Below are 55,759 nucleotides of genomic sequence, written 5' to 3' on the forward strand. Positions count from 1 at the left end.
AGCCTGCGCATTTCGATTCTTGCAACCGTGCTGGTGGTGACCGCCCAGGGCTCGGTGAACCTGGCCGCCCATCAGCTTGCCATGACCATCTTCACGTTACTGGCCTTCGCCCTGGATGCACTGGCCATTGCCGCCCAGGCCCTGATCGGCAAGGAGCTGGGAGCAGCCAATCCCGCCAAGGCGCGCGCTCTGACCAGGACCATGATTCGCTGGGGCACCGGATTCGGTGCGGTCACCGGAGCGCTGCTGGCCGTGGCAGCCCCGTGGACGGGTGCCCTGTTCACCTCCGACGCCGGGGTCCAGTCCGCGCTGACGCTCGCTCTGTGGGTGCTCGCCGCGGGGCAGCCGCTTGCCGGCTACGTTTTCGTCCTGGACGGCGTCCTCATCGGGGCGGGCGACGCGAAGTACCTGGCGATTGCCGGCGTCGTTAATCTTGCGGTGTACCTGCCGCTGCTGGCGGCAATCCGGCTCTGGGGTGACGACGGCGCCACGGGGCTTGCGTGGCTCTGGGCCGCCTTCGCGCTCGGTTACATGGTGGCCCGCGCCGTGACGCTGGGCCTCCGTGCGAAGACCGACAAGTGGATGGTGCTCGGCTCCTCCTAGGCCCGGTTCGCGTCGAATCCGCTGCGCACTAAACTGGACGCGTGACCCTTCCCGCATCTCCTGCCGATCCTGCCGCACCCACTGCTCCCGCCGCGGACCTGTGGAAGCCGGTGCTCACCAGGGCCGTGGTGGCCCTCGCCTTCGGGGCAGTCACCGTATTCTGGGCGTCGCCGTCGGCCTCCGAAATGGGCTGGGCGGGCGGCCTCTACCTGCTTGCCACCGGCGTGACGGTGATCCGCGGAATTGATAAATTCGGCCTTGCGGCCCACCAACCGGCCGGCAAGGTCCTGGCCGCCGGCGGTGCCGCCATGACCGGGGCCGGCGTGGCCGTCGCGCTCCTGGGCAGCGAGCTTGTGTTCGGCGTCGTGGCCGCCTTGGGCCTGGGGCTGCTGGCGGCGGCGGAGCTTTACCTCGGAATCCTGCACCGCGGCCGGAGCGTCCTGTCCCGTGACTGGCTAGCATCCGGCGTCATCGGCCTAGGCACGGCTGTTGCCCTGCCGTTCTTCATCGGCCTCGGCGCACACGCCCTGCTGGGCGTGGCCGGCGGAGGAGCGATCATCTCCGGTGTCCTCTGGATTCTGGCGGCGCTGACCCTCCGGCACGATGCGCGGTCCGTTTCCAACGAGGCCGTAAACTAGTAGGGAAGGGTTCTACTTCCTGTAGAACATGCGCTGAATTAAGCGGCGTGGCGCAGGCCGTGCCGCACGGGAGGAACCACCTTGGCACACCAGAAACCAGGAGAACCGCGCAATATGCGGACCTCGGTCAAGGGACCCCTGATGTTCTCGGCGTTCTGGGGAGTCCTGGCGTTCTTCGCCGTGCTGATCTTCGCCTCCGGCGGCAGTGCCCGGTCGCCCCGCTTTGACCTCGCCTTCACCGGAGCCGGGATTGCCTTCATCGTGACGCTGGTTATTGCCGCGATGCTGTCGATGAGCCACAAGGACAACGCCGAGCACTTGGGCAAGGGGTCCGGTGTCAATCTGACTTCCAGGAAGCCTTCCGGACACGGAGGCTACTCCGCGCGTCCCGACTCCCCGGATTCCGGTACCCCGGATTCCCGGCCCGGCGGAGACCCCCGCTAACGTCCGGGCCCGCCGGCGCCCCCGCTGACTTTGGCGGCCCCGGCCGATAGCCCGGGAGTTCCCCGGGCCCGCTATGAAGCGGCCTTCCGGGCGCGGTAGGCAGCCACGTGAGCCCGGTTGGCGCAGTTCCCGGTATCGCAATACCGCTTGGACCTGTTCCGGCTGAGATCCAGCACCACGGCGTCGCAATCCTCGGCCGCACACACCAGCATCCGGTCCATCTCCTTGCTGCGGATCACGTCCGCCAGTGCCATGGCAGCCTCCGTGCTCATCCTGTCCGCCAGCGGCGCCTCCCGGGTTGTGGCGTGCAGATGCCAGTCCCATTCATCGTGCTTCATCAGCTGCGGAAGTGCATTGGCGTCCCGGAGTAGGCGGTTGACCGTTTCCACCGCGGAGTCCTCGTCCATGGTCCAGAGCTCTGCGAGCTGGCTCCGCAGCCGGTAGACGCTGGCGAGTTCAGCGGCGTCCCGGGTCCTCGCGCCGGAGAAGCCCTCAGCCGCCAGGAAGCGGTCCAGGTCCCCGATTGTGGCGAGGTGTTCTTCGCCGTTGGCCGCGCTGTTGATGAGCGCAGCCACGGTGCGGAGGGCCACTTCCGTGTCAGGGGCGAATACCATCTTGACTCCTTACAGGGGCCGGGCGTAGTGTCATGACCATTACCCCACATTACTCCTGACAGGAGGCAGCCGTGCCTGCCGTAAGCAAAAGCGCCACCCTGCGCCCGGGCGCCGCCTTGGGGCCCGCTGCCGGATTTCTGGCGTCAGGGCTCGGCGTCGCGCTGTTCTCTTCGGCAGTCTTCGGACTCTCCGGATCGTTTGCCAAAGCCCTGCTGGAAACCGGCTGGACGCCCGGCGCTGCAGTCACAGCACGTTTGACCGGTGCAGCCATCATCCTTGCCATCCCGGCCATCCCTGCCCTCCGTGGGCGCTGGAACCAGCTGAAGGACAACTGGCTGACCATCGTGCTGTTCGGGCTCATCGGCGTGGCGGCCTGCCAGCTTTTCTACTTCAACGCCGTCGAACGGCTTTCCGTCGGCGTGGCCCTGCTCCTGGAGTACCTGGCGCCCGTGATCATTGTCCTCTGGCTGTGGGCGGTGAGCCGCCGGCGTCCCCGCCCGCTCACCATTGCGGGGACGCTGCTTTCGCTGGGCGGGCTCATCCTGGTGCTGGACCTGACCGGTGCGGTCAAGATCGACTTCGCCGGTGTCCTGTGGGGGATCGCCGCAGCCGTCTGCCTGGCGATCTACTTCTTCATCACGGCCAAGGAGAACGACACGCTGCCGCCGATCGTCCTGGCGTCCGGCGGGCTGATGGTGGGTGCCTCGGTGATGTGGCTGGCCGCCGCCACCGGACTTCTGCCAATGGCATTCAGCACGGCGGATACCAAGCTGGGGCCGTGGGTGGCGCCGTGGTGGGTTTCACTGGGCGGTCTGATCGTCATGGCCACGGTCCTTGCCTACGTGTCGGGCATCGTGGCAGCGCGGGCCCTCGGTTCAAAAGTGGCATCGTTCGTGTCGCTCACCGAGGTGCTCTTCGCCGTCATCTGGGCGTGGCTGCTTCTTGGTGAACTTCCCGGTCCCGTCCAGCTGCTTGGCGGGTTGCTGATCGTGGGCGGAGTGGTTCTGGTGCGGGTGGATGAACTCCGGGGCCCGCGGGCGCTGCCCGCCCCGCTGGACCACGCGAACGACGTCGAACCCGTCCCCTGAGCAGTCCCGTCCCCTAAGCAGTAACTCCGGCGGAAATGAACTGCCGTGGAAATGCCGGATGCCCCGGACGCGTTGCTGCGTCCGGGGCATCCGGTTATCAGTCCCTGGCGGTAAGGCGTTCCTAGCGGGAAGCCTCTTCCTGCTGGGCTGCGTTCTTGCTGGCCTGCTTGCCGGCTTCCTCCAGCGCCCGGGCCACACGGGCCAGGTCCGAAACGTGACGGCTGGACCATTCGCTGCGGAACTTGTCAGCGTCCGGACCCTTCCAGTCGGTGCTCTCCAGAGCCTTGCTCAGCTGCGACTTCTGCTTATCGATCTCGGACGAACCAGCCTGAAGCTTGGTTCCCAGCGCCTTGAGCTGAACAATGTCTGCACCCCAAATAGCCATTACTTTTCTCCTTCAGTCAACGGACCCGATCCGATCGGCATCCCCAGCGGCCCCCGGCTCATCCGGAAGATCCATTACCTAGAAACTATCCCGCGGCCCAATCCACTGTCGATGGGCACCGCTCCCCATGCAGCCCTCTCCCTCGGGCACGACTGCCGGTCCGGCTCCCTGAGAGGGTTCGGGCCTCGATCCCTGGCGGTCCAGAGCCTAGCATGGGAATATGTGCCGCAATATCCGGACCCTGCATAATTTCGAGCCCCATGCCACGTCGGCCGAGGTGGAAGCCGCTGCGCTGCAGTACGTGCGCAAGATCAGCGGCAGCACCAAGCCGTCCAAGGCAAATGAGGAAGCGTTCAACCGCGCTGTGCACGAGATCGCCCACGCCACCCAGCACCTTCTCGATTCGCTGGTGACCCACACCCCGGCCAAGGACCGGGACGAGGAGGCCGCCAAGGCGCGTGCCAGGGCGGCCGTCCGCTACGGCGCCGCTTAGGCTTCCTGCCGCTACCTGGCTGTTGCTACCCCGGCCTGGGACGGCCTGCCGAAGCCTCGAAGCCGCAACGAATTGGCCACCACCAGCACCGAGCTGGCGGCCATGGCAGCTCCGGCGATCATGGGATTCAGCAGCCCCAGCGCCGCCACCGGGATGCCGACGGCGTTGTAGAAGAACGCCCAGAACAGGTTGGTCTTGATGGTGGCCAGCGTCTGGCGGGAGAGCTCGATGGCCTGCGCCACCTGCCCCAGGTCGTTGCCCATCACCGTCAGGTCCGCCGCTTCGATGGCCACATCCGTGCCGGAGCCCATGGCGATGCCCAGATCGGCCTGGGCCAGGGCCGCTGCGTCATTCACGCCGTCGCCGGCCATCGCAACCGTGGCCCCGCCGGCCTGCAGCTTCCGTACGGCCTCGACCTTGCCGTCAGGCAGCACTCCGGCGAAGACATCCGCCGGCGCAATGCCGACGGCGGCGGCCACCTGTGCGGCCACTTCGCGGTTGTCTCCGGTCAGCAGGACCGGTCGGAGGCCCAGTTGCTTGAGCCGCGAAACAGCCGCAGCCGAGCCGGGCTTGATGGTGTCGCGCAGCGAGACAATCCCGGCAGGCTCGCCGTCCACGGCAACCCAGATGGCAGTCGCACCGGACTCTTCCGCCGTCCGGAGCGCAGCCTGCTGTTCGGTGGTGATCGGTACACCGTTTTCCCGCAGCCAGCCGGTCCGTCCCGCAAGGACCAGTCGGCCGGCTACACGTCCGGAGACTCCGCCGCCCGGGGCGGAACGGAAGTGCTCGACGGCGGGCAGCCGCCCGCCGTCGTTGTTCCGGCGCTCTGCAGAGAGTGCGGCGGCGGCGATGGCATGCGCGATGGGGTGCTCGGAAGCGGCTTCCACCGAACCGGCCAGGCGTAACACCTCCGCGCTGCTGGACGTGCCGAAGGCGAGGGCGGAGTCAACGGCGAGGCGCCCGGTGGTGACAGTGCCGGTCTTGTCCAGGAGGATCGTGTCCACGGTCCGCGTATCTTCGAGCACCTGCGGGCCCTTGATCAGGATCCCCAGCTGGGCGCCGCGGCCCGTTCCGGTGAGGAGGCCAACCGGAGTGGCGAGGCCCAGTGCGCAGGGGCAGGCGATGACCAGCACCGCCACGGCTGCGGTGAAGGCCGCCCGGAGTTCGCGGTCGGTGACCTCCGGCCCGGCAATCACAAGCCAGGCTGCAAAAGTGAAGACCGCAATGGCCAGGACAATCGGAACGAACACGGCGCTGATGCGGTCCGCCAGGCGGGCGATGGGCGCCTTTCCGGTCTGCGCCTGGGAGACCAGCCGTGCCATCTGGGCCAGCGTGGTTTCGGACCCGACGCGGGTGGCGCGGACCAGCAGCCGGCCTGAAGTGTTGATGGTGGCACCCGTGACGGGGCTGTCCGGACCCACCTCGACGGGCACCGACTCACCCGTTACCAGGGAAGCGTCCACGGCCGAGGCGCCGTCAACCACCACGCCGTCCGTGGCGATCTTCTCACCGGGCCGGACCACTATGACGTCGCCCACCGCCAGCTGATCGGCCGGGATCCGTACTTCCTCGCCATCTGCCAGCACCGTGGCATCCTTGGCGCCGAGGTTGAGGAGTGCCTTGAGTGCGTCGCCGGCTTTCTGTTTGGCGTTGGCCTCCAGGTAGCGTCCCAGCAGCAGGAAGGTGGTGACCACCGCGGCCACCTCGAAGTACAGGCCGCCGGTGCTCATTTCCATGCCGGGGTGTTCGGTCATGCGGGGATCGGCCAGCAACTGCCACGCCGAGAAAAGGTAGGCCGCAATGACGCCGAGGGAGACCAGGGTGTCCATGGTGGAGGCGAAGTGCCGGGCGTTGACGGCCGCCGCACGGTGGAACGGCCAGGCCGCCCACGTGACCACCGGCAACGCAAGAATGCCCGCCACCCAGCCCCAGTCGGGGAACTGGAAGGCCGGAAACATCGAAATCGCGAACACGGGGACGGTGAGGATGGCTGCGACGATGAGGCGCGGGCGCAGCGTGGAGGCGGCGCCGTGGGCCATGTGGTCAGCAGGTGCGGCGCTACCGGCGGCATGCTCTGCATGCTCGGCTGGCCTTTCGGTTACCGGGCCGGGGTACTTCGGGGGCCGGATTTTTGCCTTGTAGCCTGCTGCTTCTACGGTGGCGGTGATCTGCTCGTCGGTGATGCCGGCCGGTACCGTGACGTGGGCCGACTCCAGGGGCAGGTTTACCGAGGCCTCCACGCCGTCGAGTTTTCCGAGCTTTCGCTCCACCCGGGCGACGCAGGAAGCACAGGTCATTCCTTCGATGTCCAGTTCAACCACCCGGTTTCCCGGCTGATGCAGCAGTTGCTCGTTACTCACGGGGTTTCCTCGGTCGTCCTGTGTCCTGGCGGGGTGGGGGCGGGTCAGGCTTCGTTGGCCACCACGAGGTAGCCGGCCTCAGCCACGGCTTCCCCGATTTCGGAGCGGGAGAGCGTCTTTTCGGAAGTGATGGTGACGGTGGAGATGCCGCCGGCGTTCAGGTCGACGTCGACCGCTTCCACGCCTTCCAGGGCTTCAAGTTCTTCGCTGACGGAGGACACGCAGTGTCCGCAGGTCATGCCGGACACGTTTACGGTGGTGGATACGGGGCTCATGGTTTGCTCCTTGTTTGTGGCGGTCCCGGACTGACCCGGTTGGATCATTCCGATGGTGTGATGAGTGGTGTTGCCGCTACCGCAGCAGGCGCCCGATGGCATCGGTTGCCTCCTTGACCTTGAAGTCGATGGCGTCCGCGCGGAGCGTCGGGTCAGGCTCGGAGGCGGCACCGACGACGCAATGGCCGATGTGCTCTTCCACGAGGCCGAGGCTCACGGCGTGTAGGGCTTTATTGACGGCGGCAACCTGGGTAAGGATGTCGATGCAGTATTTGTCTTCATCCACCATCCGGGCGATGCCGCGGACCTGGCCTTCGATGCGCTTCAGCCGGCGCAGGTACGCCTCTTTGTTCGAGCTGTAGCCGTGGTGGGGAGCAGCGTCGGCGTCCTCGGCGGGGATGCCGGAGTCTTCACGTGGGTCCATGTCTTCAACTTATACCCCTGAGGGGTATAAGGCAAGTACCCCCAGGGGGTATGCCCTCGCGCTATCTTGGCGCAGCGCCGGTCGACTGAAGGCCCGGCTACCCTTCGGCGCCGGGGTCCGCGGGCTGAGTTCCACGCCCGATGCTGCCGATGCCGAGCACCGAGGTGGCTGCGACGGCAGCGGCGAGGACTCCCAGTCCCAGCGGCAGGGCGGAAGCGGTTGCCACTGCCCCGACCAGGAGGGGACCGCCGGCGTCGCCCAATTCCCGGCCCAGCTCCGCCGATCCCATCGTCCGGCCCATCCGCTCGGGGGGCGTGGTGCCGGCCAGATGGGCGAAACCCAGCGGCGTGGCGGTGCCGATGCCCACGCCGATGGCCGCTGCAGCGCCGAAGATGGTCACCGCGCCCGGAAACAATGCGACGACGGCAATTCCGGCCGCGGTCAGCAGCAATCCGGCGGTCATCCCCGGACCGTCGTGGAGCCGGCCCTGGTCGCGCAGCCGGCCAATCCACGGCTGGGTGGCCGCGGACGTCAGTGCCAGTAGGCTTACGGCAGCAACGGCCGCTACGGGATCCAGGCCATACCGAGTGGCGAGTGCGGGGAGGAAGCCGATTGCTGTTCCGAGGGCTCCCGTGGCCGCGGCCAGAACGAGGGTCGGGACCAGGAAGCTGCGATGCGTGACCTGCCGGGCAAGGTCCAGCAGTGTATATCGCGGCCGGGGCAAAGGCTCCAGCCGGGGGAGTGCAATCATTGCCCACATGGCAATGGCCGCGGCGAGGACGCCTAGCGTTGCGAAGAGGAGGGTGAAGCCGCCCAGGAAGATCAGGCCGGCACCGATCAGGGGACCGGCAACATAGCCCAGGCTCTTCCACGAACCGTAGCGGCCAAAATAGGTGCCCGCCTTGCGGCCGGCGAGCCGCGCCACCATCGCCGACGAGGCCGGGGAAAACGCCGAGGCTGCCGCACCTTGGCCGATCCGGGCGAGGCCAAGCATCAGGGGATCTGCGCCCCACAGCCCGATCAGCGACATCAGGGCGAAGACGAAGAGTCCTGCCACCAGCACCGGTTTGGTGCCGATCCGGTCGCTCAGGGCACCGAAGACCGGTTTCAGCACCACCTCAGCGAGGTCATAAACGGCCAGGAGGATGCCCAGGTTGAGCAGGCTGAGGCCGATATCGCCGCTGTGCGCGCCCAATCCCGCTGCGATGCTGTGGGCGCCGAAGGCCGTGACAAAGCCGGCTGCGTAGAGGGGCGCGGTGACGGCTGCACTTGTGGCAGCGGTGCGGCTTGTAGCTGTGGTCACGTGATCGCTCCTGGTGGCGCCCGACGGCGCGAGGCGGATCCAGCCGGACGTTAAAAAGCTCCGGAGTGCGTTATTGGGGGATACGCACTCCGGAGCAGCTTATGGGGCAGGTCCAACATCTCCCTGCAGACTCTAGCTTACTTGGCGGTAGCGCTGAGCGCCACCACCTTGAATAACTACTTTCGCTTTATTTTCACAGGGCCTTTGGTCCTGCCTTTAAGAGAGTTTTTTGGACGTTCCCAGGAGTCATGCTTACTCGGGCCCGTCCCGGTGGGCGGGCATTCGAGCGGGAACCACGAGGACCGGCCGGTCCTGGTGGTGGCTCAACCAGGCGGCCACGGAACCGTTGAGGGCTGCCGAGATGCGGTGCCCTAGCCCGCGCTCGGGAGTTCCGACGATGATCATGGCAGCGTTCGCCTCCGCCGCGACCCTGGCCAGAGCCCTGGCCGGATCTCCGCCGAGGATCCGGAGCGTCCACTCAATCGCCTTGCCGGCACAGGCGGCGCCCACGGTGCCACGGAGTTCTTCGGTCACGGCCCGGACCTCGGAGTCGTCCTTGTCCGGGTGAAGGGACAGACGGTGCGCTGACCGGGCGGGGTCCCACTCGACAAGGTAGCTTGCCTCGTCCACGTAGGTGCACAACAACGGAGCGCCCATCTTGGCGGCGAGGCCGGTGGCCGACCGCAGCACCTCTGCGTGCTGGCCCGGCAACACACCGACTACTAACGGAGGGGGCCCGCTGAAGGGTTCGGGAAACATACTCCATTGTGGCCCCGCCCGCACCGCTTGAACAGCTAGCCCCTGCGGGCCTTGCAGGCCTTACGCAGGGGGGTCTTTGGCCGGCGCTAGTCGGCGTCGTCGGGCGTTTGCGCCGCGGGCTTGGGCCGGCGCCAGGTCAAGGTGACTGTGAAGTTTGAGCTCGTGCTGGCGGCCGCGATGAAAGCACCGGCCTCCGCATGGAGGTCCAGCCCGAACTTGACCGAAACCTCATCCGGTTTGTCGGGAAGGGCCAAAAGCTCGTCCACGACGCCCTGGACTGCCGGCCGGATGTTGCTGAGGGCGCGCTCAAAGGTCTGCTGCGCCCGGGCGAACATGCCGGCCTGGCCGCCGCCGCGCGTCACCAGGCCGCCGGCGTTGTCCGCCACCTCAAGGAGCACGGTCCCGCCGTCGTCCGTTGGAAATTCCACCAGCCTTGTCATTGCTATCCTTTCCCGTTGCGCCTGCCTTTGCCCATCCGTGTAAGGGCCAGTCCGAGGAATGCCAGGCCGCTGGCAGCAACGGTTGCGTTTTGGACCACGAACACCAATGCGCGGGCGGAGAGATCCTCGCCGGGGAGCCAGATCAGCGGCAGCGTGACGAGGCAGGCGAGCAGCAACCACCCGGCCAGTGCGGGGTTCTCCGGCGACCGGATGGCCAGGGCGCCTGCCCAGGCGCCGAAAAGCGCCTGAACCAGGGTGACCGCCGTGGCGGCCCACAGCAGATCCGGCTCCAGGCCCACCACTCCCAGCAGCGAGCCCGCGCCGATCGCTACGGCCAGCGCCACGCGCCCCGTTTCCGTCCGGTCGGGCAGCCCGGCCAGCAGCAGAAGAAGGTAGCCCGCCGGCGCCAGCAAGGCGTAGACGAGGCGCACGCTGGCCTCTCCGCCCGTGTACCACCAGCCCTGTTGGTCGAACCAGTTGAGGTAGGCGAAGAACGCCGCGAGCAGGCCGCCCGCCGCAGCCAGGACAATCCCGCCGGCCGCAAGGAAACGAGGATCCGGACCGCCAGCTCCGCCGCCGGTTGAAACGACAGCCGGTCCGTCGGCTGCGGCGTCACCGGCAGGAGGCTTCCGCTTCACTGCCGCCGGCGAATCAGCGAGCTTCGGCGCCGGCGCCGGCTGCTCGGCCCGACGTTGCGCTGCCCGTGTGGCCTCACGCTGCGCGCGCAGTTCGTTCCGGGCCTTCGTCGCCACCCCGCCCGGGTCCGCGGCCCCGGGGTCGAGCCCGTAAAGCTCTGTTGCAACGTCGACGGCGGCCTGCCAGTTTCCGCTGCCCGCGTGGTACTCCAGCTCACCCTGCAGGTCGGCAATGCGCTGGCGCTTGGCGCAATCGAGCGCCCGGGCTGCTGCGTCCGGAAAGTCGGGATCGTCCTTCGCTGCGGCGTAGCCGTCTGCTGCTGCCGTCCAGTCCCCTGCTTCCTCAGCTTCCCTGGCCCGGCGGTACGCCCGGGAACGCTCTTCGTGCCGGGCGGCCGATGCGCGCAGCACGGCAGCGTCACGGTACTGGCCGTCCAAGGTCAGCAGGTCGTCGAACAGCTCGATGGCTGCCGCATAGTTCTTGGTCCGCAGCTCAGCAGATGCCTGCACGTACAGGGCGCGGAGCTGGGCCTGACGGTTCTTGCTCCGGGACTGCTCCGCTGACACATCTGTTGCAGAAGGGGTTCTTGCGGCCGGATGGGCCGGTGCCTTCAGGTTGAACAACTGAGTGTCGCCGCCCCGCACATAAAGTGCCGGGGTGACCCACTCAAGGGTTCCATCGGGGCTTCCCATCACGGAGATCCGCCCCACCCGGGCCGCCTCGTCAACGCCGCGGCCGTTCGCGATGGCGGCATAAAAGCCCTGCGCGAAGGCGATCGCGGCGCCGTCGCTGATGGCGAACTGCATGGCCGCCACGGCGCTGATGCCGCTGCGGACCAGGGTGGACGCCGTGCCGGAGAACAGGTCCTCCCGACCGGTTTCTCCGGACGAGCAGGAATTCAGGACCACCAGGCGGGGCCTCGGCACGGCGACACTTAGCAGGGCCATCAGGCGGACGGCACGCACCATGGATGCGCGCCCGTCAGCCCCCGTCAGGGCGATCCGGCCTTCATCGTTCCGGGCGTCATAGTCACCGTGGCCAATGAAGTGCACCACGTGCCACGGGCCCTCCAGCAGCATCGACTGGATCTCCTCCCACGTTCCCCCGGGCGCCCACACGAGCTCAATGCGGCCCTCGGAAACGGGGCCGGCCAAAGCCGCGGCAAGATGGTTGCGTTCAGCTTCCACGTTCAGCGGCGAAAGGTCGCGCGGTGAGGCGATCAGGCCCAGGATCCGGAGCGGCGGGACGATTTCCAGCGGGTTGAGGTGGTAATCCGGGGCAGGAATGTGGCGAAGCAGCGGCTCGGTCTGGCACAGGTAGCTTTCGGTTTCCGGATCGAACAGCATTTCCCACGGCATGGCAGCCAGTTCCGGAGCGGCGAGGCGCAGCACCACGCGCAGCTGCTGTCCGCTGTGCTGGGCGGCACCCAGGCTGGCCCGGTACGTACCGTAGACTTCGCGGGTGAACAGGGCCTGGAACAGTTCCTGGCCCACGCCGCGGACCGGAAGCTCGGCAATCGGCGTGGTGCGTCGTGCGGATACGGCAGAGGCCAGGACGGTGGCTTCCAGTTCCCCCCGGCGTTCCAGGATGCGGTCCACGTCAAGCCGGAAAATCCCCGAAGCGTTGCCTCCGGCCGGTGCCTGGACCACCCGCACGGTGTACTCACCCCGTGCGGAACCTGACGCGAGTTCCAGCTCGATGTCACCATCCATGGCAACCTTCTCAGGCGTATGCGGAGTGCCTCCACAGCGGGCGTCCGCCGCCGGTGGTTCCGGTGTGCCGGGCAGCCCTACAAGACAAGATTGGCCCACCGGCACAGCCGGCACAAGTGCAGGCCTCTGTGCAGCACCGGACGGGCAACACCTCGTTTACGGCCCTTGTACACCCCACCCCAGCGGAATAACGTTGAGGCATAGGAGAGGTGGTCGGCAGTGGAAATCTACATGTGGTGGCTTGATCTGGATCTGGACAGCAAGGAATGGCTGCGCGAGAACCTGCGGGCGGAGGAACTGCCGCTGCCTGTGCTGCAGGGCATTGCCGAGGCCGGCGGCCCGCACCCCGATAGCGCTACAGGAGTCCTCACCAACGCGGAGTGGGACTTTATTGAGACGCAGTCCGAATTCGTCGATTGAACTGAACGGGTAAATGCCGCACCAAAACCATTGCGGCCCCCGGAGCTGAGTGGTTGCATGGGGTGCATGGCCACCCAAGAGAGTTATGTCCTAGCGATCGGAACCAAAAAAGGGCTATGGCTGGCGACCAGCCAGGACCGGCAGGAATGGTCCATGTCCGGCCCGCATTTCCTGATGAGTGAAGTTCCCAGCATCGCCATCGACACCCGCGACGGGCGCACCCGCATCATGGTGGGCGTCCGCTCCGAGCACTGGGGTCCCACCGTCGCCCACTCGGATGACCTCGGAGCGACCTGGACGGAACCGGAGCAGGGCGCCATCAAGTTCCCGGAGGGCACTGACGCCGCGGTTGAGCGCATCTGGCAGATCTACCCTGACGCCGAGTCCCGCCCCGGTGTGGTGTGGGCCGGCGCCGAGCCCATCTCCGTGTGGAAATCGACCGACGGCGGCGAACACTTCGAGCTCAACCGCGGACTCTGGAACCATCCGCACCGCAGCGAGTGGGGCGCCGGCTACGGCGGAGCGGCAGCCCACTCGATCGTCGTCAACTCCTCCGGCGACAACGTGCACGTCGCCATGAGCACCGGCGGCGTGTACCGGTCGCTCGACGGCGGCACCTCCTGGGAGCCCCGGAACAAGGGGATCTCGGCCTACTTCATGCCCGACCCCAACCCCGAGTTCGGCCAGTGCGTGCACAAGATCGCGGCGGATGCCGCCGTCGAAGGCCGGCTCTACGCACAGAACCACCACGGCGTGTACCGCACCGATGACGACGGGGAGAACTGGGAATCCATTGCTGACGGCCTCCCGGCTGATTTTGGTTTTGTCATGCTGACGCATCCCCGGCGGGCGGGAACTGCGTGGGTTGTGCCGCTGAAGGCCGACGGCGAACGCATCCCGCCGGACGGCAAGCTCGCCGCGCACCGGACGGACGACGCCGGAAAAACGTGGAAGCGCCTCGATTCCGGGCTGCCGCAGGGCGAGTACAACGCGGTGCTCCGTGACGCTGCCTCGGTTGATTCCGCTGAACCGGCCGGGGTGTACTTCGGAACGCGCGGCGGCTCGGTCTACGCCAGCCCGGACGAGGGCGAGCACTTCACTGAAGTGGCGTCACACCTGCCGGACGTGCTGTGCGTCCGCGCCGCCGTGGTGTCCCCGGCCCTGGTGCCCGCTGCTTCGGTGCCCGCCTAAGGGGCACGCTGTGGCTGACATCAGCGTGGTGCTGCCCAGTGTCCTCCAGCCGCTCGCCGGCGGGCAGTCCATCCTGACTGCGCCCACCGACGGGGCGGTGACTGTGGGGCTGTTGCTGGACTCGCTGACCGCGGACTACCCGGTCCTTGCGAGGCGGTTGAGGGATGAGACCGGTGCCCTCCGCCGCTACGTGAATATTTACGTGAACGGTGACGAGGTCCGGCGCTTGAACGGGCTGGAAACCGAAGTGGCTGCCGGTCAGGAAGTGGTGATCATCCAATCCGTGGCCGGCGGCTGAAGGGCTCAGGCTACTCGCCAAACGCTGCATTCGTCCGCATTGATGGCCTTGCGCATGCCGGTCAGGCGGTCCATGATCCACACCACTCCGATGCCCGGCGCGGTCTCCTGCACGCGGCCCCGGCGGATCACCACATCGTCATAGCTGGGGCCCACGGACAGGCGGGCTTCGATCTCGTCGCCGCGGTGCAACTGGTCCAGAGCGCGAACACGGGTTACAGGGGTTTTTGCTTCCTTCAACATGGCGTGGCCTCCTGAGCTGGAGCTTGTGCTTTTGCCTGCAATTGCCGGCATATCCAGTGTCCTGCGCCATTATTGCCGCCGCGTTTCACGCCGGTAATGGACTCGTTAGGTTTCCGCGCCCCTGCTGTCGGGGGCAGGCCGGCACCCGGCCCAAGGCACGTCGGCAGGCCGTTCAGGCCGCCCTTCAGAGGATCCGCCCCTCAGAGAATCCTCCGGTCGGCGGGGTGCTGAATCCGGAACCAGCGGTAGCCGTAGCGCTCCAGTTCCAGTTCGAAGCCGCCGTCCTCCGCCAAGGCAACGTTCTCGCCGTCGAGCAGATCCAGGAGGATGGCACCGTCGTAGCTCCGGTCCGGTTCTTCAGGCGAGGAAACCCTGGCAGTGACAGAGGCCGGCTGGCTGGCCATGTTGTGGGCCAGGACCAAGGTTGAACCGGCCCGGGTGCAGCTGTGCAGGAGAACTCCGGGCTCGGGCTGACTGATGACTTCGAAGTCGCCCCAGCCCAGCTCCGGGCTCTCGCGGTACCGCTGGATGAGGGTGGCGATGAAATTCCACAAGGAGTCCGGGTCGCGCTTGGCCTGGGCGGCGTTGATGTTCTTCGGCCCGAAGTACCCGTCGACTACCTGCGCCACCAGCTCGTCGGCCGGGGCGGTGGAAAACCCGCCGTTGCCGGTGTCATTCCACTGCATGGGCGAGCGGACGGCGGAGCGGCCTGTGGCCCGCAGGTCCTCGCCCATGCCGATTTCCTCGCCGTAGAAAAGGACGGGCGTCCCGGGCAGGGAAAACATCAGCGAGTAGACCATGCGGATGCGGGCCGGGTCGCCGTCGAGCATCGGAGGCAGGCGCCGCCTGAGGCCGCGTCCGTACATCTGCATATCCGGATCCGGGCCGAAGGCGGCGAAGACCTCCGCCCGTTCCTCGTCAGTGAGCTTGTCCAGTGTCAGCTCATCGTGGTTGCGGACAAACATCGCCCACTGGTTGTCCCGATGGATCGGAGGCCGGGCGGCCAGGGTCTTGGCCAAAGGACGGGCATCCTGCCTGGCCAGGGAGAGGTAGAGGTTCTGCATGCTCAGGAAGTCGAACTGCATGTTCAGTTCGTTGCCCTCCGGCCCGCCGAAGTACTTCAGCTGCTCCTTGTACGGAAGGTTGACCTCGCCGAGCAGCACGGCGCTGCCGTTGCGCCGGTTCAGGAAGCTGCGCAGCGCCGCCAGGTAATCGTGCGGATCCACCTTGGCCGCCTCCTCCTCTGACACTCCCTGCAGCTCCAGGAAGAACGGAACGGCATCCAGCCGGAAACCGTCAAGGCCCAGCTGCAGCCAAAAACCCATGGACTTGGCGATCTCGTCCCGGACCTTGGGGTTCGCGACGTTCAGGTCCGGCTGGTGCTTGGCGAACATGTGCAGGTACCACTCGCCGGTTGCCTTGTCCCGGGTCCAGATGGACGATTCCTCGCCCGGGAACACCACCTGCTTCGACGTGTCCGGGGGAGCGTCCTTCCGCCACACGTAGTAATGGCGGTACGGGTTGTCCACAGACTTCCGGGATTCCTTGAACCAGGGGTGCTTGTCCGAGGTGTGGTTGATGACGAAGTCCGCGATCACCCGCATGCCGCGGTCCTTCGCGGTCCGGATGAACTCCACCACGTCGCCCAGGGTGCCCAGCCGAGGGTCCACTCCGTACATGTCAGTAACGTCATAGCCGTCGTCCCGGTCAGGCGAGGGGTAGAACGGCATCAGCCAGATGCAGGTGACGCCCAGCGCGGCGAGGTAGTCCACGCGCTGGGTAAGGCCGCCGAAATCCCCGGTGCCGTCGCCGTCGTCGTCGAAAAAGGTTTCCGGATCCAGGCAGTAGATCACGGCGTTTTTCCACCACAGATCGGAGGTCTCCGAGATCCTCATGCCGTCACCTCCCGGGAAGAACGCTCCCGCAGCCGGGGCAGTACGTGCTCGGCGAAAGCCTCGATGAACGGCTTCTGCTCCTGTCCCACGAAGTGCAGGTAGAGCTCGTCGAAGCCCAGGTCGGTGTACTCCTGCAGCCACGCGGCGTGCTGGTCCAGGCTGGCGGACACGTTGACGGCCTTGCGGACCTGGTCCTCGCCGACGTCGGTGCTGACGCCGTCAAAGTGCGCCGCGGTGGGGAGGTCCCACGGGATGGGCGGTGCGAAGACGTTGGAACTCCACTGGTCCAGCGCAATGGATACCGCTTCTTGTTCGCTCCTGGCCCAGGACAGGTGGATCTGGAGCACTGCCTTGCCCCGGCCGCCGCTGTCCCGGTAGGCGGCGAGCATCTCGGTCAGCTTCGCAGGCGGCTGGTTGACGGTGACCAGGCCGTCCGCCCAGCCTGCGGCACGCCTGGCCGTCTCCACGCTGATGGCCGGCGCGATCAGGGGCGGCTTGGTCTCAGGAACGTCCCACAGGCGTGCCTGTTCCACGGTCACCAGGCCGTGGTGGGTCACTTCCTCGCCGTTATGCAGCCGGCGGATGACGTCAACGCACTCCTCCAGCCGCTGCTGGCGCGTCTCCTTGGCAGGCCACGCATCGCCCGTGATGTGCTCGTTCATGTTCTCCCCGCTACCGGGCGCCATCCAGAACCGGCCCGGAAACATGTCCGCCAGGGTGGCTGAGGCGTGCGCGATGATGGCCGGGTGATAGCGCTGGCCCGGCGCCGTGACCACACCGAAGCGGAGCGAAGTGCTGGCCAGCGCCGCCCCCAGCCACGACCAGGCGAAGCCGGAGTGGCCCTGCCGCGCGGACCAGGGCTCGATGTGGTCAGAGCACATGGCGGCATCGAAGCCGGCCTGCTCCGCCAGCTGGACGTCCTGGAGCAGCTGCCCCGGGCTGATCTGTTCATGCGATGCGTGAAAACCTATGGTGGCCATCGTTAATGTCTACCGTCGGGGCCCGGACGTGTCGAGGAAAGCGGCGGGGGAGTTGAAACTATTCGCCCGCACGATCGTGGCTTTCCGCGGGATCCTGCCGGAACGGGCCGGGTGGGCCATAGACTCTAGCCAGTACCGCTCGGGACAGCGATGCAGCTGGACAGCGACGGAGCTGGAAGGGGAGTGGCGGGTGAAGCTAGGCATACCGCGGGAACGCCGCGAGGGTGAACGACGCGTGGCCGCAACGCCGGAGACCGTTAAACAGTTGGCCGGCCTGGGGCTGGAGGTCCTGGTCGAAACGGGGGCAGGGACCGCCGCGGGCCACAGCGACGACGCCTACGCGCAGGCGGGCGCCCGGATTGTTCCCGGGCTCGATTTTGGTTCCCTTGACATCCTTGCCCACGTACGGCCGTTGGAACCGGCGACGGCGGCAGCCCTGCCACGGGGAGCCGTCACCGCTGGCCTTGCCTCGCCCTCGTCGGAACTGCCCGCCGTCCGGGCGCTTGCCGCCGCGGGGGTGACGTCCTTCGCGCTCGAACTCGTGCCGCGGATCTCCCGGGCACAGTCGATGGACGCCCTGTCCTCGCAGGCCCTCGTCGCCGGCTACCGCTGCGTGCTGGAGGCGGCGATGCGCCTGCCGCGATTTTTCCCGCTCTTTATGACGGCGGCCGGCACCATCCCGCCGGCGCGCGTGCTGGTGCTCGGCGTCGGTGTGGCCGGCCTGCAGGCCATCGGAACGGCTAAACGGCTGGGCGCCCGCGTTTCCGCCAATGACATCCGGCCCGCCTCCGCGGACGAGGTCGCCTCGATGGGCGGCACCTTCATCAAGCTCGACCTCGAGACAGCGGAAGCCTCCGGCGGCTACGCGCGCGAGTTGAGCGCGGACCGCGGCGCCCTGCAGCGGCAGCTTCTGGCACCGCACGTGGCACAGGCGGATGTGTTGATTACGACGGCGGCCGTCCCCGGCCGGCGCGCCCCGCTCCTGGTGACCCGGGAGATGGTGCAGGGGATGCGGCCCGGCTCGGTGGTGGTGGATCTCGCCGCGGAGTCGGGCGGCAACGTGGAGGGGTCCGTTCCCGGCGAAGATATTACGGTGGCCACCGCGGACGGCCAGGGAACAGTCACCCTGGTGGGCATGAAGGACGCCGCATCCGCCATGCCCGCCGATGCCTCCCGGCTCTACGCGAAAAACGTCGCCAACCTGCTGGCGCTGATGGTCAAGGACGGCGCCCTGGCCCTGGACTTCGGCGACGAAGTGGTGGCCGGGACCTGCCTGACGCACGACGGCGACGTACGGCATCCGCCCACGGCGGAGGCCCTGGCGGCGGCATTTCCGCAAGCTGCGGCACCGGCACCCGCCGTGCATAAGACTGAACAGCCCACCGCGCAGAACGAGGGGGTGGTCTGATGGACGGCATCAGCCTGCTCACAATCACCGTGCTGGCGGTGTTTGTGGGCTTCGAGGTGGTCTCGAAGGTCTCCAGCACGCTTCATACCCCACTGATGTCCGGCGCCAACGCCATCCACGGCATCATCCTGGTGGGTGCCATCATTGTGGCCGGCCAGGCGTCTGACCCGTGGGTGCTCGCGGTGGCGCTGCTCGCCGTCGTGCTGGCCACCGCAAACCTGGTGGGCGGGTTCGTGGTGACGGACCGGATGCTGGAGATGTTCCGCGGCCGGAGTAGCGGACGCAGCGACCGGGAGGGGCCGCGATGAGCCTCCTGGGCCCCACGTGGACGGCGCTGCTCTACCTTGCGGCGGCCGTGCTGTTCATCATGGCCCTGATGGGCCTTAACTCACCGCGCACTGCACGCCGCGGCAACCTGGTGGGAGCCGCGGGTGCCGTGCTGGGCGTGGCCACCGCGTTCCTCTCCGCCAGGCTGGAGAATATTCCCTGGATCCTTGCGGCGATTGCCGTAGGCACCGCCGTGGCAGCCCCCGTGGCGCGGCGCGTCAAGATGACGCAGATGCCGCAGCTCGTGGCGGCCTTCAACGGCGTCGGCGGCGGGGCGGCGGCGCTGGTGGCGCTGCTGGAACTGGCGCATACGGACGACGCCTGGGTGCGGCTGGCCATCGCCTTCACCTTGCTGGTGGGTGCAGTGTCCTTCGCCGGTTCCGCCGTCACGTTCGCCAAACTGCAGGAGCTCATGACCACGCGGCCAGTGGTGTTTCCCGGCCTGCCGGTGATCATGGCGGGGGTACTGCTGGCCGCGGTGGGGGCCGGCGTCGCCGTCGTGCTGGCAGGCTGGCTGCCGCAGGCAGTGCTGCTGCTGGTGCTGGGCCTGGCCGCGGGCGTCCTTCTGGTGCTGCCGGTAGGCGGCGCGGATGTGCCGATCGTCATCTCACTGCTGAACGCCTTCACCGGCCTGGCCGTCGCGGCGTCGGGCCTGGTGCTCGGCAACGTGCTGCTGCTCGTCGCCGGAACGCTGGTGGGGGCCTCCGGTACCATCCTGACCCGCGCGATGGCTGCCGCGATGGGCCGCAGTGTGGCGGGCATTCTGTTCGGCGCCTTCCGGGGAGGCTCGACGGCGGGGTCCACCGCGGTCAGTGAACGGCCGGTCCGGTCCTCCAATGCCGAGGACGTCGCCGTGCTGCTGGGCTATGCACAGCGCGTCATCATCGTTCCCGGCTACGGCCTGGCCGTGGCGCAGGGCCAGCACACCGCCGCGGAACTGGCCAAGGCCCTGCAAATGCGCGGAATTCAGGTGGATTTTGCCATCCACCCCGTGGCCGGCCGCATGCCGGGCCACATGAACGTGCTCCTCGCCGAAGCCAATGTTCCCTACGAGGAACTCAAGGAAATGACTGAGATCAATTCGGAGTTCAAGACGGCGGATGTCGCCCTCGTGGTGGGCGCCAACGACGTGGTCAATCCCGCCGCCAAGACGTCCTCGGGTTCGCCCATCTACGGGATGCCGATTCTGGAAGTGGCCGATGCCCGGCAGGTGGTATTCCTCAAGCGCTCCATGCGTCCGGGCTTCGCCGGCATCGAGAACGAGCTGCTCTATGAACCGCGGACCACCCTGCTGTTCGGGGACGCGAAGGACTCGCTGACCAAGGTGCTGGGGGCGGTCAAAGCGTTGTAGCCGGACATGGTCCCGGGCGGGGGGTGGTGCGAAACGGGCCGCCGGGCAAGAATGGCGATATGCAACTGCCGGTGATGCCCCCGATCGCGCCGATGCTCGCCAAAGCGGTCAGTGCCCTGCCCGATGTGCCGGACTCCGGCCCGAAGTGGAGCTTTGAGCCCAAGTGGGACGGCTTCCGGTCCATTATTTTCCGGGACGGCGACGAAGTGGAGATCGGCAGCCGCAACGGCAAGCCCATGACCCGGTACTTCCCCGAACTTGTGGAGGCGCTGAAGGCTAACCTGCCGCCGCGGTGCGTGCTCGACGGCGAAATCGTCCTCGTGGGCGCGTCCGGTGACCGCTTGGACTTCGACGCGCTCCAGCAGCGGATCCACCCCGCGGCCAGCCGGGTGAAGCTCCTGGCGGCGCAGACGCCGGCCAGGTTCGTGGCGTTCGACCTGCTGGCCCTCGATGACGAGGACTTCACCGGGCGGCCGTTCACCGAGCGGCGGGCCGTCCTGGAGAAGGCGCTTGCCGCCAGTTCGGCGCCGGTCCACGTGACCGCCACGACGCGGGACAACGGCACAGCCGAGCAGTGGTTCAACCAGTTCGAAGGAGCGGGCCTCGACGGGATCGTGGCAAAGGCTTTGGACGGCACCTACCAGCCGGACAAACGCGTGATGCTCAAGATCAAGCACGAACGCACCGCCGACTGCGTCCTGGCCGGCTACCGCGTGCACACCAGCGGATCGGACCGGATCGGCTCCCTGCTCCTGGGGCTTTACGGCGGCGACGGGGTGCTCGCCAGCGTGGGCGTGGTGGGCGCCTTTCCGATGAAGCGGCGCCAGGAACTGTTCGAGGAACTCCAGCCGCTGGTGACCGACTTTGACGGCCACCCCTGGGCCTGGGCCAAGCAGGAGGAGGGCAATCGGACGCCGAGGAAAGCCGAAGGCAGCCGCTGGAGCGCAGGCAAGGACCTGTCCTTCGTCCCGCTCCGCCCCGAGCGGGTGCTGGAAGTGAAATACGACCACATGGAGGGTGACAGGTTCCGCCATACAGCCCAGTTTGTCCGCTGGCGGCCGGACCGGGACCCGGAATCCTGCACCTATGCCCAGTTGGAAGAGCCGGTCAGGTACGACCTCGCCGAAGTGCTGGACACCTAGGGACCTTAAGCAGCGGCGGCCCGCCCTTGGGAGGGGAGGGCCGCCGTCGTGCGTCTGTCAGTGATCGTTACTTCAGGCCGAGCTCACGGGTGGGAGTCCTGAAGGATTCCTTGGCGGTGAGTGCCGAGACTGCCGCAATGCCACAGATGACGGCGGTGAAGATGCTGATCTGGACCCAGCCGCCGGGCTTGATGCCGCCCATTGCGGCGACGATCGCCGGGGCGAAGCCCGCCATCAGGAAGCCGAGCTGGGTGCCGATGGCCAGGCCGGAGAACCGGACCTTGGTGCTGAACATCTCGGCGTAGAAGGACGGCCAGACGGCGTTGGAGGCTGCGTAGCCGAAGGAGAAGAACCCGATGGCGGCGAGGAACATCAGCGGAAGGCTGTCGGATTCGAGGCTCAGCAGGAACACCGGGGTCAGGATGGCGCTGGCCACGGCGCCGTAGATGAAGACGGGCTTCCGGCCGATCCTGTCCGACAGCATGCCGAACAGCGGCTGGGAGCCGAGGGCCACGAAGTTGGCGCCCACCACGAGCCACAGGGTGGTGGTGCCGTCCACGCCGGCCACGGTCTTGGCGTAGCTGATGGCCAGGGTGCCGAACACGGTGGAGACGGCGGCGATGAAGGCGCAGGCCACCACACGCAGGACGTCGCGCCAGTGGTGCCTGAGCAAATCGGCCACCGGGAGCTTGGAGATGGCGGCGGACTTCTGCGCTTCGGCGAAGGCCGGCGGTTCATGCAGGGTGCGGCGGATGAAGAAGGCCACCAGGACCACCACGGCGCTGAGCCAGAACGGGATGCGCCAGCCGATGCCGTACTTGATCTCGTCAGGCAGGGCGAGGACGGGGATGAAGACGAGGGCTGCCAGGATCTGGCCGCCCTGGGTGCCGGTGAGGGTCCAGGAGGTGAAGAAGGACCTCCGGTTGTCCGGGGCGTGTTCCAGGGTCATGGAGGACGCGCCGGCCTGCTCGCCCGCTGCGGACAGTCCCTGGCAGAGGCGGGCCAGCACCAGCAGGGCCGGTGCCCACCAGCCCACGGTGTTGAAGTCGGGGAGGCAGCCGATGAGGAAGGTGGAGGCGCCCATCAGCACCAGTGTGAACATCAGGACCTTCTGCCGGCCCACGCGGTCGCCGAAGTGGCCCAGGATGACGGCGCCGACCGGGCGTGCCACGTAGGCGAAGCCGAAGGTGGCGAAGGACATGATGGCGGCGTTGGCATCAGCATTCGGGAAAAACACGTGCGGGAAGATCAGCGCGGCGGCGGAACCGAAGATGAAGAAGTCGTAGTATTCGACGGCGCTTCCCAGGAAGCTGGCGAGTGCTGCCTTCTTCGGGGTCCCGGCCGGTACAGCGATGCCCGGCGTCGTGGACGGGATTGTCTGGCTCATGGTGTTCCTTTGTGTGACGACATTGTCGCGGATGAATCAGCGCGGATGGATCAGGATTTTTCAGCTGCCGCTCGTCGCAACCGGCGGCGGCTGGTGGTCCTTTTGAAGACCCGGATGAGTAGCCACATGGTGGGAGCTACTTGTGCGATGTAGCAATCATGACTGTGAGGGCAATCACCTGTCAAGAAAAATATCACTATCTAGAAATAGCTCTCACGATGTGGCAATATCGAGCCATGAGTGTGAATCAAGACACAGAAGCAGCTGCAGCTGCCGGCGGGGCAGTGAAGGCACCACGCGCAGCCAAGGAAGACTCGCGTACTGACATGGTGGGCAAGGCCCTGGGCCTTTTGGTCCTGCTAGGTGACGAGCCCCGCGGGGCCAGTGCGGCGGAGCTGTCGCGACGCGCGGAACTGCCGTTCAGCACCACGTACCGGCTGCTGGGCTCGCTCACCCGCGACGGCTTTGTGGACTACGAGCCGGACGGCCGGCGCTACCACCTGGGGCTGCGCGTCTTCCAGCTGGGCCAGCGGGTGTCCAACCACCATGGATTTGCCGGCACCGCGCTGCCCATCCTTCGCCGCGTCACCGAGAAGACCGGCGAGGCCACCATCCTTTCCGTCCGCGACGGAAACCATCACCTCACCGTGAACAAGGTGGACGGCCCGCAGACCTTCCGGGTCACCAGCGATCCCGGGCACCTCGGCGCACTGCACACCACCTCGGTGGGTAAGGCGCTGGTGGCCTTCGCCGAGGACGCTGAGCGCGCGCGCCTGGTGGAGGAGCTGGAGCTTGAGCCGCTCACCGAATTTTCCATTACGGACCGGGAGGCCTTCCGGTCCGAGATCGACGGGGTCCGCCGCCGCGGCTATGCCGTGATGGATGAGGAGAACGAGCTGGGCATGCGCGCCGTTGCCGTTCCCGTCCTCAATGCCCAGGGCTACGCTTTTGCATCCCTGGCCACGGCCGTTCCCGTCTTCCGGCTAAGCCTCGAAAACCTGGCGGCCCTTGTCCCGGTGCTCCAGGAGGCTGCCGCCGAACTGGCAGCCAGGCTGCCGCAACGATGAGCTGCGCCGGGGCGGGCAGCCGCTGTAGCCGGTTCTGTTTGTTCGTCATAAGAACAGTAGTGCAAGGTACGAACATTTCCTGTACGGTTAGCAGTATCACCCGGCGCAGCGCCGGCGCCCAGCGCGTCCCGGCCTGCCGAGTGCCGTTGTCAAAGGAGCTAAACGGATGAGCAATCGAGCAGAGTCCTTTCTGGTGGGCCTCGTGGGTGACGGCGTCATGCCCTCCCTCACGCCCCCCATGCACGAGCGCGAAGGCGATGTGCAGGGCCTGCGGTACCTCTACCGCCCCATCGACCTTCTGGAGCTGGGCCTGCCGGGCGAGTCCGTCGGTGACCTGCTGCAGAGCGCTTACCGCCTCGGCTTCAACGGGTTGAACATCACGCACCCGTGCAAGCAGCTGGTCCTGGAGTACCTCGACGAAATTTCGCCGGATGCCCGCCGGCTCGGCGCCGTCAACACCGTAACCATCAGGGACGGCCGCTTCATCGGCCACAACACTGACTTCTCCGGCTTCGCCGCCGCCCTCGCCTCAGGCCTCCCCGGTGCGAAGCTTGACCAGGTGGTCCAGCTCGGCGCCGGCGGTGCCGGTTCCGCCGTCGCATATGCCCTGCTCACTGCCGGCGTCCGCCGCCTCGACCTGGTGGACACGGACGCCGCCCGCTGCGCCGCCCGCGCAGCCGAACTGTCCGGCTTCTTCCCGGACAGCACCGTCGCGGCACGCACGACGGCGGAGCTGCCGCAGCTGATGCCGCTCGCCGACGGCCTGGTGCACTGCACTCCCGTCGGAATGGCGGCGCACCCGGGTGCGCCGCTGGACCTGTCCCTGCTGGATGCGCGGCACTGGGTGGCGGACATTGTGTACCGCCCGATCGAAACCGAACTCGTCCGCGAAGCCCGCGCCAAGGGCTGCGAGGTGCTGGACGGCGGTCGCATGGCCGTGGGCCAGGCGGCTGATGCCTTCCGGATCTTCACCGGGCTCGAGCCGGACCAGGACCGCATGCGCTCGCACTTCCTGGAGCTTGTGGCAGCGGAAGGGGTGGCCGCCTGATGCGCACCGGAATTGCCACCGTGTGCCTCTCCGGCACCCTGAAGGAAAAAATGCAGGCGTGCGCCATCGCCGGCTTCGACGGGATCGAAATCTTCGAGCAGGACCTGGTCACGTCCTCCCTGAGCCCGGAAGACATCCGGAAGATGGCCGCGGACCTGGGCCTGACCCTGGACCTCTACCAGCCGTTCCGCGACTTCGACAGCGTTCCCGAGGACCTCCTCGCCGCCAACCTCCGCCGTGCCGACGCCAAGTTCAAGCTGATGTCCCGCCTGGGCATGGACACCATCCTGGTCTGCTCCAACGTTGCCACCGCCAGCATTGACGATGACTCCCTGCGCGCCGAACAGCTGGCCCGGCTGGCCGTGCTCGCCGGGGACCACGGCGTGAAAGTGGCCTACGAAGCACTGGCCTGGGGCAAGTACGTCAACGACTACGAGCATGCCCACCGCCTGGTGGACACGGTGGACCACCCCAACCTGGGCACCTGCCTGGACTCCTTCCACATCCTCTCCCGTGACTGGGACACGGCGCCCATCGAAGGATTCAGCGCGGACAAGATCTTTTTCGTCCAGGTGGCCGACGCCCCCAAGCTGTCCATGGACGTCCTGTCCTGGAGCCGCCATTACCGGGTCTTCCCGGGCGAAGGCCAGTTTGAGCTGGCCAAGTTCATGGGCCACGTGATCCGGGCCGGGTACGCCGGGCCGGTGTCCCTGGAAGTCTTCAACGACGTCTTCCGCCAGTCCGATGTCGAGCGGACGGCCGTGGACGCGATGCGGTCGCTGATCTGGCTCGAGGAACAAAGCGCCAAGTGGCTGGACGCGAACGCGGAGTCCACCCTGAACAGGGCCCCGGGGAACAGGGCCCCGGGCCGCCGTCGTTATCCCATGGAACTGGCCACCCTGCCGCAGGTGGCCGAACCTGCCGGCTTCAACTTCGCCGAGGTCAAAGCCGCCGATACCGCCGGCCTGGAAAAGGTGCTGGGTCAGCTGGGGTTTGAATTCAACGGCAGACACCGCACCAAGGACGTGCAACTGTGGACCATGGGCCACGCGCGCGTAATTATCAACGAGCAGGACCCGGCCGGTCCGGCAGCGGCGCCCTCCGCGGGCGGATCCGCTCCTGCCATCGCCGCCCTCGGGTTCGACGTCGACTCCCCCGTGATTGCGGCTGCCCGCGCCCAGCAGCTTAAGGCCCCCGCCGTGCCGCGCAAGAGCCAGGCCAATGAGGAAGTGTTCCAAGGCTTCGCCGCACCGGACTCCACCGAGATCTTCCTGTGCCAGGGCAGCCCGGACGGTACTGCGGCCTGGATCAATGAATTCGGGGAGGGGCTGGAGGTCCCGGCGGCCGCTGCCCGCAACGCCGTGATCGACCACGTGAACCTCGCCCAGCCGTGGCAGCACTTCGATGAGGCCGTGCTCTTCTACACCAGCGCCCTGGCCCTGGAACCGCAGCCCTTCGCGGAGGTGCCCAGCCCCAGCGGACTGGTCCGCTCCCAGGTGATGCTCACGGACGACCGGGCCGTCCGCCTGGTGCTGAACCTCGCCCCCGTGGTCCAGCAGGACAGCGCCAACCCGGGAACCGCGCGGCAGACCTACCAGGAACACATCGCCTTCGCCGTGGAGGACCTCGTGGGCACGGCCCGCGCGGCCCGCGACCGGGGCCTGGATTTCCTCCAGATCCCGGCCAACTACTACGAAGACCTGGACGCACGGTTCGACCTCGACCCCGCGTTCCTGGCCACGCTGCGCGAACTCAACCTCCTGTATGACCGGGACGCCGACGGCGAGTTCCTGCACTTCTACACGGCCACCGTGGGCAGCGTGTTCTTTGAAATGGTGGAGCGCCGCGGCGGCTACGACGGCTACGGCGCCCCCAACGCTCCGGTGCGGCACGCCGTCCAGTATGACCACCTGCACCGCACCTGAAAAACCAGCACCAGCATCTGCAGCATTCAACAAGAAATCAGAAAGGAGCCAGCCGTGCCGCAAGAAACCAACGCTCAGCTTGAAACGGACGAGCTTGTCCCGGCTGCCGAACCGAAGGCAGGACACGCGCCCCTGGACCGGGCCGTTGAGACCCAGGCCGATCTCACTGCAGAGATCAACGCCCTGGGAGACGCCTACGCGCGGGCGCTGAAGGACGGCGCACCGGCCGAAACCCAGCCGCGGCTGGACTACGCCCCGTACCGCAGCAGCATCCTTCGCCACCCCACCAAGAATTTGCACCACGCGGATCCGGAAACCATCGAGCTGTACTCGCCGGCGTTCGGGCACCAGGACGTGCACGCGCTGGAATCGGACCTGACCATTCAGCACAACGGTGAGCCCCAGGGTGAACGGATCATCGTTGCCGGACGCGTGCTCGACGGTGACGGCCGCCCGGTGGCCGGGCAGCTGGTGGAAATCTGGCAGGCCAACTCGTCCGGCCGCTACATCCACAAGCGGGACCAGCACCCGGCGCCGCTCGACCCCAACTTCACCGGGGTGGGGCGCTGCATCACCGGCGCCGACGGCTCCTACAGCTTCACCACCATCAAGCCCGGCGCGTATCCGTGGAAGAACCACCTCAACGCGTGGCGCCCGGCGCACATCCACTTCTCGCTGTTCGGCCGGGAGTTCACCCAGCGCATCGTCACCCAGATGTACTTCCCCGGTGACCAGCTCTTCCCGCTGGACCCCATCTACCAGTCCATCGTGGACCAGGATGCCCGCGACCGCCTGGTGGCCAGCTACGACCACGACCTCACCCAGCCCGAATGGGCGCTGGGCTACAAGTGGGACATCATCCTGACAGGCTCCAAGCGGACCTGGACCGAAAACGAAGCGCTGGGCGCAGACGGCGACGAGGAGTAGTCACATGAGCAACCCCACCAAGCTGGTCCCCACCCCCGGCCAGACAGTTGGCCCGTTCTACGGCTACGCCCTGCCGTACGACAAGGACCGCGAGCTGCTCGCTCCGGGCTCACCGGGCTCCATCCGCCTGCAGGGCACCGTGTACGACGGCGCAGGCCACACCATCCCGGACGCGATCCTGGAAATCTGGCAGCCGGATTCCGAAGGCAACATCGTGCAGCAGACGGGTTCCCTGGTCCGGGACGGCTACACGTTCACCGGCTTCGGCCGGAGTGCCGTGGGCAACAGCGGCGTCTACACCTTCACCACGGTGAACCCGGGTCCCACCAAGCCGGGCGGAGCGGCCTTCATCTCGGTGGCCGTGTTTGCCCGCGGCCTGATGAACCGCCTCTTCACCCGGGTTTACCTGCCCGAGGACCAGGAAGCCCTGGCGGCCGATCCGCTGCTGTCTTCGCTGGATCCGGAACGCCGGAAGACCCTGATCGCGCGCCGGGACGCCGACGGTGGACTGACCTGGGACATCCGGCTGCAGGGCGAGGGCGAAACCGTATTCCTCAACTTTGAGGGAGGGCCTGCCTTCGAGGGTGCGGCCGCCGGGGGCGCCGCGCAGTGAACATCTCCGGAGCAGCCAACGCAGCCAACGCAGCCAGCACATCTGCTGCAAGCGGGATGGACGGCGACGTCGGGCTCCTGAGCCCGGTGTCGGCGTCGTCCGCTGTGGCAGTGCTGACGGGGGACCGGGCGGTCCTCGCGGCGATCCTCGCCGTCGAGGCCGGGTGGGCCGCCGTGCTGGAGAAGGCCGGCCTCGCGCCGGCCGGCTCCGCGGCCGTGGTGGCCGAAGCCGCGGACGTGGACCGCTACGACGTGGCCGGTATTGCCGTCCGCGCGCAGGGCGGCGCCAACCCGGTCATCCCGCTGCTGGCTGATCTCCGCGCCGAGGTCAAGGCCCTGGACACAGACAACCGTGTTGGCGCACTGAGTGCGGTGCACACCTCGCTGACCAGCCAGGACGTCCTGGACTCGGCGCTCATGCTGCTGGCCAGGAACGCTGTTACTGATCTGCTCATCGACCTTCGTGGGATCACGACGGCGCTGGCCGCCCTCGCGGACAAGCACGCGGAGACGCTGTGCGTCGGCAGGAGCCTGACGCAGCACTCCCTGCCGTTCACGTTCGGGCTCAAGGCGGCGCAATGGTTCCACGGACTGGCCGCCGCGGCCCGCCGGCTCGAGGCAGTGGAGCTGCCGCTGCAGACCGGCGGCGCCGCGGGAACGCTCGCTGCCGGGACGGTCCTGACCAGGGACTCGGTGGAGACGCCTTTTGATCTTGCCGGCAACCTGGCGGCGCAGCTGGGACTGGCGGCGACGCCGGGGCCGTGGCACACCAACCGGCTCGCGGTTACATCGCTGGGCGATTCCCTGACGGCTGTGACGGATGCGCTGGGCAAGATCGCCAGCGACGTGCTGTTCCTCAGCCGGCCGGAGGTGGGCGAGCTCGCCGAACCCCGGGCTGCCGGCCGCGGGGTGTCGTCGGCCATGCCGCAGAAGCAGAACCCCGTGCTGTCCGTGCTGGTCCGCAGCGCGGCACTGCAGGCCCCCAGCCTGGCCGCACAGCTCCACCTGGCGGCGGCCAACTTCAACGATGAGCGTCCCGACGGCGCCTGGCACAGCGAATGGCCGGTCTTCCGGCAGCTGCTCCGCCTGGCGCTCGGCTCGGTCGGGCACCTTCGGGAGCTCGCCGAAGGCCTCCAGGTCTTCCCGGACGCCATGCGCCGCAACCTGGACCTGTCCGGGCCGCTGCTCCTGAGCGAAGGAGTGTCCGCCGCCGTGGCGCCGCTGCTCGACGCGGCGGCTGCCGAGGGCGGTGTCGGGGACACCGCCGGCCGGAACGGGAAGCAGCAGCTGCAGGATGTGGTGGACCGGACGCTCCAGGCCCCGGCCGCGGAGCAGGCTGAAACCTACCGGCGGCTGCTCCGGGAGGCGGTCCCTGCCGCCGCCCTCTCGGATGAGCGGCTGGAAGAACTCCTGGATCCCGCCAGCTACCTGGGGCAGGCCGCCGAAATTTCCCGCCGCATCCTGGCCGCATTCCCCGACTTCGCCGGAAAACCCGCCCCGGCTGACCCGAGCCAAGACCTGCCCGCCCGAACAGACCTGAACGGAGTATCCCGTGGCTAGACCAACCGTCAAGGCCGTACTGCTCTCACCCCAGCGCACGCTGGGTGACAAGCCCCTGCTGGTGGTGGGACCGTCACTGGGGACGTCCTCGGTGTTGTGGACCCGGGCCGGCGCCCTGCTCGGGAGCGACTTCGACGTCGTCGCCTGGGACCTGCCCGGCCACGGCGTCTCACCGGCCGCCACGGAAACGTTCGACGTCGCCGAACTGGCTGACGCCGTCGTCGAACTGGTTGATTCGATCACCCCCGGCGAGCGGTTCCACTACGCCGGCGTTTCCCTCGGCGGGGCCACCGGGCTGCAGCTGGGCATCAAGCACGGCGAACGGCTCAAGAGCCTGTCCGTGCAGTGCACCGGCGCCAAAATAGGCACCCCCCAGGGCTGGCTCGAACGCGCCGAAACCGTCCGTGCGCAGGGCACCCCGGTGATGATCCAGGGCTCCGCGGAGCGCTGGTTTGCCCCCGGGTTCATGGACCGCGAGCCCGAGGTCAGCAGCCGCCTGCTGCACTCCCTGCGGGATGCCGACCGCTTCAGCTACGCCTTCTGCTGCGAAGCGCTTGCCGCCTTTGACGTCCGCGACGAACTCGGCAGCATCCGCGTCCCCACCCAGGCCGTGGCGGGCGCCGAGGACACCGTTGCGCCGCCGTCGTTCGCCGAAGAAGTGGCAGCCGGGATCACTGCCGGCGGCGGCACCGCCAGCGCCGTGACGCTGGAAGGCGTGGCGCACCTGGCACCGGCCGAAGCGCCCGGCCACGTCGCCGAACTCCTCAAGGGCCTCATCACCTGGAGCGAATCCCGCGGGGCAGCCAAGTGAGCGGCCCCGAACGGCCGGGTACGGAACGGCCGGGTACGGAACGGCCGGGTACGGAACGGCACGGTGTCGTCCAGCCGCACGCGACCAGCCAGGAGATCTACGACGGAGGAATGGTGGTCCGGCGCGAAGTGCTCGGTGCCGCGCACGTTGACCGCGCCAATGCCAACAAGGATTCCTTCACCGAGGACTTCCAGGACATGATCACCCGCATTGCCTGGGGCGGCATCTGGACCCGCCCGGGCCTGACCCGGCAGATGCGCTCCGCGGTCACCATCACCGCCATGGTGGCCCACGGGCACTGGGAAGAGCTGGCCATGCACATCCGCGCCGCCATCACCAACGGCCTGAGCAGGGACGAAATCAAGGAGATCCTGCTGCAGACCGCGATCTACTGCGGAGTTCCCTCCGCCAACACCGCCTTCAAGACCGCCCAGCAGGTCTTCCAGCAAATGGACAACGCTGCAAAGGCCAACGCTGGACCTGACGCAACCCCCACCCCACCGAATTAGAGGAACTGATGAATCAGGCTTTTGTTTACGATGCCGTACGCACGCCGTTCGGGAAGTTCGGCTCCGGGCTTGCCGGTGTCCGCCCGGATGACCTCGCCGCGCATGTGATCGGCGAGATCGTGAAGCGCGCCCCGAAGCTCGATCCGGAGCGGATCGACGAGGTGGTGTTTGGCAACGCCAACGGCGCCGGTGAGGAGAACCGGAATCTCGCCCGGATGGGCACCCTGCTGGCAGGTTTGCCGGTCTCGATCCCGGGCACCACGGTGAACCGGCTGTGCGGTTCGTCCCTGGACGCGGCCATCATCGCCTCCCGCCAGGTCAACGCCGGGGACGCCGAGCTGATGCTGATCGGCGGCGCGGAGTCGATGTCCCGTGCCCCCTGGGTGCTGCCCAAGACGGAGAAGCCCTACCCGGCCGGTGACATGACCCTGGCCTCCACTACGCTGGGCTGGCGCCTGGTGAACAAGGCCATGCCGAAGGACTGGACGATCTCCCTGGGCGAGGCCACCGAGCGTTTGCGCGAGAAGTACGGTGTAACCCGCGAGTCGCAGGACGAGTTCGCCGCGAACTCGCACAACCTGTCAGCCGCCGCCTGGGACGAGGGGTTCTACGACAACCTCGTCGCTCCGGTCCCGGGCACGGACCTGGTCCGCGACGAAGGAATCCGCGCCGGGTCCTCGGCCGAGAAGCTCGCCGGGCTGAAGACCGTGTTCCGCACCGAGAACGGCACCGTCACCGCCGGGAACGCCTCCCCGCTGTCCGACGGCGCCTCCGCAGCATGGATCGGATCCGAAAACGCCGCCGGGCTGCTTGGCCTGGAACCGCTGGGCCGGATCGCCGGCCGCGGCGCACACGCCAACGACCCCCAGTTCTTCGGCTACGCCCCGGTGGAGGCCGCGAACAAGGCCCTCGCGAAGGCGGGCATCGGCTGGGACCAGGTGGGCGCCGTCGAACTTAACGAAGCGTTCGCCGCGCAGTCCCTGGCGTGCATCAACGCCTGGGGCATCGATCCCTCGATCGTGAACCGGCACGGCGGCGCGATCGCCATGGGTCACCCGCTCGGTGCGTCCGGCGGCCGCATCCTCGGCACCCTCGCCCGGTCCCTGCAGGCGTCCGGTGAGCGGTGGGGCGTCGCGGCGATCTGCATCGGCGTCGGGCAGGGCCTGGCCGTTGTACTTGAAAATGTTTCCGCCACCGGAAAGGGCTAAGGGCCATGCTGAATTTCATTGACACCGTAGGTGAGGCCGTCGCCGGGATCAAGGACGGCTCCACCGTGATGATCGGCGGCTTCGGCAACGCCGGGCAGCCGTTCGAACTGATCGACGCGCTGATGGACTGCGGGGCCCGCGAGCTCACCGTGGTGAACAACAACGCCGGCCAGGGCGACCAGGGCCTGGCCCTGCTGATCAAGGAAGGCCGGGTGAAGAAGATGATCTGCTCCTTCCCGCGGCAGTCCGACTCCTGGCACTTCGACGCCAAATACAAGGCCGGCGAGATTGAACTCGAACTCGTTCCGCAGGGCAACCTCGCCGAACGCATCCGCGCCGCCGGCGCCGGGATCGGCGGGTTCTTCACGCCCACCGGGTACGGCACCATGCTCGCCGAGGGCAAGGAAACCCGCATCCTGGACGGCCGCGGCCAGGTCTTCGAAACCCCCATCCACGCCGACGTCGCGCTCATCAAGGCGCTCAAGGCCGACGGGGTCGGAAACCTGGTCTACCGCAAGACCGCCCGGAACTTCGGCCCGATCATGGCCGCCGCAGCCAAGCACACCGTGGCCCAGGTTTCCGAGATCGTGCCGACCGGCGGGCTGGACCCCGAGGTCATCGTGACCCCCGGAATCTACGTGAACAGCATTGTGAAGGTGGCCTGAGATGAGCATCCAGACAGCATCGATCCAAACGTCGGAAACGCCGCTGGGCCGTGACGACCTGGCCCGCCTGGTGGCCCGCGACATCAAGCCCGGGTCGTTCGTGAACCTGGGCATTGGCCAGCCCACCCTGGTCTCGAACTACCTGCAGCCGGAGCAGAACATCACGCTCCACACCGAGAACGGCATGCTCGGCATGGGCCCGGAAGCCACCGGGGACCAGATCGACGGCGACCTCATCAACGCCGGCAAGATCCCTGTCACCGAACTGCCCGGGGCGTCCTACTTCCACCACGCCGACTCGTTCGCGATCATGCGCGGCGGGCACCTGGACATCTGCGTGCTCGGCGCCTTCCAGGTCTCCGCCACGGGCGACCTCGCGAACTGGCACACCGGGGCGCCGGACGCGATCCCTGCCGTGGGCGGTGCGATGGACCTGGCCACCGGTGCCAAGGACGTGTTCGTGATGATGACGCTCCTGACCCGCGACGGCGCCTCCAAGATCGTCGAAGCCTGCACCTACCCGCTCACCGGCGTCGGCTGCGTCACCCGGGTCTACACTGACAAGGCCGTGTTCCTCACCGGCCCCGATGGCGTCACCGTCCGTGAAACCTTCGGCTGCACCCTCGAGGAACTCCAGGCGCTGGTCCCTGTCCCCCTCACAGCAGCCCCCGCCGTCGAACCCTAACCAAGCGCGAACGGACACTTAAGCCCCGCGCAGCAGCGCGAACGGACACTTAAGCCCCGCTCGCACACCGCCGGCGGGGCCGGATGTGTCCGTTCGCGCTTCGCCGGCGGGGCCGGATGTGTCCGTTCGCGCTTCGCCGGCGGGGCCGGATGTGTCCGTTCGCGCCGGGCGCGCTTATAGGATTGATGATCATGACCGACCCAGCAGCAGAGACCGCGCCCACGCCTTCCTCTGCGCCCCAGGCCAGCGACCAGTACGTCCAGTCCCTGGCCCGTGGACTGGCCGTGATCCGCGCCTTCGACACCGACCACCCGGTGATGACCCTCACCGAAGTGGCCGGACGCACCGACCTCACGCGCGCCACCGCCCGCCGCTTCCTGCACACCCTGGTGGAACTGGGCTACGTCCGCACCGACGGCAAGACCTTCGCCCTCACGGCCCAGGTGCTGCAGCTCGGCTATGCCTACCTGTCCAGCCTGTCCCTGCCGCAGCTGGCCCAGCCGCACCTCGAGGAGCTGTCGCTGCGGCTGGGGGAGTCGACGTCGGCCGCCGTCCTGGACGGGCAGGACATCGCCTACATTGCCCGCGTCACCACCCGTCGCATCATGACCATCGGCATCACGGTGGGCACCCGCTTCCCCGCATACGCCACCTCCATGGGCCGGGTGCTGCTCGCCGCGCTGCCCCCGGCCAAGCTGCAGGAGTACCTCGCCGGCGCCGACATCAAGCCGCTCACGCCCCGAGCCGTCGGCACCAAAAAGGAGCTCGTGGCCGTGCTGGACACCGTCCGCGCCCAGGGCTGGTGCCTGTTGGACCAGGAACTCGAACTGGGGCTGATGTCCATTGCCGCGCCCGTCCACCACGGCCCCGAGAAGGTGGTGGCGGCCATCAACGTTTCCCTCCAGGCCCAGTCGGTGGCTTCGAAGCCGGACCCCAAGGCCTACCTGGACATGGTGCGGGCGGCGACTGTGGAGACGGCGCGGCTGGTCTCCGCGGACCTCTCAGCCAAGCACTGACTTGGCGCGTGCCGCCCGGCGCACGCCGGAAAGCCCCGGAATTCGGTACGCTTCACGTGGGGACTTGCCCCCGATCTTGCCCGTGAAGGACGTCCATGACCCAGCACAACACCGCGCCGGACACCACCAGCGATCCGGCAGCCACCCCCGCAGCCGAGGCCGGCCAGAGAACCCGCCGTGCCGCCGTCGTCGTCAACCCTGCAAAGTCCGTGGGCCCCGAGCTCCGCGGCGCGCTGGTCCGGCTCTGCGAAACGCAGGGCTGGGCGGAGCCGCTGTGGCTTGAGACCACCGTCGAAGACCCGGGCGAAGGGCAGGCCCGTGAAGCGCTGGAGGCGGGGGTCGACGTCGTTATCGCCGCTGGCGGCGACGGGACCGTCCGCTGCGTGGCCGAGGTGCTCGCCGGAACCGGGGTTCCGCTGGGCCTTGTTCCGCTGGGCACCGGAAACCTGCTGGCCCGCAATCTGGGCGTCAACATCTCGGACCCCGTGTCGGCGGCGTTTGACGTTCTGAACGGCACCGAGACCACCGTGGACGTCGTCAAGGCGAAGCTGGATCATTCGGACGACGAGCAGGTCTTCCTGGTCATGGCCGGGGTGGGCTATGACGCCGCCATCATGGCGGACACCCTGGATGCCCTCAAGGACCGGATGGGCTGGCTGGCCTACGTCGAGGCGGGCATCCGGAAACTGCCCGGCAAGCCGGTGAAGGCAAAGGTCAGCGTCGACGGGAAGCGCCCCATCGGCCGGCGCATCCGCAGCGTGATGTTCGGCAACTGCGGCCGGATCATGGGCGGCGTGGAGATCTTCCCCGATGCAAAGATCGACGACGGCGTGCTGGACGTGCTGATCCTCTCCCCGAAGGGACGGCTGGGCTGGCTGGGAGTCGTGGCGGGCATCTTCGGCCGGCGCAAGAACGAGACGGAATCCGTGGAGTACTTCCAGGGCAAGACGGCGGAGATCACCCTGGAGCACGAACAGGAGTTCCAGCTGGACGGCGACCACGTGGGCACCGGGAAGCATATTGCCATCTGCGTGGAGCCCGCCGCCCTCAAGATCAGGATGGCCGCACCGGCCGTTTAAGCGGCAGGCGGAAATGTGCAGGTTCGACGGCGGCACGCTCCCAGCGGGCGCGCCGCCGTCGGTTTCCTGCCGGGCTGCTTGGCGTTCAGCCCGCCAGCAGCCTGCCCCACCTTGGTGCGAGCAAGGGGGACCCGGCAAGTTTGAGGCAGTGCCACAGCGTCACGGCCACGGAATCCAGCACCGGAACGCCGGTTCCCGCCTCCACTTCCGCCGTGATGTTGGCGCCGTACAGGTTGGTGCACAGGTAGACCAGGGCGTCCGGTCGGGCTGCCGCGAGCTCCAGCGATCCCGGACGCATTTCATCGTCCGTGACCCGGGCGAAGGACTCGTTGTCGCTCAGGCCCAGCGCCCGGTGGCCGATGGTCTTGATTCCCTCCCGCTCATAGGAGGCCACCACTGAGCGGTTGACGTCTTCCGTGTACGGCGTGAAAAGCCCGATCCGCTCGATTCCGAAGGCCTCGAACGCGGCCAGGTAGGCAAGCGTGGACGTCGTGGCCGGAATGCCCGTCGCGCCCGCGATTTCACCCGCCAGTGCGCGGTCATGCCCCGCTCCGAGCCAGGAACCGGACGTCCCGTTCCAGGCGATGACGTCCACGTCCGCCGTCGCCAGCAGCTCGGCCGCGGAGCGCATGACGGCGGGATCGAACTGCTTGTCCGAGGAGTCGTCCAACGCGATCCGGGTGACGGGAATCCGGGTGAAATGGATGGTCACGTCGTCCCGGTCGCCCAGGATGCGGTAGCTCTGCGGCTCCAGGCAGGTGTTGGAGGACGGCACGATCATGCCGATGCGGGTCTTGCGTGCTGCGGAAGGCATGGCTGCTCCTAGTGGGCGGCGGGGACGTTAGAGGGGGCAGAAGCCGCGGCGGAGGACAGGTGTTCGCGGAAGCCGTTGCGGGCCACGAAGCGACCCGCGGCGCCGGGATCGTGGAAACCGCCGTCGTCGAGTACGACACGCCCGGCGGACACCACGACGGCGGGCCAGCCGGTGAGCGTCCGGCCGTCAAACGGCGAAAAATCGGTTCCCATGTGCAGCGCGCCGCCGTCAACCGTGCGTTCTTCGGCGGGGTCGAAGACCACCAGGTCGGCGTCGAAACCCTCGGCGACGGCGCCCTTGGCCGGAACGGCATTGATGCGCGCGGGCCCGGCGGCGAAGACCTCCACGAAGTCCTCCACCGAGCTGCCGGATTCGGCCATGGCCGTGAACGTGACAGGCATCCGCGTTTCCACTCCGGGCAGGCCGTGCGGCATGGCCCGGATGTCGTCCGTGCGCTCGCGTTTCTGGGACAGGTCGTAGCAGGAATGGTCCGAGGAGACGGTGTGGATGGCGCCGCCGGCCAGCCGGTTATTCAGTGCGGCAACCGTCTCGGCGCTGCGCATCGGCGGGCAGCAGGCGTACCACTCCGGAAACGCGGAGCCGTACACGGTCTCGTCCAGGGTGAGGTAGTGCGGGCACGTTTCGGAGTAGGCCTCCAGGCCGCGGGCCCTGGCCTCGGTGACCAGGTCCACGGCGCCCGGCGTGGACTGGTGCACGAAGTAGACAGGCGCGTTGGTGTACTCGGCCATGGCCAGGGTTTCCTTGACCGAGATTTCCTCGGCCAGCTCAGGCCGCGTCCGGTGCAGGTGTTCAATCCCGATCCGGCCGTCGTCGGCATGCTGCCGGGTGCAGTCGCTGATGATGGGATCGTGTTCGGCGTGGATATAGGTGAGGCCGTCCAGCCGGACCATCTCGCGCATGACCTTCAAAATGGTGTCCCCGTCCGCCATGGTGGTGCCGCGGTTCGTGGTGTACATCTTCACGGAGCGAACGCCTTCCGCGGCCAGCTGCTCCAGCTGCCACGGCACTGTTTCGTCCCAGCTCACCACCGACCCGTGGAGCGCGACGTCGCAGCGGGACTCCCGCGCCAGTTCCTTCTTGTGGAGGGCCGCAGCCAGCGGCGTTTCCTGTGCATCGCGGGGAATACCGAAGTCGATGATGGTGGTGGTGCCGCCCCACAGCGCGGCGATGGAGGTGGTCCGGTAATCGTCAAGGGTGCGGAAGCGGCCGGTCACCTGCGCCACATGGCAGTGGCCGTCCACACCGCCGGGGACCACCAGCCGGCCGGCGGCATCGATGGTGCGCAGGGCCGCGGGAACGGGTTCCGTGGCGTCGATCAGTTGTTCGATCCGGCCGTCGCGGACCACCACATGGGCGTTCCGGCGGCCGGAGCTGTTGACCACGGTGCCGTGGGCGATGACGAGTTCTGGAAGCTGGGACATCGTTGTCCTCCTTGGGGGGACGAAGCAAGTTTGGGAAGCAGGCAAGAGGGCTATCGGGCGGGTGCCGCGGCGGCGGGGGCGGCAGCAGGACGGGCCGCCTGCTGTGCGGCGGCCAGGGCGGCGTCGAGGTTTTCGGAAAGCCCCCTGCGGGCCTTGACCGGCGGCGGGGCGAAGGAGCCCGCCCGGTGCTGGCCTGAGTGCAGGCCGACGACGGCCTCCGCCATCCGGATGCCGGCTGAGATGCCGTCCACCACCGGCACGGGGATCTGGCCGCGGAGTTCGCGGGCCAGGCCGGCGAGGGGCGCGCCGGCGAGGATCACGACGTCGGCCCCGTCCTCGGCGACGGCCTGCCGGCTGAGCGCCAGCAGCGTTTCCTTGAAATCCTGCTGCACCGAACCGATGCCGTTGAGCGTCTCGTTGATGGAGCGGATGGAGGCCAGCCGGCCGCCGAGGCCGAAGCGCTCGACGCAGTCCCGGTACCAGGGCTGGATCCGGTCGGAGATGGCGATAATGGAGAAGCGGTGACCCTGCAGGGCAGCGGCGCACAGGGCCGCCTCGGTGATGCCGACGACGGGAACGTCAGTGAGTTCCTTCAGTGCCGGCATGCCCGGATCGCCGAACGCCGCCACAACCACACCGTCGATAGGGCCACCGTGGATAGGCCCGCCGTCGACCGGGCCGTGATGCTCGGCGATGATCTCGGCGACAGCGCCGGCGGCGATCAGGGACTCGAAGCGGGTTTCGATGTATTCCACGCCGTGCCCGGCGGTGCGGACCACCAGTTGGGTGCCCGGCGAGGCGGAGCGCAGGGCTTCCGATTCGATCAGCGCAGTGACGTCGTCGCTGATGTTGGGATTGATGACAAGGAGTTTCATTTTTTCTTCCGGTGAAGAGAGGGTTCTGTTTTCTGGAAGTCGTCAGGGAACTGTTCGCGGTATTTGCCGATGTGCGAGGCCGACTGCGCAGCTGCACGGTCCGGATCACCGCTGGCGATGGCCGCGAAAAGCTCGCGGTGCTCCTGGATGAGTTCGGGGAGGTCGCTCACGTGCCGGAACAGCCAGTGCATGCGGCCCTGCAGCGGTTCCAGGGCGGACCTGAGGAAGCCGTTATCCGCGATCCGCGTGATGGCGTCATGGAATTCGCTGTTGGCCCGGTGGGCCTCCATGACGGCGCCCTTGGCGAGGCTGCCCTCGGCTTCATCCAGTAGTCCGATGAGGTAGTCGAGGTCCTCGGTGGTGGCGCGGACGGCGGCAAGGCGGCAGGCAAGCACCTCCAGCGACTGGCGGACATCGAAGAGGTCCTCCACATCCTTGGGGCTGAGCGAACTGACCTCCGCGCCCCGGGCGCCCCGGTCGCTGAGCAGGCCTTCCTGGCGTAGCATCCGGAGTGCTTCCCGGACAGGCAACCGGGAGACGTTGAACTCTGCTGCGAGGTCTCGTTCCACGAGCCTGGTGCCGGGAGCGTAATGCCCTTCAAAGATCCTGGTGCGGAGCGTGTCCCGGACAGTCTCGCGGAGGGGGCGTTCCTTGTCCTGGGTTTCTTCTGCGGCAAGCATTATTGCTCCATTCGGTTTCTTGATCGGTATTGCGCTCCCGGCGCCGGGAGGAGGTGCTGCGGTGCCTAGCTTAGGGCTGCTGCTTAGACAGGGAGGCGTTTGTTGTAGTCCAGTGCCAGGACGGACACGCCCATGATGATCGCAGATCCCACGAAGTACAGGAGCGCCCACGTGTACGAGCCGGTGGCACCGACGATCAGGCCGACCGCGATCGGGGTGACAAAGCCGGAGATGTTGCCGCTGAAGTTCATTGCACCGCCCAGTACGCCGGCGTTGGTCCGGCCGCCCAGGATGGAGGGAATGCTCCAGAAGAGCCCCACCCAGCGGAGGAAGAACATCACCACGGAGAGAAGTACGACGGCGGTGGTCGGGTCAGCGACGACGGTCACGCCGACGAGTCCTCCCACCACCACGACGCTGGAGATGCCCAGCAGCGTGCGCATGACCCGGTTGGCCGAGGCTCCTGCCGCCCGCCACTTGTCCGCGATGGTGCCGCCCAGGATTTCCCCGACGAAGCCGGCGCCGAAGATCACGAAGGTGGACCAGCCGATGGTCTTCAGATCGAAGCCCTTGGCCTGGGCCAGGTACAGCGGACCCCAGGTCAGCAGGCCGTAGAACACGCCGTTGAAGCCCAGCCAGCCGAAGCACATGGCCCAGAAGGACCGGAACTTCAGGTAGGGGAGCAGGGCACGCTTGCCCTTGCTGCCGTCGAGCTCGGCTTCGGCGTCCTCTGCGGCGTGCGAGGCCTCAATATATTCAGCCTCGGCGGCGTTGACCCCGCGGTGCTGGCGGGGATTGTCGCGGACGTACCACCAGACGGCCAAGCCCATCAGGACGGTGGCGGCACCGGCGATGATGAAGGACGTCCGCCAGCTGCCGGTGGAGGCGATGAGCCCGGCGATGAGGATGCCGCCCAGTCCGGCGCCCAGCGGAGCGCCGGCATCCAGGATGGTGGCACCGCGGCCGCGCTCCGCTTTGTGCATCCAGATGGCGTTGAGCTTGCCGCCGGCCGGCATAACACCGGCCTCGGTCACGCCGATGCCGAGGCGGGCGATGAACATGCTCAGGAAGCCGCCGGCCAGGCCGGAGGCGGCCGTTGCCGCACCCCAGCCGACGCAGGACACCGTCATGACCTTGCGGGGGCCGAACTTGTCGATCAGCAGGCCGACCGGGATCTGCATCAGGGCGTAGGTCCAGAAGAAGGCTGAGAGCAGGAGGCCCACAAGTTCGGGGGCGAGATTGAATTCCTTTTGGATGATGGGCAGGGCCACTGAGATGGAGCCCCGGTCGATGTAGTTGACGGCGACGAGGACCAGGAGCAGCAGGAAGAGCTTCCAGCGGACGTTGGTGCGCCGTTGCACGCCGTCCTTGCCGGTTTTGCCCTCGGGCGGGGTTTGGACTCCTGTTGATTCGGGTCCGGTACTTGAAGTTTCGGTGCTTGGAAGAGACACAGCTTCTCCTTCACGGGGAAGATTTGCGGGCAGGGAAAGACTCTGGAGCTGCGGCAGGCCGGCGGCCGGGATGCGGCGGAGGCCATGTTTCCCGGGCTGGATCAGGGTGCGCCAGGCTGGGGCGCGGTATCCCGGGGATCGATCAGTTTGGGATCCCGTTTTGGGATCCCAAAATCAAAGATAGAAGTGACCCCTGCCACTGTCAAGGGTTTTCTCCCCCTAAGACCCGGCGGCTGCCCTATCAACGGATTGTGACTGCCGCACTCACCCGCCGTCGGCCGCCGCGCTAGCCGCCTAAGCTATTTGCTCCCGCTGTGCGCCAGGATCTCTGCGAGTTCGGCCAGGCGGTGTGCGCGGGCGGACTCCGCGGGCGTGAACGGTTCGCCCGGCCGGTAGAAGGTGATGGGGCCGTGCCAGGCGGTAGGAATTTTCAGCACCGTTCCGGCGTCGGGTGAGGCCGGGAATTCCTGCCGGCCCTCGGCCGGAACGGGAACGATCCTTGCGGAAAGCAGTTCGGCCACGGCCAGCGGCAGCTCATCCGGGTTACCGGCGATCCTGGCCGCCAGGCTCAGGGCCTTGGTCTGCCCGTCGGCCATGGCCAGGGCGGTGGTGGGCCACACGTGGGGATGCCGGCCACCACCGGAGCGCAGTGCTTCGAGCAGCTCGCGCTCGCCCAGGTGCCCGGGGGCGGACAGGACGAACTCGTCGAGGACGCCGCCGGCCACAGGATGGATGTGGATGCTGAGGATGTTCGTGTCAAGCCGGGCCAACGACTGGGTGATTCGCTGCAGCGACCCGGGCTGGTCCCGCAGTACGGTACGGGCGCGCCACAGGGCCGGGGCAGTATTCAGCCGTTTACGGTGGCGCAGGGCCGGCGCATGCAGCCAGCCCCGCAGGATCCGGGCAGCGGACGGCTCGGCCACCCAGATGACCAGCACTGTGGCAGTCAGGGTCAGGACCAGGACTTTGGCTACGTAGGGGAGGTGGGTCTCCACCACTGCGGCGTGGACCAGGAGTTCGGTGGGCAGCATGACGGCGATGTTCGCCAGCGTCAGCCGGGCTTTGGGGGGTTCGGGCATCTGGCCGCAGACCTCGCAGCTCAAGTCGGCCGTTTCAGGGGACTGTGCCTTGCGCTTCATAGTCACATCATGTCCGGGCACTGTTTCAACGGTATTGCGCCCACGTCACGAAAAAATTGGCGGTCTCCCCGGGGCCGCTGCAGCGCCGGCTGAGGGACCGGGTGTTAGCAGGTAACGCCGGGGTACTCGGCGGCAAGCAATCCAAGTATTGCGCACCTCAACGGCGGCTTCCGGCGGGAAAATGCGCGTACGCAACTCTCGTGACTGTGCCGGCGGATGGCGCGTTCAATGGAAAAGCGTACCAATGCCCTTTTGAGGAGCGGGAGGATCCGGTGACAACCAGCGAAGACCGTGCGGTGAGCCCTATCGGCGTGATGAAGCCGTGGCTTGGAGCGGAGGAGGCGGACGCCGTGGCGCAGGTCCTCGCGTCCGGGCGCACAGCCCAAGGGCCGCGCGTCGGCCAGTTTGAAGAGGCCTTTGGTTCCGCACAGGAGGCACCCTACGCCGTCGCCGTGTCCAGCGGCGCCGCCGCACTCCACCTCGCGCTCAGCGTCGCCGGCGTCGGACCGCAGGACGACGTCGTGCTGCCGTCCTTTTGCTCGGCTGCCACAGCCGAGGCGGTCGAGCAGTCAGGTGCCAGGACCGTCTTTGCGGATGTGGAGTGGGCAAGCGGAAATGTGTCGGACCGGACCGTCAAGGAGGCCCTGACCCCGGCAACCCGCGCCGTGATCATTGTGGACCACGGAGGCATGCCGGTTGACCTTGAACCAATCCGGGAACTGTGCGACCAGCAGGGCGTTGTGGTCATTGAGGACGCGTGCTGTGGTGTGGGCTCAACGTACCGGGGCCACCCGGTGGGTGCCGGCGCCGAGCTGACCGTCTGGTCCTTCGATGCCCATGAAGTCATGACCACCGGCGAAGGCGGGATGCTGACCACCCGGAACGCCCTGTGGGCAAGCCGGGCGCGGCAGTTGCGCGACCTTCCCGGGAACGGCGCCGCCCACAATTACCGCATGTCCGATCTGCAGGCGGCAATCGGCCTCGTCCAGCTTGGGCGGCTGCAGGAGGCCGTGGCCCACCGAAGGGAAATTGTGGCCAGCTACCAGACGGCCCTTGCACGCATCCAGGGGGTGCGCTGCATCCAGGATCCCGCCTACGGCACCAGTAACTTTCAGTCCTTCTGGCTGGAGGTGCTGCCCTCGTTCGCCTCCGGACGGAACGAGCTGCTGGAACGCCTGGCGCGGGACGGGATCACGGCGGGAGCCGGGATCCCTGCGGTACACCGGCGGCCGGAATATCTGGGCCGTGATGTCGGCGAAGCGGACCTGTCGGTGACGGAACGCCTGGCGGACAAAACCGTCATCCTGCCCGTGTACCACCAACTGACGCCGGGCGAGCAGTCCCGCGTGCTCCGTTCCGTCCGCCTTGCGGCCGCCGGCATTCCAGTGACCGTGCGGCGCGGGAGGTGGAACGGCGGGTTCCGGCGGGGCGAGGCAGCCAGCGCCTGACCGGGCCGGCTGTAAGTGCGAGGCGCGTCAGCGCGGGCCGTCGGAATCCCGCGCCGGCGCTCCAGCGCTGGTGAGTTCCTTTTCCTTGTTCGCGAGCTGGGCCAGGAGGTCCCGCATCTCGGCCAGCAGCGCTGTGTCGGCAGGAAGGGGCCCTTCCTCAGGTTCCGCCGTGGCCAGCCGGCTCTTCACGAGCGAGTTGATCCTGTTCATGGGCGCCACGAAGATGAAATACACCACGGCCGCCGTAATAAGGAACGTCACGAACGCGGTGATGACCCCGCCCACGTTGACGAAGGTCTTGTCGTTGCCGGGCCAGATGTGGAAGCCGAGGCCCTCCGTTTTGACGCCGCCCGCGGCCGCGAGGATCGGGTTCACGATATTCGTGGTGAACGCGCTGACCAGCGCCGTGAAGGCAGTGCCGACGACGACGGCGATGGACAGTTCGATCACGTTTCCACGAAGGATGAAATCCTTGAATCCTTTGAGCATGGGTGCCTCCGGTCTGCGTTTTGGTGGGTAATTTAACCGATAGACATTACCAGTAGGATTTTGAAGGGACGCCACCGCTGCCGCCATCAGACTGGCACCGTATGGAAGGGCGTGACCCGTGAAGCTGTTCGCCGAGATGTTCACTATCGCCCCCGGCAACAAGGACCATCAGGTGGCAATCCGCTGTGCTGTCGGCGTCTTCGTGCCGCTGATCCTCCTGGTCCTGATCAACCGGACGGACCTGGCAATTTTCGCCTCCTTCGGTGCCTTTACGGGTATCTACGGGCGCGGGGAGCTGCACCGGAAACGGCTCTTCATCCAGGTGCGGGCGGGCTCACTCATGCTGCTCGTCATCCTGCTGGCCACCTTGTCCGCGCGCGCCGGCCAGGCCCTGGGGCTCTCGGATGCCGCCAGCACCTGGACGCAGGTGGCGGCCACCACCGTGGTTGCCGGGACGTGTTCGCTGGTGATCGCCCGGTGGCGGCACCGGCCCGCCGGCTCGCTGTTCCACATCTTCGCCTTCGCAGCCATCGCATCGATTCCGAACCAACCGCCGCTGTGGCAGTGCATGCTCGTCTCCATCCTGACCACCTTGTTCTGCCTGCTGATCGGCATTTCCTCCCGCCTGGTCCGGAGCCGGCGAACGCCCTGGGCCATGCCTGAGCCTGCCCGTCTGACGCCCGCCGAGAAGCGGGCCGCCTGGCTCGAAGCCGTGGGGTACCTCGTGGCCGCCGGCCTCGCCGGGACTCTGGCCACCGTGGTAGGCCAATGGCTGGGTTTTGGCCACAACTACTGGGCGATGGTGGCTGCCGTCGTTCCGCTCGTGGGCCGCACCACCCGCCACCGCGTGGCCCGCGGGGTCCAAAGAATCATCGGAACCGTCCTGGGCCTCATCGTTCTTGCGGGGATCCTCCTGCTGAACCCTGCCCCGTGGCAGACGGTCCTGGTGATCGCTGCCTGCCAGTTCGGGGCCGAAATGTTCATCGCGCGGCAGTACGTCCTGGCGCAGGTCTTCGTCACGCCGCTGGCACTCAGCGCCACGCTGCTGGCCGCACCCACTGCTCCGGAATTGTTGTTGCGGGACAGGATCGTGGAGACCGTGATCGGTGCCGCCGTCGGCATTGCAGTGGTGGTCGCTCCCGCCGTTACGCGGCAGGTATTGAACCGCCGTGACGCCCGGCAGCCCGCGGCCTAGGAAGTCCGGCCGTCCAGGAAGGCGGCAGCTGCTAGGAAGGCCCGACGGCGGTCCGCTTGCCCGCCGCTGCGGCCACCGCCTGCGGCACCAGGACGAGCGCCGCTACGGCGAGGACGGCGGCCGCGGCAAAGACGTAGAAGCCCCAGGGATAGGCGATTCCGGCTGCCACCAGGGTGCCCGTTACGGCGGGGCCAAGGATGGCACCGAGCCGTCCGACGCCGGCGGCGAAGCCCAAAGCGGTGCCGCGCAGCCGGGCAGGGAAGAGCTGGCTCACCCACGCATACACCAGGACCTGGGAGCTGAAGACAAAGACTCCCGTCACAAACACGGCCGCGTTCAGGAGCAGTTCGTTCTGGATCTTCACGCTGAGCGCCGCAAGGAAGACGGCAGAGAGCGCGAACCAGAGCAGCACGATCTTCTTGGTTCCATGCCTGTCTGCCAGGATGCCGGCCACCACCAGCCCAACGACCGCGCCCACATTCAGGACGAGCAGCAGGGAAAGTCCAGCGCTGAGCGTGTAGCCGGCGGACGACATCAGCTGCGGAAGCCACGTATTCAGCCCGTACACCAGCAGCAGGCCCATGAAGGAGGCGACGGCGACGCCGGCGGCAACGAGGGGGTACGGTTTCCGGCCCAGGTCCTTGAAGCCGGCACGCCCTTCGGCTGCGGGCCCAGCTTCTTTCGGAACGGTGGCAGGGGCGGTGCTGGAGGCAGCGCCGGGAACTGCCGCCCTGACGGGCGCCGGGAGGGAAATGACGGCGGGCAGGGTTTCCGGCAGCTTGAACCACAGGAACGGAACGAGGGCAAAGCCCGCGACGCCACCCACGACGAACATGGTGCGCCAGTCCGGGATGACCATCAGGGCGAGGAAGGCGGTGGCCACGGCGCCCGCGTGGTATCCGGTCATGGTCCGCGTGGTGGACTTGCCGGCTGATCCCGCCGGCGCATAGTCATTCATGTAGGCCAGGGCAGCCGGCAGGCACGCACCCAGTCCTACGCCGGCCAGCAGCCTGAAGGTGCCGAAGACAGCAACGTTGGGCGCAAACACCACCGCAATAGTGAAGATGGAGAACCAGGTGACGCATGCAACCAGCAGGTTCCGCCGGCCGAAGCGGTCCGAGAGCGGCGCGATGAACAGTGCTCCCAGGCCCACGCCCACCAGCGAAATCGTTGCGGCGAACGTGGCCCCGACGGCGTCGAAGCCCAGGTCCTGCGTCTTGATCAGGGTGGGGATGACTGTGCCGAGCACCACCAGGTCGAATCCATCCAGCACCATGGCCAGCCAGCAAAGCCAGACAGGCCAGCGTGATTTGTTTTCCAATGACGGCGTTGACATTGCTACCTCAGCGTTGATTTTGGTACCGGTTGATGTGATGTCGGTTGAATTGGCCAGGGGACCCGGCGGGACCCGACGTTCCCTGTCCTGAGATTTGTACCACCGGGCGGTGTTATGTGGGACACTTCAAACCATTCAATGGAAGGGGAAATGTGGCCAACTCCGGCTCCGGGGACTCCGTGGTGGACCGCGTGGTCCGTGTCATCACCGCTTTTCCGGAAGGCGTGAATGTCCTGCTGCTCTCCGAACTGGCCGACCGGGCGGCGCTGCCGCCCAGCACTGCGCACCGGCTGGTCCGGCAGCTGGCCGGCCACGGCCTCCTGGACATCGGCCCCGGAGGCACGGTGCAGCTGGGGCTTCGGCTGTGGGAGCTGGTGAACCGCAATTCCCCCACGCTGGAGCTGCGCCAGGCGGCCATGCCTTTTATGGAGGATATCCAGCAGGTGCTTAACCAGAACGTGAACCTTGCCGTGCTGGATGGCCGGGAGGCGCTCTTTGTGGAACGGCTGTCCCGACGCGGTTCCGTGGCCAACCGCGCGCAGGTGGCGGGCCGCATGCCGGTGCATCTGTCCTCCGCGGGGCTCGTCCTGATGGCCGGGCAGCCGCACACCGTCCAGGCCGAGTACCTGGACGGCTTCGTGGATCCTGCGGGCAGGCTGACGGCGGAGCAGCTGCGACTCCAGCTTGGCGAGGCTGCGCATCAGGGTTTCGCCCAGCTGGCCGGCGTGGTCGATCCTGACACCTGGGGCATTGCAGTCCCGGTGATGGACCGCAAAAAGCGGACGGTGGCCGCGATCGGCGTCGTGATTCCGTTGCACGAGGTGCGGCTGCAGGCGCTGGTTCCCGCACTGCAAACGGCAGCCCGCGGAATCGGGCGCCGCCTCGCTGAATCGCAGAGCTCCCCGGAGCAGCGGGACTAGAACACGATTCCATTCAATGGAAAAGCTGTAACGCGGATCATCGTTCGGGACGCAGACTGTAGCCAGACGACCCCATAGGCCTCCGGACTTTTTCAGGGGCTCCGCAACGAAGCGAGGAACACACCATGGCAGCCCGCAAAATCATCACCACCCAGGTGGCCATTCTCGGCGCCGGTCCGGCCGGACTGATGCTTTCACACCTCCTGGCCAAAGCCGGCATCGAATCCACGGTGATCGAGATCCGCAGCCGCCAGGAAATCCAGGAAACCGTCCGCGCCGGCATCCTGGAGCACGGCACGGTGAACATGCTGGTGGACAGCGGCGTCTCGGACCGGGTGCTGCGGGAAGGCGACCGGCACGACGGCATCGAGCTGCGCTTCAACGGCGAAAGCCACCGGATCGACTTCAAGGACCTGGTCGGGGAGTCGGTCTGGCTGTACCCGCAGACCGACGTCTTTATGGACCTGGCCGCCAGGCGGGAGGCCGACGGCGGGGACGTCCGCTACTACGTCACGGACACCACCATCCACGACATGGAAGGATCGCCCAAGGTCTGGTTCACGGACGCCGACGGTGTGGAGTACGAACTGCAGGCCGACTTCATCACCGGGGCCGACGGTTCCCGCAGCCACTGCCGGTTCCAGATCCCGGAAGCCAGCCGCAAGTGGTACTTCCACGAATACCCCTTCGCCTGGTTCGGCATCCTCGCCGAGACGCCCCGCAGCTCGGACGAACTGATCTACGCCAACTCGGCCAACGGCTTTGCCCTGATCAGCCAGCGGACCGAGACCGTCCAGCGGATGTACTTCCAGTGCGACCCCAACGAGGATGTGAACAACTGGAGCGAGGACCGCATCTGGGACGCCTTCCGCAGCCGCGTCAACGGCAACGGCTTCGAGCTGAAGGAAGGCCCGGTCATCGACAAGATGGTGCTGAAATTCCGCAGCTTTGTCCACGCCCCGATGCGCCACGGCAAGCTGTTCCTGGCCGGGGATGCCGCCCACACCGTCCCGCCCACCGGTGCTAAAGGACTGAACCTTGCCATCCACGACGTCAAGGTCCTGTTCGAGGGGCTGGACAGTTACTACAACGGCGGTTCCACCGTGGTCCTGGACGCGTACAGTGACCGCGCGCTGGAGCGCGTCTGGAAAGCGCAGCAGTTCTCCTACTGGATGACGTCCATGCTTCACACTCCCGCCGACGCCGACGACTTCTCCCGCGCACGCCAGCTGGGCGAGCTCAATTCAGTGGTCTCCTCCCGCCACGGCAGGGCCTACCTGGCCGAGGCGTACACCGGCTGGCCGTCCGCCTAGCAGGCGCAACGCAACTCCCGCCGTCGGGCTTAACAGCCGCCGGGCTTAACATCGGTGCATGTACCCCATCACCATCGTCGGCGGCGGCATCGCAGGGCTGGCTCTCGCCGCGAGCCTCAACCCGGAACGCTTCCAGGTGACCGTCCATGAGCAGCGGCGCGAGCTGCCGTCGGTGGAGACATCCCTGGCCATGTGGCCTGAGGCCCAGCAGGCCCTGGACGTTGTGGGCATCCTGCCGGCAATCCGAGCGGCAGGGTCCGGATTCGAAGGCATGGCACTCCGGGACGTTTCGGGCAGGGTATGGTTACGCACCCGGATTGACGGCGTGATCGGCGTTTCGCGCGCCGATCTCCTGCGGCTGCTCGACGCCGCCGTGCCGGAATCGGTCAGCCGGGTGCATGCCACGGTGACTTCAGTCCCTGGTGCGGCGGGCTCCCTCGCCGGACAGGGACTGCTGGTGGGAGCCGACGGCGTACACAGTGTGGTCCGCCGGGAATGCTGGGGTCCGCGGTCCAAAGCCCGGCTCAGCCCCTACCTCGCCCTGCGGGGCATCATCGGCGAGACCTTGCCGCCGGATTCGGGTGGCGAATACTGGGGCCGCGGCGAGCTGTTCGGCATAGCTCCGGCCTCCCGCAACCGGACCTACTGGTATGCGTCCTTCCGGTCGGACATGGGGCCGGGCTCCATCGACACTGCAGCTGCGCTGGATCTCACGCGTGCGCGATTTTCGGGGAAGGCGTCCGGCATCGGCCGGGTTCTCGCGTCTGCCACGCCGTCTGAAACGCTGGCCCAGCGGATCTGGACCACGCCCGTCCTCGGGACGTATGCACGGGGAGGGGCCGTGCTGGTGGGAGATGCCGCCCATGCCATGACGCCCAATCTGGGACGCGGAGCCTGCGAAGCCCTCCTCGACTCCGTGACCCTGGCGGGCTTGCTCAATTCACAGCCTGTTACCGAGGCACTGAGGGCGTATAACAAGCGGCGCCTGCTGCGCAGCCAGGCCTTGCGGGCGGCTTCCTCCGCGATGGCCCGGCTTGTGCTCGCGGAAGCCGCGCAGCCGGTCCGCGACGGGATTCTCGGCCTGGCGCGAAGGCTCAGCCGGACCGGCGCCGGCCCATCAGTGTAGCGTCGGCCGGAGCTGCGTAGCGCACTCCGCCTGGCCCACCCTGCCTACGGCACCCGGCTCACGGCACCCGGACCGGAGCGGAGGCCTGAGCGTCCCGTACGTCCACAACGGGTGAAGCGGCGGGTGCCGCCGTGCCAGGTGCGGCAAGCGGACCGCGGGGCTTCCCGCCCTTCGAGCCCCGTCGCCGGCCGGACCTTCCGTAGACGAGGTACATCGTGACACCGGTGATCACCATGAGCAGCACCGTATAGACGAACGTGCTGGCAACGCCGTCCACGCCTTCCGCGCCGTCGGTATTGGCCTTGATCACGAGGCCAAGCGGCTGGACCAGGGGGTGCGCGAGGAAAATGGCGGTGTCGTAGTCATCGAGCATGCTGTTGAAGTTCAGGGCCGCGATGGCCGCCGCGGCCGGGAGGACCAGGGGCAGCAGAACGCGGCGGAACACGTAGAGGGTTTTGGCCCCCATGATGGCGGCGGCTTCCTCCAGCGATGAGTTGACCGACGCGAAAGAGGCCTTCAGCATCCTGAGAGTGAACGGGATCTTCACCGTGATGAAGGCGATCAGGAGGATCACGGTGGTCCCGGTGAGGACGGCGCCGCCCACCAGGGGGTTCGGGTGGTCGTAGCTGATGATCAGCCCGAGGGCCAGCAAAGCGGAAGGCAGGATCCAGGGGATGTGCAGGAGGTACTCGAACAGGGCCGTCACCCAGTTCCGGTGTTTCTGCAGGATCCGGGCCACCAGGAGCAGCCCGCCGACGGCGATCACGGCAGCGAGGGCGCTGTAGATGACACTGATGACAAACGGCCGCAGGCCCGAAGCCTGGGTCAGGACCCGCACGTAGTTGTCGAGCGTGAGGCTGTCCACGGAAAGCCGCCCGGTCTGGATGGCGGCGCCGTCCGCGAAGGAAAACAGCACAATCAGGATCACCGGCAGCGTATACACCGCGAACAGCAGGTAAGCGGCCGCGTGGACCGCAATATTGGCCGCCGGATTGGTGATTTTCTGCTTCTGCAACGCGGAGGACACCTTGGAGACCGAGAAGTAGGTCCCGCCCTTTTCCAGGCGCGACATGACCGCGAGCATCAGGATGGTGGCGGCGCCCAGGATCACGGCGAGCAGGGCGGCCAGGTCGCGCGACGTGGGGCTGTTCGTGAATGTGAGGATCATCGGGGTGATGGTCTGGAAGTCGCGGCCGCCGAGGACCTGCGGGGCGCTGAGTGCCCCGAGGCCGGTCAGGAAAGACAGGATGGTGACGGCAAACAGCGTCGGTTTCAGCATGGGCAGCACGATCCGGCGGAGGATGGTCCAGGTGGAGGCACCCAGGTTTTTGGCCGCTTCGATGGTCTGGTAGTCCACGCCTTTGAGGGCGTTGGCGACGAAGAGCATGTGGTTGGTGGTGGTGGCGAACGTCATGACCGCCAAAACGGCGAAGAATCCCGAAAACCAGCCGGGATCCAGGCCGGGAACGACGTTCAGCAGGAAGGCGGTGACGATTCCCTTGTCGCCGTAGATGAATTTGTAGCCCGCTGCCAGCACGATGCCGCCGTAAATGAAGGTGGTGGCGTAGCCCAGGAACAGGATCCTGGAGCCGCGGATCCTGAAGTAATGGGTGACTAGCACGATGAAGATGCCCACCACGTTCACCGTGACGGACAGAGCCACCGCCAACAGGAAGCTGTTGCCCAGGGACTTCATGGCGCGCTGGGAGGAGAACAGCTTCTCCGCCGCCCGGCCGGAAAAGCTGCCGTCGGGGAAGAACGTTTCGATCAGCACGTTGGCGTTGGGCCAGACGAGGAACGCGGCGATGAACCAGGTAAGGACCGTTCCCACGGTGAGGATGAACGGGGAACGGAGCATGCTCCTGGCCGGGGCGCCGCTCATGGGAGGGCCGCCGCCCGGCTCTGTGCTGCCTGATCCTGTGCTGCCCGGTTCTGTGCTGCCAGCGCGGCACCGGTATCGGGATGGTACTGCAGCACGTGGCCCGGCTGGACGTAGACGGTGGCGGGCGCTCCTGCCTCGGGATGCACGACGCCGTCCTCCCGGACCAGCAGGCGGATGTCGGCGCCATGGCTCCGGACCACGTAGCGGCTGTGCAGCCCGTGGTAGGTGCGTGACACCACCTTTCCGGAGAGCCCGACGGCGGCACCGCCCGCCGCTGTTCCGCCGGTTGCAGTCGGCGTCAGGGACGCCTTTTCCACCCGGAGGTAGGAATTTGCCGCCGTCGACAGTCCTGCGCCGGACAGCCGGTTCAGCTCGGCGACGAACTCCGGGGTCAGCGCGGAACTGTCGCCGATGAAATTGCAGACGAACTCGGTCGCCGCATGGTCGTAAATTTCCTGCGGCGTCCCCACCTGCTCCACCACGCCCTTGTTGAAGACGGCCACCCGGTCGCTCATGGCCAGGGCCTCATCCTGGTCGTGGGTCACGTAAACAGTGGTGATGCCGAATTCGCTCTGCAGGTCCTTGAGCTGCTGCCGGAGCTGGTGCCGCAGCTTCGCATCGAGGTTGGACAGCGGCTCGTCCAGAAGCAGGATCTTGGGCCGCAGCACCAGGGCACGGGCAACTGCGACGCGCTGCTGCTGGCCGCCGGAAAGTTCGGCCACGTTTTTGTCCAGCTGCTCATCGCTGAGCTCCACCCGGTGCGCGATGTCCCGCACCAGGCGGTCGCTATCGGCGCTCTTCTCCTTGCGGACTCGGAGCCCGAAAGCGATGTTTTCCCGGACGCTCATGCTGGGGAACAGGGCGTAGTTCTGGAACACCATCCCCACCTGCCGCTTGTCGCTGGGGAGCCGGGTGACATTCTTCCCATCCACATGGACGGTTCCCGCGGACGGCTCGATGAAGCCTGCCAAGGTCCGCAGCGCCGTCGTTTTACCGCAGCCTGACGGGCCAAGCAGCGTGAAGAACTCACCGGGTTCGACGTGGAGGTCCAGCTGCGGGATGGCGATGAAATCGCCGAAGGAAACTTCAATGTTGTCCAAGCGGATCATGGGAAACCTGTCTGCTGTGGCTGTTGGGCAGGGGCCGGGGCTACGTCATGTACTCGAGTTCGATCTTTTCCACCCACGAGCCCATGTTTTCCTGGACGAAGTTCCAGTCGATGTCCTGCTGCTTGAGCCCGTCGAAGAACTCGAGCACCTCCGGCTTGGCCTTGGCGGCGGCGACCTTGTTTGCCGGCATTGAATTGAACTGCTGCGCCCATTCACCCTGGACCTCGGCGCTGCCGAACCAGTCGATGAACTTTTGGGCCTGTTCCTTCTTGTCGGTGCCCTTGACCAGGGCCACCTGCTCCACGGCGAGCGGGACGCCCACGGACGGCACCACTGTCTCCACGTTCACCTTGAAGGACTTCTCGCGCTCCGCCACGATCGAGGAGGGCATCTGGCCCATGTCCACTTCCCCTGACGCGATGCGGGCGAAGAGGTCGGTCTTGGCGACGGCCGGGCTGCCGTTCTGGAAATACTGCTCCACCTGCTTCCAGCCTCCATCCGAGATGCCCAGCTCGCCGGACTCGTCCTTGTAGCGGGAGAGGATGCCGGCGAACACCAGCTGCGCCGTCGCGGTGCCGAGGCCGGTGACCCGTTCATAGCGCGTCTTGAATTCGTCCTTGGACCACAGGTCCGTCCAGTCCTTCGGCGCCTGCTCAGGCGTGATCTTGTCCGAGTTGTAGCCGAGCAAAATGGCCTGCTTCACCAGCGGCCAGTAGGCCTTTTCGTCGTCGCCGTCGCCGAGTGAGGCGTCCACCTCGGCCGCCCACGCGGGCTCATACGCCTCGATGGCGTCGGCTGCCTTAATCTGGACGAAGTACATGTTGTTGAGGCCGAAGGCTACGTCGGCGATGGGGTTGTTCTTCTCGGCGATCAGTTTGTTGGTCGCATCGGCTCCGCCGGCGCCCACGATCTCAATCTTAAAGCCGGCCTCCGCTGCCTTCTGCGTCAGCCACTCCCCGCGGCCCTCGCCGTTGGAGTTGGTGTACACCACCAGAGTGTCGCCGGAGGCCGCTGCCGGGGATGAACTGCCCGAAGCTTCGGGGGCGGCCGAGCCGGCGCCGCAGCCGGCCAGGAGGGTGACGGCGACGGCGGCGGCAACCAAGGTTTTGAACTTTTGCACGATTGAGACCCATTTCTGAACTGGAACCGGAGCATTGTCCGGCAAGCCTATAGCGGCTTCTACCGATTTTGGCCGTTTATAGCTATCGATTCGATAAACTACTCGGCCTCGGCGTTCCAGTCTGGTCGGGCTGGCCCAACATCGTGCACCCCTGGCTTTAACGCCCGGTGAACTTCCGCCCCGGTCAGACGCGCAGCGTCAGTCCCGTTCCAGGGTCTCCGTCAGGTGGTGGGTGGGGATGCGGTCGCGGTCGTAGGTGATCTCCGTGTAGCCGTGGGGTTCGGGTTTGCCGTGCAGGTTCAGGTTGACGAACACGATCTCCTCGATGGTGAGGATGCTCTGCCGGGTGATCATGTTCCGGACTTCAGCGCGCATGGTCATCGAGGTCCGGCCGAACCGGGTGGCGGTCAATCCCATCTCGATCAGGTCACCTTGCACCGCGGAGCTGACGAAGTTGATCTCAGAAATGTACTTGGTGACGGCCCGGCCGTTGCCGAGCTGCAGGATGGCGTAGATCGCGGCTTCCTCGTCGATCCATTTCAGCAGGCTTCCGCCGAACAGCGTGCCGTTGGCGTTGAGGTCTTCAGGCCGCACCCACTTGCGGGTGCGGAAGGTGATGTCTGCCGATTCCATACTGCGAGATTAGCGGACCGTGGGCGGCAGGCAGCAGTGTGACGACGGCGGCAGCGGCCTGCCGCCGTCGTTATGCCATGGCTGTGTGCGCGGCGCTGTGCGAATCAATCTTCTTTGCGTAACAGTGGGAGTGCTCCACGCCGATGTAGGGGCCGAAGTTGGGTACTTCATCAAAGCCGCAACTTTGGTAGAAGTTCCTGCCGTCCGGCTGGGCCGAGCCCGCTTCGGCCGTGATAGAAGTGACGCCCATTCCGTAGGCGTGGGCCTCCAGGGCAGCGAGGATGGAGCTGGCAACTCCCGAACCGCGGGTGTAGGGGAGGACGTACAACCGCTTAATCTCGGCGGTGGTGGAGTCCAGCATCCTCAGTCCGCCGCACCCCACCGGCTGTCCGGAGCTTTTCTCGTAGGCCACCAGGAATACGGCCGTGTCCACTTCCGACGGCGGGGGTCCGGGTTCGTGGTCCTTGGTGCCGAAGCGGGCGTCCAGTTCCGCCTGCTGTGCTGCCCGCAGATCGGCGCCCACGGGGTTGGCCCAGGTGACCTGTCTGATGTTGAGTCGGGGGTTGGTCTGCATCGCTGCCTCGATTCGCCGGAGGGATATGCAAAATAAGCCTAGGAGGAGGCCATTTCCGCGGTGTTTCCTGCGGGTAAGCGTCGGGAGAACAGTGGGTGCGGGCGGCATGATGGCCGTCACGCCAATTAGTATGTATGCTTACTAATCCGTGTTTTGACCGGTTTGCATAAGGAGTTGTGTCGCAGTTGGTAATCCTCGCTGAACTTTCCGGGCTGGCAGACGGTGATGTGGCCGCGCCCCTGGGCCAGCCGCAGGCCCCGCCGTTCCACTGCGGGGAAGCAATGGA

The 55,759-nt window shown here is 67.1% G+C and carries 57 protein-coding genes (2 of these 57 cut by a window edge); 31 read left to right on the top strand and 26 right to left on the bottom strand.

Translation table 11 applies throughout. The features are described 5' to 3' along the window. The 3 genes from J7I92_RS19345 to J7I92_RS19355 all read left to right on the top strand — a co-directional run. A protein-coding gene (locus J7I92_RS19345) for an MATE family efflux transporter (RefSeq protein ID WP_214843134.1) crosses the window boundary here: on the top strand, window positions 1-603 show its end. 750 nt of this gene lie to the left of the window's left edge; only the last 603 of its 1,353 coding nucleotides appear in the window; its start codon lies beyond the left edge, outside the window; it ends in the stop codon at window positions 601-603. 41 nt (window positions 604-644) lie between these two features. After that, window positions 645-1,241 (top strand): hypothetical protein, encoded by a 597-nt coding sequence (locus tag J7I92_RS19350; RefSeq protein WP_214843135.1) that lies wholly within the window; start codon window positions 645-647, stop codon window positions 1,239-1,241. Between the two features lie 81 nt (window positions 1,242-1,322). Further along, entirely contained in the window at window positions 1,323-1,685 is a 363-nt protein-coding gene (locus J7I92_RS19355) for a hypothetical protein (RefSeq protein ID WP_214843136.1), read from the top strand. 71 nt (window positions 1,686-1,756) lie between these two features. Here J7I92_RS19355 and J7I92_RS19360 read toward each other — a convergent pair whose 3' ends face one another. Next, window positions 1,757-2,299: a CGNR zinc finger domain-containing protein gene (locus tag J7I92_RS19360; protein ID WP_214843138.1), complete on the bottom strand. Its 543-nt coding sequence runs from the start codon at window positions 2,297-2,299 to the stop codon at window positions 1,757-1,759. A gap of 71 nt (window positions 2,300-2,370) precedes the next feature. Here J7I92_RS19360 and J7I92_RS19365 point away from each other — a divergent pair, with 71 nt between their 5' ends. Next, complete coding sequence (locus tag J7I92_RS19365; protein ID WP_396020425.1) at window positions 2,371-3,387, top strand: EamA family transporter; 1,017 nt, start codon at window positions 2,371-2,373, stop codon at window positions 3,385-3,387. Between the two features lie 121 nt (window positions 3,388-3,508). Here J7I92_RS19365 and J7I92_RS19370 read toward each other — a convergent pair whose 3' ends face one another. Further along, a complete protein-coding gene (locus J7I92_RS19370; protein WP_214843141.1) occupies window positions 3,509-3,772 on the bottom strand; it encodes a hypothetical protein in 264 nt (87 codons plus the stop codon). A 220-nt stretch (window positions 3,773-3,992) separates the two neighbouring features. Between J7I92_RS19370 and J7I92_RS19375 the strand changes: the two genes are divergently transcribed. Next, on the top strand, window positions 3,993-4,265 hold the full coding sequence (locus J7I92_RS19375; protein WP_214843143.1) for a DUF2277 domain-containing protein: 273 nt from the start codon (window positions 3,993-3,995) through the stop codon (window positions 4,263-4,265). Between the two features lie 11 nt (window positions 4,266-4,276). On the opposite strand, the gene J7I92_RS19380 is transcribed toward J7I92_RS19375, so the two are convergent. The 7 genes from J7I92_RS19380 to J7I92_RS19410 all read right to left on the bottom strand — a co-directional run bounded on the left by J7I92_RS19380 (window position 4,277) and on the right by J7I92_RS19410 (window position 12,174). Continuing rightward, window positions 4,277-6,625 (bottom strand): cation-translocating P-type ATPase, encoded by a 2,349-nt coding sequence (locus J7I92_RS19380; RefSeq protein ID WP_214843145.1) that lies wholly within the window; start codon window positions 6,623-6,625, stop codon window positions 4,277-4,279. Between the two features lie 44 nt (window positions 6,626-6,669). Then, entirely contained in the window at window positions 6,670-6,900 is a 231-nt protein-coding gene (locus tag J7I92_RS19385) for a heavy-metal-associated domain-containing protein (RefSeq protein ID WP_214843146.1), read from the bottom strand. Window positions 6,901-6,976: 76 nt separating this feature from the next. Beyond that, complete coding sequence (locus J7I92_RS19390; RefSeq protein WP_214843147.1) at window positions 6,977-7,324, bottom strand: metal-sensitive transcriptional regulator; 348 nt, start codon at window positions 7,322-7,324, stop codon at window positions 6,977-6,979. Between the two features lie 97 nt (window positions 7,325-7,421). Then, the gene (locus J7I92_RS19395; protein WP_214843148.1) at window positions 7,422-8,627 is read right to left on the bottom strand and encodes an MFS transporter; all 1,206 of its coding nucleotides are present in this window, start codon (window positions 8,625-8,627) and stop codon (window positions 7,422-7,424) included. Between the two features lie 252 nt (window positions 8,628-8,879). Further along, window positions 8,880-9,386: a universal stress protein gene (locus tag J7I92_RS19400; protein WP_214843149.1), complete on the bottom strand. Its 507-nt coding sequence runs from the start codon at window positions 9,384-9,386 to the stop codon at window positions 8,880-8,882. Between the two features lie 86 nt (window positions 9,387-9,472). Then, a complete protein-coding gene (locus J7I92_RS19405; RefSeq protein ID WP_214843150.1) occupies window positions 9,473-9,814 on the bottom strand; it encodes a CU044_2847 family protein in 342 nt (113 codons plus the stop codon). Window positions 9,815-9,828: 14 nt separating this feature from the next. Then, window positions 9,829-12,174 carry a CHAT domain-containing protein gene (locus J7I92_RS19410; RefSeq protein WP_214843152.1) on the bottom strand — a complete coding sequence of 782 codons (2,346 nt, stop codon included), beginning with the start codon at window positions 12,172-12,174 and terminating at the stop codon, window positions 9,829-9,831. A 219-nt stretch (window positions 12,175-12,393) separates the two neighbouring features. Here J7I92_RS19410 and J7I92_RS19415 point away from each other — a divergent pair, with 219 nt between their 5' ends. The 3 genes from J7I92_RS19415 to J7I92_RS19425 are packed head-to-tail and all read left to right on the top strand — an operon-like array spanning window position 12,394 to window position 14,083. Next, window positions 12,394-12,594, top strand: a complete 201-nt coding sequence (locus J7I92_RS19415) for a hypothetical protein (RefSeq protein WP_214843154.1) — start codon at window positions 12,394-12,396, stop codon at window positions 12,592-12,594. Window positions 12,595-12,651: 57 nt separating this feature from the next. Next, window positions 12,652-13,785, top strand: coding sequence for a sialidase family protein (locus J7I92_RS19420; RefSeq protein WP_214843156.1), 1,134 nt, complete (start codon window positions 12,652-12,654; stop codon window positions 13,783-13,785). A 10-nt stretch (window positions 13,786-13,795) separates the two neighbouring features. Further along, window positions 13,796-14,083 (top strand): MoaD/ThiS family protein, encoded by a 288-nt coding sequence (locus J7I92_RS19425; protein ID WP_214843159.1) that lies wholly within the window; start codon window positions 13,796-13,798, stop codon window positions 14,081-14,083. A gap of 5 nt (window positions 14,084-14,088) precedes the next feature. On the opposite strand, the gene J7I92_RS19430 is transcribed toward J7I92_RS19425, so the two are convergent. The 3 genes from J7I92_RS19430 to J7I92_RS19440 all read right to left on the bottom strand — a co-directional run bounded on the left by J7I92_RS19430 (window position 14,089) and on the right by J7I92_RS19440 (window position 17,200). Beyond that, window positions 14,089-14,325 (bottom strand): hypothetical protein, encoded by a 237-nt coding sequence (locus tag J7I92_RS19430; RefSeq protein WP_214843161.1) that lies wholly within the window; start codon window positions 14,323-14,325, stop codon window positions 14,089-14,091. Window positions 14,326-14,525: 200 nt separating this feature from the next. After that, window positions 14,526-16,220 (bottom strand): alpha-amylase family protein, encoded by a 1,695-nt coding sequence (locus J7I92_RS19435; RefSeq protein ID WP_214843163.1) that lies wholly within the window; start codon window positions 16,218-16,220, stop codon window positions 14,526-14,528. After that, window positions 16,217-17,200, bottom strand: coding sequence for a TIGR03885 family FMN-dependent LLM class oxidoreductase (locus J7I92_RS19440; RefSeq protein ID WP_214843165.1), 984 nt, complete (start codon window positions 17,198-17,200; stop codon window positions 16,217-16,219). Before J7I92_RS19440 ends, J7I92_RS19435 begins: the two co-directional genes overlap by 4 nt. 190 nt (window positions 17,201-17,390) lie before the next feature. Here J7I92_RS19440 and J7I92_RS19445 point away from each other — a divergent pair, with 190 nt between their 5' ends. From J7I92_RS19445 to J7I92_RS19460, 4 genes are read left to right on the top strand one after another with little or no spacing between them, the layout of a single operon-like run. Beyond that, complete coding sequence (locus J7I92_RS19445) at window positions 17,391-18,608, top strand: Re/Si-specific NAD(P)(+) transhydrogenase subunit alpha (RefSeq protein WP_214843167.1); 1,218 nt, start codon at window positions 17,391-17,393, stop codon at window positions 18,606-18,608. Then, window positions 18,608-18,916 carry an NAD(P) transhydrogenase subunit alpha gene (locus J7I92_RS19450; RefSeq protein WP_214843170.1) on the top strand — a complete coding sequence of 103 codons (309 nt, stop codon included), beginning with the start codon at window positions 18,608-18,610 and terminating at the stop codon, window positions 18,914-18,916. Before J7I92_RS19445 ends, J7I92_RS19450 begins: the two co-directional genes overlap by 1 nt. Then, window positions 18,913-20,286, top strand: a complete 1,374-nt coding sequence (locus J7I92_RS19455) for an NAD(P)(+) transhydrogenase (Re/Si-specific) subunit beta (protein ID WP_214843172.1) — start codon at window positions 18,913-18,915, stop codon at window positions 20,284-20,286. The genes J7I92_RS19450 and J7I92_RS19455 overlap by 4 nt, the downstream gene beginning before the upstream one ends. A gap of 59 nt (window positions 20,287-20,345) precedes the next feature. Beyond that, the gene (locus tag J7I92_RS19460) at window positions 20,346-21,428 is read left to right on the top strand and encodes an ATP-dependent DNA ligase (RefSeq protein WP_214843174.1); all 1,083 of its coding nucleotides are present in this window, start codon (window positions 20,346-20,348) and stop codon (window positions 21,426-21,428) included. A gap of 67 nt (window positions 21,429-21,495) precedes the next feature. Here the strand turns inward: J7I92_RS19460 and J7I92_RS19465 are convergent, their stop codons facing one another. Further along, window positions 21,496-22,815 (bottom strand): MFS transporter, encoded by a 1,320-nt coding sequence (locus J7I92_RS19465; protein ID WP_214843175.1) that lies wholly within the window; start codon window positions 22,813-22,815, stop codon window positions 21,496-21,498. A 236-nt stretch (window positions 22,816-23,051) separates the two neighbouring features. On the opposite strand from J7I92_RS19465, the gene J7I92_RS19470 reads away from it, so the two are divergent. From J7I92_RS19470 to J7I92_RS19530, 13 genes are all read left to right on the top strand, one after another. Then, entirely contained in the window at window positions 23,052-23,882 is an 831-nt protein-coding gene (locus J7I92_RS19470) for an IclR family transcriptional regulator (RefSeq protein WP_214843176.1), read from the top strand. Between the two features lie 166 nt (window positions 23,883-24,048). Beyond that, on the top strand, window positions 24,049-24,930 hold the full coding sequence (locus J7I92_RS19475) for a shikimate dehydrogenase (RefSeq protein ID WP_214843177.1): 882 nt from the start codon (window positions 24,049-24,051) through the stop codon (window positions 24,928-24,930). Further along, entirely contained in the window at window positions 24,930-26,855 is a 1,926-nt protein-coding gene (locus tag J7I92_RS19480) for a bifunctional sugar phosphate isomerase/epimerase/4-hydroxyphenylpyruvate dioxygenase family protein (protein WP_214843178.1), read from the top strand. The genes J7I92_RS19475 and J7I92_RS19480 overlap by 1 nt, the downstream gene beginning before the upstream one ends. A 54-nt stretch (window positions 26,856-26,909) precedes the next feature. Further along, the gene (gene pcaH, locus J7I92_RS19485; protein ID WP_214843179.1) at window positions 26,910-27,782 is read left to right on the top strand and encodes a protocatechuate 3,4-dioxygenase subunit beta; all 873 of its coding nucleotides are present in this window, start codon (window positions 26,910-26,912) and stop codon (window positions 27,780-27,782) included. A gap of 4 nt (window positions 27,783-27,786) precedes the next feature. Further along, the gene (pcaG, locus tag J7I92_RS19490) at window positions 27,787-28,395 is read left to right on the top strand and encodes a protocatechuate 3,4-dioxygenase subunit alpha (RefSeq protein ID WP_214843180.1); all 609 of its coding nucleotides are present in this window, start codon (window positions 27,787-27,789) and stop codon (window positions 28,393-28,395) included. Between the two features lie 56 nt (window positions 28,396-28,451). Next, window positions 28,452-29,954, top strand: a complete 1,503-nt coding sequence (locus tag J7I92_RS19495) for a lyase family protein (RefSeq protein ID WP_214843332.1) — start codon at window positions 28,452-28,454, stop codon at window positions 29,952-29,954. After that, window positions 29,947-30,765, top strand: a complete 819-nt coding sequence (locus J7I92_RS19500) for an alpha/beta fold hydrolase (protein WP_214843181.1) — start codon at window positions 29,947-29,949, stop codon at window positions 30,763-30,765. Before J7I92_RS19495 ends, J7I92_RS19500 begins: the two co-directional genes overlap by 8 nt. Further along, window positions 30,762-31,274 (top strand): 4-carboxymuconolactone decarboxylase, encoded by a 513-nt coding sequence (pcaC, locus tag J7I92_RS19505; RefSeq protein ID WP_214843183.1) that lies wholly within the window; start codon window positions 30,762-30,764, stop codon window positions 31,272-31,274. Before J7I92_RS19500 ends, pcaC begins: the two co-directional genes overlap by 4 nt. A gap of 8 nt (window positions 31,275-31,282) precedes the next feature. Next, complete coding sequence (locus J7I92_RS19510) at window positions 31,283-32,482, top strand: thiolase family protein (protein WP_214843185.1); 1,200 nt, start codon at window positions 31,283-31,285, stop codon at window positions 32,480-32,482. A 5-nt stretch (window positions 32,483-32,487) separates the two neighbouring features. Next, complete coding sequence (locus J7I92_RS19515) at window positions 32,488-33,147, top strand: 3-oxoacid CoA-transferase subunit A (protein ID WP_214843187.1); 660 nt, start codon at window positions 32,488-32,490, stop codon at window positions 33,145-33,147. 1 nt (window position 33,148) lies between these two features. Further along, window positions 33,149-33,832 carry a 3-oxoacid CoA-transferase subunit B gene (locus tag J7I92_RS19520; RefSeq protein ID WP_214843189.1) on the top strand — a complete coding sequence of 228 codons (684 nt, stop codon included), beginning with the start codon at window positions 33,149-33,151 and terminating at the stop codon, window positions 33,830-33,832. 191 nt (window positions 33,833-34,023) lie between these two features. Beyond that, window positions 34,024-34,848 carry an IclR family transcriptional regulator C-terminal domain-containing protein gene (locus J7I92_RS19525; protein ID WP_214843191.1) on the top strand — a complete coding sequence of 275 codons (825 nt, stop codon included), beginning with the start codon at window positions 34,024-34,026 and terminating at the stop codon, window positions 34,846-34,848. Window positions 34,849-34,943: 95 nt separating this feature from the next. Next, on the top strand, window positions 34,944-35,927 hold the full coding sequence (locus tag J7I92_RS19530; RefSeq protein WP_214843193.1) for a diacylglycerol kinase family protein: 984 nt from the start codon (window positions 34,944-34,946) through the stop codon (window positions 35,925-35,927). A gap of 85 nt (window positions 35,928-36,012) precedes the next feature. On the opposite strand, the gene J7I92_RS19535 is transcribed toward J7I92_RS19530, so the two are convergent. From J7I92_RS19535 to J7I92_RS19560, 6 genes are all read right to left on the bottom strand, one after another. After that, entirely contained in the window at window positions 36,013-36,741 is a 729-nt protein-coding gene (locus tag J7I92_RS19535) for an aspartate/glutamate racemase family protein (protein ID WP_214843195.1), read from the bottom strand. A gap of 8 nt (window positions 36,742-36,749) precedes the next feature. Continuing rightward, window positions 36,750-38,183, bottom strand: coding sequence for an amidohydrolase family protein (locus J7I92_RS19540; RefSeq protein WP_214843196.1), 1,434 nt, complete (start codon window positions 38,181-38,183; stop codon window positions 36,750-36,752). A gap of 50 nt (window positions 38,184-38,233) precedes the next feature. Beyond that, the gene (locus J7I92_RS19545; protein WP_214843198.1) at window positions 38,234-39,058 is read right to left on the bottom strand and encodes an aspartate/glutamate racemase family protein; all 825 of its coding nucleotides are present in this window, start codon (window positions 39,056-39,058) and stop codon (window positions 38,234-38,236) included. Continuing rightward, window positions 39,055-39,738, bottom strand: a complete 684-nt coding sequence (locus J7I92_RS19550; protein ID WP_214843199.1) for a GntR family transcriptional regulator — start codon at window positions 39,736-39,738, stop codon at window positions 39,055-39,057. The genes J7I92_RS19545 and J7I92_RS19550 overlap by 4 nt, the downstream gene beginning before the upstream one ends. An 83-nt stretch (window positions 39,739-39,821) precedes the next feature. Next, window positions 39,822-41,189, bottom strand: coding sequence for an MFS transporter (locus J7I92_RS19555; RefSeq protein WP_214843200.1), 1,368 nt, complete (start codon window positions 41,187-41,189; stop codon window positions 39,822-39,824). 299 nt (window positions 41,190-41,488) lie between these two features. Further along, on the bottom strand, window positions 41,489-42,328 hold the full coding sequence (locus J7I92_RS19560; RefSeq protein WP_214843201.1) for an amino acid-binding protein: 840 nt from the start codon (window positions 42,326-42,328) through the stop codon (window positions 41,489-41,491). Window positions 42,329-42,600: 272 nt separating this feature from the next. On the opposite strand from J7I92_RS19560, the gene J7I92_RS19565 reads away from it, so the two are divergent. Beyond that, window positions 42,601-43,776, top strand: a complete 1,176-nt coding sequence (locus J7I92_RS19565; protein ID WP_214843203.1) for a DegT/DnrJ/EryC1/StrS aminotransferase family protein — start codon at window positions 42,601-42,603, stop codon at window positions 43,774-43,776. 27 nt (window positions 43,777-43,803) lie between these two features. Here the strand turns inward: J7I92_RS19565 and mscL are convergent, their stop codons facing one another. Further along, window positions 43,804-44,265, bottom strand: coding sequence for a large conductance mechanosensitive channel protein MscL (gene mscL, locus J7I92_RS19570; RefSeq protein WP_214843206.1), 462 nt, complete (start codon window positions 44,263-44,265; stop codon window positions 43,804-43,806). 118 nt (window positions 44,266-44,383) lie between these two features. Between mscL and J7I92_RS19575 the strand changes: the two genes are divergently transcribed. Further along, on the top strand, window positions 44,384-45,460 hold the full coding sequence (locus J7I92_RS19575) for an FUSC family protein (RefSeq protein WP_214843207.1): 1,077 nt from the start codon (window positions 44,384-44,386) through the stop codon (window positions 45,458-45,460). Between the two features lie 31 nt (window positions 45,461-45,491). Here the strand turns inward: J7I92_RS19575 and J7I92_RS19580 are convergent, their stop codons facing one another. After that, window positions 45,492-46,796: an MFS transporter gene (locus J7I92_RS19580; protein WP_214843208.1), complete on the bottom strand. Its 1,305-nt coding sequence runs from the start codon at window positions 46,794-46,796 to the stop codon at window positions 45,492-45,494. A gap of 152 nt (window positions 46,797-46,948) precedes the next feature. Here J7I92_RS19580 and J7I92_RS19585 point away from each other — a divergent pair, with 152 nt between their 5' ends. From J7I92_RS19585 to J7I92_RS19595, 3 genes are all read left to right on the top strand, one after another. Then, on the top strand, window positions 46,949-47,716 hold the full coding sequence (locus tag J7I92_RS19585) for an IclR family transcriptional regulator (protein WP_214843209.1): 768 nt from the start codon (window positions 46,949-46,951) through the stop codon (window positions 47,714-47,716). Between the two features lie 125 nt (window positions 47,717-47,841). After that, window positions 47,842-49,029: a 4-hydroxybenzoate 3-monooxygenase gene (locus J7I92_RS19590; protein WP_214843210.1), complete on the top strand. Its 1,188-nt coding sequence runs from the start codon at window positions 47,842-47,844 to the stop codon at window positions 49,027-49,029. Window positions 49,030-49,087: 58 nt separating this feature from the next. Continuing rightward, complete coding sequence (locus tag J7I92_RS19595) at window positions 49,088-50,155, top strand: FAD-dependent monooxygenase (protein ID WP_214843211.1); 1,068 nt, start codon at window positions 49,088-49,090, stop codon at window positions 50,153-50,155. Window positions 50,156-50,213: 58 nt separating this feature from the next. Here J7I92_RS19595 and J7I92_RS19600 read toward each other — a convergent pair whose 3' ends face one another. The 5 genes from J7I92_RS19600 to J7I92_RS19620 all read right to left on the bottom strand — a co-directional run bounded on the left by J7I92_RS19600 (window position 50,214) and on the right by J7I92_RS19620 (window position 55,473). Next, window positions 50,214-52,013 (bottom strand): ABC transporter permease, encoded by a 1,800-nt coding sequence (locus J7I92_RS19600; RefSeq protein ID WP_396020426.1) that lies wholly within the window; start codon window positions 52,011-52,013, stop codon window positions 50,214-50,216. 20 nt (window positions 52,014-52,033) lie between these two features. Further along, complete coding sequence (locus tag J7I92_RS19605; protein WP_214843214.1) at window positions 52,034-53,146, bottom strand: ABC transporter ATP-binding protein; 1,113 nt, start codon at window positions 53,144-53,146, stop codon at window positions 52,034-52,036. Between the two features lie 40 nt (window positions 53,147-53,186). Continuing rightward, window positions 53,187-54,266: an extracellular solute-binding protein gene (locus J7I92_RS19610; protein WP_214843215.1), complete on the bottom strand. Its 1,080-nt coding sequence runs from the start codon at window positions 54,264-54,266 to the stop codon at window positions 53,187-53,189. A gap of 198 nt (window positions 54,267-54,464) precedes the next feature. Then, window positions 54,465-54,899 (bottom strand): acyl-CoA thioesterase, encoded by a 435-nt coding sequence (locus J7I92_RS19615; protein ID WP_214843216.1) that lies wholly within the window; start codon window positions 54,897-54,899, stop codon window positions 54,465-54,467. A gap of 70 nt (window positions 54,900-54,969) precedes the next feature. Then, on the bottom strand, window positions 54,970-55,473 hold the full coding sequence (locus J7I92_RS19620) for a GNAT family N-acetyltransferase (protein ID WP_214843217.1): 504 nt from the start codon (window positions 55,471-55,473) through the stop codon (window positions 54,970-54,972). Between the two features lie 176 nt (window positions 55,474-55,649). Between J7I92_RS19620 and J7I92_RS19625 the strand changes: the two genes are divergently transcribed. After that, on the top strand, window positions 55,650-55,759 hold the 5' portion of the coding sequence (locus tag J7I92_RS19625) for a hypothetical protein (RefSeq protein WP_214843218.1). It continues 157 nt past the right edge of the window; the window shows 110 of its 267 coding nt (coding positions 1-110); its start codon is at window positions 55,650-55,652; its stop codon lies beyond the right edge, outside the window.

It is taken from the genome of Arthrobacter sp. ISL-72, assembly GCF_018613755.1.
GTDB lineage: Bacteria > Actinomycetota > Actinomycetes > Actinomycetales > Micrococcaceae > Arthrobacter.

Bases quoted from the DNA above. Each gene is read 5' to 3' on its own strand.
- J7I92_RS19360 (WP_214843138.1), bottom strand. From the start codon at position 2,299: ATGGTATTCGCCCCTGACACGGAAGTGGCCCTCCGCACCGTGGCTGCG.
- J7I92_RS19370 (WP_214843141.1), bottom strand. From the start codon at position 3,772: ATGGCTATTTGGGGTGCAGACATTGTTCAGCTCAAGGCGCTGGGAACC.
- J7I92_RS19375 (WP_214843143.1), top strand. From the start codon at position 3,993: ATGTGCCGCAATATCCGGACCCTGCATAATTTCGAGCCCCATGCCACG.
- J7I92_RS19385 (WP_214843146.1), bottom strand. From the start codon at position 6,900: ATGAGCCCCGTATCCACCACCGTAAACGTGTCCGGCATGACCTGCGGA.
- J7I92_RS19390 (WP_214843147.1), bottom strand. From the start codon at position 7,324: ATGGACCCACGTGAAGACTCCGGCATCCCCGCCGAGGACGCCGACGCT.
- J7I92_RS19400 (WP_214843149.1), bottom strand. From the start codon at position 9,386: ATGTTTCCCGAACCCTTCAGCGGGCCCCCTCCGTTAGTAGTCGGTGTG.
- J7I92_RS19410 (WP_214843152.1), bottom strand. From the start codon at position 12,174: ATGGATGGTGACATCGAGCTGGAACTCGCGTCAGGTTCCGCACGGGGT.
- J7I92_RS19420 (WP_214843156.1), top strand. From the start codon at position 12,652: ATGGGGTGCATGGCCACCCAAGAGAGTTATGTCCTAGCGATCGGAACC.
- J7I92_RS19430 (WP_214843161.1), bottom strand. From the start codon at position 14,325: ATGTTGAAGGAAGCAAAAACCCCTGTAACCCGTGTTCGCGCTCTGGAC.
- J7I92_RS19435 (WP_214843163.1), bottom strand. From the start codon at position 16,220: ATGAGGATCTCGGAGACCTCCGATCTGTGGTGGAAAAACGCCGTGATC.
- J7I92_RS19440 (WP_214843165.1), bottom strand. From the start codon at position 17,200: ATGGCCACCATAGGTTTTCACGCATCGCATGAACAGATCAGCCCGGGG.
- J7I92_RS19450 (WP_214843170.1), top strand. From the start codon at position 18,608: ATGGACGGCATCAGCCTGCTCACAATCACCGTGCTGGCGGTGTTTGTG.
- J7I92_RS19455 (WP_214843172.1), top strand. From the start codon at position 18,913: ATGAGCCTCCTGGGCCCCACGTGGACGGCGCTGCTCTACCTTGCGGCG.
- J7I92_RS19460 (WP_214843174.1), top strand. From the start codon at position 20,346: ATGCAACTGCCGGTGATGCCCCCGATCGCGCCGATGCTCGCCAAAGCG.
- J7I92_RS19465 (WP_214843175.1), bottom strand. From the start codon at position 22,815: ATGAGCCAGACAATCCCGTCCACGACGCCGGGCATCGCTGTACCGGCC.
- J7I92_RS19470 (WP_214843176.1), top strand. From the start codon at position 23,052: ATGAGTGTGAATCAAGACACAGAAGCAGCTGCAGCTGCCGGCGGGGCA.
- J7I92_RS19475 (WP_214843177.1), top strand. From the start codon at position 24,049: ATGAGCAATCGAGCAGAGTCCTTTCTGGTGGGCCTCGTGGGTGACGGC.
- J7I92_RS19480 (WP_214843178.1), top strand. From the start codon at position 24,930: ATGCGCACCGGAATTGCCACCGTGTGCCTCTCCGGCACCCTGAAGGAA.
- pcaG (WP_214843180.1), top strand. From the start codon at position 27,787: ATGAGCAACCCCACCAAGCTGGTCCCCACCCCCGGCCAGACAGTTGGC.
- J7I92_RS19495 (WP_214843332.1), top strand. From the start codon at position 28,452: ATGGACGGCGACGTCGGGCTCCTGAGCCCGGTGTCGGCGTCGTCCGCT.
- J7I92_RS19510 (WP_214843185.1), top strand. From the start codon at position 31,283: ATGAATCAGGCTTTTGTTTACGATGCCGTACGCACGCCGTTCGGGAAG.
- J7I92_RS19515 (WP_214843187.1), top strand. From the start codon at position 32,488: ATGCTGAATTTCATTGACACCGTAGGTGAGGCCGTCGCCGGGATCAAG.
- J7I92_RS19520 (WP_214843189.1), top strand. From the start codon at position 33,149: ATGAGCATCCAGACAGCATCGATCCAAACGTCGGAAACGCCGCTGGGC.
- J7I92_RS19525 (WP_214843191.1), top strand. From the start codon at position 34,024: ATGACCGACCCAGCAGCAGAGACCGCGCCCACGCCTTCCTCTGCGCCC.
- J7I92_RS19530 (WP_214843193.1), top strand. From the start codon at position 34,944: ATGACCCAGCACAACACCGCGCCGGACACCACCAGCGATCCGGCAGCC.
- J7I92_RS19535 (WP_214843195.1), bottom strand. From the start codon at position 36,741: ATGCCTTCCGCAGCACGCAAGACCCGCATCGGCATGATCGTGCCGTCC.
- J7I92_RS19540 (WP_214843196.1), bottom strand. From the start codon at position 38,183: ATGTCCCAGCTTCCAGAACTCGTCATCGCCCACGGCACCGTGGTCAAC.
- J7I92_RS19545 (WP_214843198.1), bottom strand. From the start codon at position 39,058: ATGAAACTCCTTGTCATCAATCCCAACATCAGCGACGACGTCACTGCG.
- J7I92_RS19550 (WP_214843199.1), bottom strand. From the start codon at position 39,738: ATGCTTGCCGCAGAAGAAACCCAGGACAAGGAACGCCCCCTCCGCGAG.
- J7I92_RS19560 (WP_214843201.1), bottom strand. From the start codon at position 42,328: ATGAAGCGCAAGGCACAGTCCCCTGAAACGGCCGACTTGAGCTGCGAG.
- mscL (WP_214843206.1), bottom strand. From the start codon at position 44,265: ATGCTCAAAGGATTCAAGGATTTCATCCTTCGTGGAAACGTGATCGAA.
- J7I92_RS19580 (WP_214843208.1), bottom strand. From the start codon at position 46,796: ATGTCAACGCCGTCATTGGAAAACAAATCACGCTGGCCTGTCTGGCTT.
- J7I92_RS19590 (WP_214843210.1), top strand. From the start codon at position 47,842: ATGGCAGCCCGCAAAATCATCACCACCCAGGTGGCCATTCTCGGCGCC.
- J7I92_RS19595 (WP_214843211.1), top strand. From the start codon at position 49,088: ATGTACCCCATCACCATCGTCGGCGGCGGCATCGCAGGGCTGGCTCTC.
- J7I92_RS19600 (WP_396020426.1), bottom strand. From the start codon at position 52,013: ATGCTCCGTTCCCCGTTCATCCTCACCGTGGGAACGGTCCTTACCTGG.
- J7I92_RS19605 (WP_214843214.1), bottom strand. From the start codon at position 53,146: ATGATCCGCTTGGACAACATTGAAGTTTCCTTCGGCGATTTCATCGCC.
- J7I92_RS19615 (WP_214843216.1), bottom strand. From the start codon at position 54,899: ATGGAATCGGCAGACATCACCTTCCGCACCCGCAAGTGGGTGCGGCCT.
- J7I92_RS19620 (WP_214843217.1), bottom strand. From the start codon at position 55,473: ATGCAGACCAACCCCCGACTCAACATCAGACAGGTCACCTGGGCCAAC.